The sequence below is a fragment of the Candidatus Thorarchaeota archaeon genome (assembly GCA_013388835.1).
Classification (GTDB): Archaea; Asgardarchaeota; Thorarchaeia; order Thorarchaeales; family Thorarchaeaceae; genus JACAEL01.
The window spans coordinates 1-57,671 of record JACAEL010000018.1 but is presented as its reverse complement, the minus strand read 5'-3'; the positions used below and the strand labels follow the sequence as shown (position 1 = coordinate 57,671).

Here is a 57,671-nt window from a genome sequence, read left to right as displayed (position 1 = left end):
CGTCCTGATACTTGGTCTGACGATGCTCCTCACGATGCAGATGTCTGTGGTGTTTCACGGACTTGGCTCTTCAACGGTGACAGGCGGCTCTGAGGTTCTGGTGCCGCCGGCGGTTCAACCGGACTCGTCATCGCGGCGACCTGTTCCTGAAACCACTCTGTACAGGTACACTCTCTCTGACCAGGGTATGACTGCATGGACTGGTTACACCTCACCCCTTCAAGGCGGGGAATACGGCAATGCGACCGATTCCTTCTCCGACTTGTCAATGACATATACGCCGGGCAGTGGTACCTCTGGTGTCTCCGCCAACATTCCCACGGGGTCTGGCTGGCAGGGCTACCGTGTCGAGGCACAGGTCTCAGGCCTTACAGAGAACCGAACATGGGTGCAGAACCCAGACCTCTCGACCGCTCCATCATCAAGCGATTGGACTCTTGCAGTGACCAATGTGGCCGGGAGCAGCACGCCCACCTCTGTGTACAACTCGACAGGTCATGGGTCTTCCGATGGGTGCGTGGACCTCGAGATTGACTCCACCAGTGGGTCCGCTCCGTACCACTATGACGACGGCGACCGTGCGTATCTCACGCAGACCATGACCATTCCTCGAGGGACCGTTGTCTGGGCTGGCTTCAAGACCGACTATTGGGCAGACACGAGAGATGACACTCACTATGGGATGACCGGCTCCTTTGCACTCTACCTGTCCATAACCACTGCCGGCCAGACTACGACTCCGTGGCTGCTTGTATTCGACTCTATTGGGCAGGAAGAGACATGGTACAACACTGGGATGGTCTGGCTTTCGCCATCCCTGTTCAACTTACCTACCGATCAGAGTGTGACCGTGACCATCGGGCTATGGAGCAAGGCTGCAGTCGGCTACACACCCGAGATTGGGCCGAGGGCAAAGATTGACAACTTTGAGATGTATCTCAAGGCAGCAGCAACCCCTGCTAGTGTCAACCTGAAGATGAATGGCCTGAATGTGACAAGTGGCTCAGGCTACGGTTCTGGGTCCTTGACACAGACGCCGGCAACTCCGTGGTCCGTCAACCCAATCCCACTGAACTTCTCCTGGACTCCAACACCCAGTCCACCCGTACCCGACAGGCCCATCGGAGTGGAGTTCGATCTTGTGACGAACATGTATGCTCGGCACTTGGGCGTGGACACAGTCTATGAGATCAGTCCGACCGCGTATGGCGAGAGGTTCATAGTCTACAACGGTACTGCAACGAACTTCAGCTCCTACTACTACGCAGTCATTCCGTCCGGCTACCCGAATCGCTACTTCTTCAATCTGTCAATCCCACAAGACAGAGACGTCTTCTTCGTAGCTCTTCCGCTGGCTCCATCCACCAACCTGACCTATGGCTGGACTGGCGGCAATACTGGGGATGAATTCCTGAACGTGTCTGCCTATCAGGTGACCACAGAGGCTGGACGGTACGGATACTGGCGCATACTGAGTACATCACCAAATCTCATCTCCAACTTCCAGATGTATGATCCCTCTGACTCGACTTGGAAGAGCACGGTCAATCTACGAGCCGGCAACACGACGAGAGCTCGGGCATATCTGGGTCCCAGTTATCAGAATGCGATTGTCAACTTCACTATCTACTCGCCCAGCGGGTCTGAGTGGTTGACATTGAGCGCCACCACAGACAGTTCTGGGTACGCGACCACCAACACATTCACGCTCAGCGGGTCAACAGCTCCGGCCGGTTCTTGGATGGTACAGGCAGTCGCTAACGATGTCGGAGTGTCCGGCGAGTGGACCCGTGCAGGTTTCTTCAAGAGGCCTTTCACAGTAACACACTCATCGGAGCTTGTCATCACCTATCCGGATGACGCAGAGGGCACTTGGGTCACGAACACCACTTACGGCGACTTGGTCCTTGTGATACTCGAAGCAAATGACACCGATAGTGATGTGCTTGTGGGAGGCGGCGTGCTGCAGATGTCTTGGGTCCTTGGGACTGACACTTTTGATGACAGTGGCAACGGGCAGTACACCAAAGTCATAGACACCTCTCTCCTCTCGGGAGCTGGAGTGTATGTGATCTCCCTCACTTGGACCCGAGCCCACTTCGATGTTGCACTTGCAACCCTGACCATATACGTCAACTATGCGGCCACAATCGAGTCACCGGAGTATCCACAGGTGTCGGGCCCCATTGACGCAAGTCAGAGTTTCACCGTCGTCTTCAAGAACGTCAATGGGACTGGCATAACGGGCGCAACAGTCGCGGTCAACTGGACGACCTACTCTGTGACACCGCTCGGCTCTGGTAGCTACCTGGTCGAACTGAATTGTGTGGGCAAACCGCTTGGCCGATACGCACTCAACGTCACAGCCAGAGCGCCGTTTGTCATTCCTCAGTGGATGACCATGTTCGTTGAGATTCGAGAGATATACAACACTATCTCCTACTCCTCTAACCAGCTCTCTATTCCAGTCGGGGAGTCGGCATCATTCACACTTACTTGGACGAATGAGTCGAGTCTGCCGGTGACAGGTGGTGCATCATTCATCACTTGCAACTGGAGTTCCTTCCACCACACTGGTCAGCAGAACTACACCGTGACGGAAGAGACCTCTGGAGTCTATAGGATCACACTCTACACCTATGATACCGACCCTCTATCAAGCCCTGGGACGCCGTATCCAGTCCGCTTTGAGGTCCGCCGTCCCAGCTATCTGAATCACACGTTCGATATCGGTGTCATCATAAGAAGTCACAACACCCTCTTCGAGCTCGACGCGCCTGTAGCGCAGACTCCGTACGGACAGACAGTGGTAGTCTTGGTCTTCTTCCAAGATACGGACTTGTCTGTCGGTATCACGAACGACACCGGTAACGTCGAGATCACCGTGTCATCGCCGACTCTTGGCACCTTGGCGTATAGCGTCGGCGCGTCTTCCTTCGGCAGTGGTCACTACAACATAACTCTTGCAAGCGACCAGTGGGGTACCATTGGCTGGAAGGACATTACAATCAGGATTCGGTGGACTGGTACAGTAGTCAAGTACTACAACCAGACAATCAACACGTCTTTCAGAGTACAGGGTACATCCACGGACCTGAGGTTGGAGCAGTCTCCGACTGCCACATACTACCTTAACGAGTTCAACTTCACAATGTACTACTACGACATGGAGAATGGCACAAGAATCTCCAACTCGTCCGGTCACATCACTGTTGTCATCACTCCACTGACCGGCGGGCACCCTGTGACACAGTCGGACTTTGTGTGGAACGAGATAGGCACCTCTGGCACCTTCAGTTTCAGGCTCAACAGCAGCGAGTTCGGAGTGACTGGCACGTTCAGCTTCCGCTTCGACTTCTCTTGGGCTCAAGGTGTGTCGCCCCTGTATGAGAACGACTCTATTGTTGTCACACTTGTCGTTCTCGACAGACCCACGTATGTCGACTTCACACCGGTGCAGGCCACCCCCTATGGTGAGACCGCCGTCTTCGAGTTCACGTTCGTTGACTCACTGTCCGCAGAGCGGATAGCAGACTCTGGGTACCTAGTCGTCAGTCTCAACGAGGCATACGTGTCCTTTGTGAAGACGTACGATGCTGGACAGCGCGTGTTCAGACTCAACATCAGTACCTCCTCGCTTGGTGGTGTCGGCTCGTTCATTCTTCATCTCAACCTGACATGGACAGGACCTCCATACTACTCCTCGGTCACTGCACAGGGATTCACGGTCATAGTCATATTGAGAGCTTCTCAGCTTGTGCATGACCCATTCATACCTGCACAGTGGGGTAACAACGTCACCATATTCTTCAACTACACAGACGTTGTGTCAGGATCATCTCAAGGACTGACCGGCACACTCACAATAGGACCGGGACTCAGTGGATGGTACTCTGTCACATTCCTTGGCAATGGTCGATGGTCCTTGGTGTTGAACACCTCGGCATTTGCGTCAGACGGCATCTACAGTGTCAATGCGTCTGTGGTCTACACAGGGTCGAACTACGTGAGCGACGCATTTGAGTTGTTCAGCATCTCGGTTCTCAAGCGTCTCACACAGACAGGATACGAGTCCCCTGACCCCGCTCCCTACCTTGCCAACGTCACATTCACCGTGACCTACGTAGATGACTCGACGGGAACAGGCATATCGGGTGCGACCGCGCTGGTCAGCTGCACCAACTCCAGCTTCCCACTTGTTCTCGACACCAACTACTGGGTGAGTTATCTCGGCTACGGTGTGTACCAGGTCAGAGTGAGTACCGTCGCCCTTGGTTCAGTCGCAGCGTACACGTTGAGTGTCACTCTGTCACGGTCAGGCGCACCCTTCTACCAACCGGGCGGTGTGACAGTGAATGCTCGTGTGGTACAGAGGCCGACGCAGATTCTGATGGTTCAGACGCCCGGCGAGACCCCATTCCTTGAGAATGTGACCTTCAGATTCAAGTACACTGACTTCCTCACCGGGACTCTGATCATAATACAGAAGGTGCACATCTCTCTATCTCACGGGCCTTCTATGAGCCCGATTACTTCCTCCCAGTACGCGCTGTACCTTATGGGGACATACTATGAGATAAGCTTCAATTGTACCCTGCTGAATTCCAGCGCACTGGTGACAGGATGGGACATCCAGCTGTCGATTGACAGGAGTTCAACCTCACCCTTCTATGCAGCCAGGAGTACGGTCACAAAGGCCACAACCGTTGAGCGGCCGACCTTGATAGCGTTCCCACTCGTGTCTGCAACGCCATTCACCGAGAACATCACCATTGTGCTGAACTACGTCGACTATCTGACAGGCACAGGGATTCCCAGTGCAAGTCTGTCGATTCAGTGCGCCAACCTGACCAGCCCGACTTACTATGTGCGGGAGTTAGGACTGGGCGACTATGAGCTGCGAGTGCCCACCCAGCAGTTCAATGCCCTTGGAATCGTGTACTTCGATGTCACATTCTCCAGGACGGGTGTGCCATTCTACGCCAACAGGACCACAGAGGACGTTCCTGCCACAATTCGTGCGATACTGACCGCCATGCTGGTGGAGACTCCTCCTCTGGGCGTTCTGCCGCCTGGGGCCCCGCAGGTAGTGAATGTCACGTTGACCGACACTGACCATGGCACACCAGTCACAGGGGCATCCGTGACGAGCAACTGGGCAAATGGATACAGCGTGATGGAAGTGGGAGGTGGTCTCTACCGTTTGACACTGAACACCACGGGCCTGCTTGCCCAGAAGTATGTCTTCACGGTCCAAGCACAGCGCCAGTTCTATCAGACCAGTTCTGTTGAGGCATCTGTGCAACCCGGCTCGCAGGATGTACAGATTCTCCTTGAACGCAGCGCCTACTACGCTGAGTGGGGAGAGTTCGTACTGATCCGATTCGAAGTGCGGCAGGTCTCTGATGGTACCAGAGTGCCCGGCATGAATGCCACGATTCTGTGGAATGGTTCCCTGTACCACCTCTCCGACTGGGGCAATGGGACATACTCGATCCTTCTGGACACAAGTGATGCTGACCATGGGCTCTATCAGCCACAGGTGACAGTCGCACGCGAGTACTACCAGACACGCCAGACGCAGTTCTCGCTCGTGGTCTCAAGAGCCTCTGGTCAGATCATCCCCGGGCAGAGCTCCTACTCGGTCGTGACAACCACAACACTGAGCTTTGTTGTATACCTCAACGACACACTCAGAGGAATCCCTGTTGTTGCTGACAGTGTGAGCTTCGAGTGGAACAACACGGCCTATGCTATGGTTGCCAATGGCACGCCCGGCTTCTATGTTGGGCAAATAGACTCCATGGGCTTCCCGATAGGAAGCTATGATGTGGTCGTTACGGCCTTCGACACCAATCATGACTTCCTTAGCTTGGAGATCTCTGTCAGCATAGTCCCTGTGCCTACACTGGTGGGACTCGCCAGCCACGAGCAGACCATCATCGTCTTCTATGGTGACCCACTAGTGCTCAACGTGGAGTACAATGACACCTACTTTGGCGGCCGCTTGGCTGGAGCCAATGTGTCCTTCACTATCGGAAGTCTAGCGGGGGTCTTGACAGAGCAGATGGGCGCACTCTACACCGGTAGCATCGACACCAGCCTGATAGGAGCACAGGAGATTCAGCTGAGGTTGCTAGCTTCGAAAGCTGGATATGCGATGGCCAGCAGGACCATTATCGTCACGATAAGGAGTCTACCGACAGTCATTGTTGCAAGCCCCTTGACTCACGCTGGATACACCAATGACACAGTAGTCTACAGGCTCTATCTCAACGACACGCACAACTCGCTCCCTGTGATAGGCGCAACAGGCCTCATTACGTGGGACGGTTCGGCCCCTGTCCTCTCGGACCTGGGGAATGGCACCTACACGGTGACTCTCAATGTGGACTTGACCTTCTCGCGAACATATGAGATTGTCGTCCGACTCTCACTCACTAACTATGCAACTGCACAGGAAACCCTGCTCTTCGTCCTGCTGAGAACCCCGGCCACAGTCATTGGCCCGCTATCCGTGTCGGTACCTGTGAACGATACCGCAGCTGTTGAGTTCAGAGTCGTAAACGACATAACAGGAAATGCTGTCACCAACATCAACGGGCTGGCCTACTGGGAGGGTCTTGGCGAGGAGTTGCTATTGCCTCTCTACAACGGAAACTACTCGCTCAGTGTTCCCGGTGACCTACCACTCGGTGTGTACACGGTCTATCTCACTTTCCCCACTGGTCAGTACTCAGTATCACCCTTCTCAGTGGAGGTCACAGTACGTCCAATACGTACCAGCTTCTATGTGGAGAACACTACTATCGTCACCACGCCAGGAACCGCATTGACGCTGGTCATCCGCTACTTCGACACTGACCATGGGGTCGGCATATCTGGGATGACTCCAATCGTCTCCTTCGAGGGAGAGAACCTGACCTACTATCCGGACCGGGTGCAGTATCTTGAAGATGGATACTACTCCCTTCTGTTCCTTGTCAACGGCGCAGGAGAGATTCGTCTGACGTTGACTCTGACACGAGAGGGCTTTGACTCGCAACAGATAATCTTCACAATCCTCTCTAGCGCCTCGGCGGCGGACCTTCTGCGCAACACGCTGTACTCAAGTGCTGCAGTGACCGCCATGATAGTAGCACTGGCGGCCGTTTACTACTTCAAGTACGCTAGTGTGCCCCGGCTGATTCGCGTGATCAACACGATGCTCGCAGTGCTGCACAAGGGCAAGATCCCGAAGCAGCCTCGTGTCCAGTCCAGACACGCCATTATTATGACCATTGTCAACGATGAGCTTCGACCAGTCTTCATCAAGAAGTCACCGGAGGAGATTGACCCTGAGCCTATCAAGGCCATCGTCCCTGAGGTGAACGAGCTGTTGGAGCGACTAGCATCCGTCACTGGACTGGGTCCCGCAGAGATAGAGGCATTCAGGGCGGACTTGGCAAGAATGAAGGCAAGCGAGAGGCCCGGCTTCCTGCGTGAGGTCATTCGTCAGGAAGAGGCACGACGAGCAGAAGCGCTCGCCAAGGCTGAGGGCAGAGTACCCGAGGTGACCCCAGCGGGTGCACCCCTTGCAGCAACTCCCGAGATAATCGAGGACCTGCGCAAGAAACTCAAACGCAAGGGGATTGCACCTGAAGAGATAGAGATCATCCTGGAACAGGCGATGACACTCTCCAAGGCTGACCTCGAGGCTCTTCTTGACAGTCTGGGAATAGATATCGACTAGTATGAAAGCGTCAGACCCCGGCAGCAAGCTGCCGGTATCTGATGTGCGGACCGAGAGAGTCGCCCATGCGGCTATCTAGCGACTCTCTTGTGTCCTCTCAATCTCCTCGAGAATGTCGGCATGAGCCGCGAAGTACTCTCGCGCAGGTGCGAGGACCTCGATGAGCCTGTCCGCCACGGCTTGCTTGACATCAAGAGGATGTAACTGACCCGCCTTGTAGGCATCCTGGAAATCCTTGACGGAGGTGAATTCGATGTCTCCTCCGAACTTCTCCTTTCTGGGAATTGTGACGCGCCCATAGCGTGGGAACAGGATGAGACTCACTGTGGATGTGACGGCGTTCTGACTCAAGTCGGCCGGCGGGCAGTATGCCTTCATTATCGTGTCCCGTATCTTCTCTGGCGAGTCAGTCACACGAATGTGGGACAGCGGGTCGCTCGCGGACATCTTTGCGCCCCCGCCCTTGAGAGAGGGCAGCAGTGGCATGAAGATGTAACACCCCTTCGAGTGGCCAATCTCGGGAAGGACTTCCCTGCCAAGCATGTAGATGTTCCGCTGGTCGATTCCGCCCACTGCGATGTCTGCGTCCAAGTACTTGACATCCAGTATCTGCAACAGCGGGTAGAGCAGTTCTGACACCTTGGGCTCCCCCTTCATTCTGACGACCTCGCTTGCCGCCCGAGTTGCTCGTGTTGTTGTCACTCTCGCAGCTATTTTGTAGAGGTCCTCGACGTAGTCTCTCTTGTGCTGGTAGCTGGAGCCTCTCACGAACTTTATCTTCCGGGCTGCAGGGCCAAGCACACCACGTATGCACTCGGTGTAGTAGGTGGAGCGGAGGTCCATGAGCTCGAACGATGTCTTGCGGTCGTCAAGGTGGGCATGATAGTCTGCAATCAGTATCGTTCCCTTTCCACCTGCGCTGGTCAGCTGAACTAGCTTGTTGAGTGGAATCATGTAAGCAAAGTGGAACGGACCTGTCGGAGCAGTACCGTAATAGAAGTTGAAACTGGGCTTCTCGGTCAGGACTGTCCTGATCTCCTCAGTGGTCACAACTTCCTCGGCATTGCTAATGACTAGGTCAAGCTTGTCTGTCAATCCACACACCGCTCGTTCGGCGGAGTGATGTTTGTTTTAAGCTTGCTGGACACTGAGCAACTCACCCTGCCTGTGTAGTCGTTCTACCGCTGCAAGCGCGACAAAGCCGACTACGACACTGAACCACAGCGTCGCCAGCCGGATGAGGATGGTGGCGACACTTGCCACAGCCTCCGTGAGACCTAGAAGGACTTGCATGAGTGCGATGGAACTGGCCTCGTATCCTATGAGTCCTCCCGGTGTGAACACCAGTGCGCCTATCACAGAGGCTGCAGAGTGAATGAACGTCGCGTGGACCAACAGCAGAAGGGACTCCGGAGCGAGCGACGGCAGGCCGGTCCCGGTCAGAAGGCCTAGGAGAATCCACAGCTCGATGCACTCCATGAACCAGCCGGGGACACTTATCGTGGTGCTCACAAGCATGGGTCTTGGAGCAAGTGTCCTTACCATTGTGTCCTCTATCATGTCACAGCTGCTCTGGAATCTCTTCAGCGGACCGAAGGATGTCATCCGCTTGATAAGTCGGTTGTAGAGCGACCTTCGGCTCAGGACGAGTGCGCCGAAGAAGACAAGTCCTCCAAGCCCGATTATTGTGATGAGCTCGTTGCCTGTGTTGAAACCGAGAAGAAAGCCCATCATGGCCAACAGGACCATGGCGAGGAGGTCCGTCACACGTTCAGACACGACCACAGGCACCACCTTGGCTATGGGTGTGCCTTTCAGCTGATTGCAGAAGTAGCCCTTGATCACCTCACCTATCTTTCCGGGACTGACAGTGAGGGTGAAGCCGGCAAGGAACACGCTGAAGGACTCGAGGTGTCTCAGATTGACGTCTATGCGTCGGAGGAAGTACTGCCACTTGACATACCGAATGATGTAGTTCAGGAACGAGAGGACCAGGATTGCAGGCACGACCCACCACCACGGGATGACCGATAATGCAGATGCAATCCTGCCAATCTCGCCATAGAGTATCATAAGAAGGTAGATCACCACACCAGCGAACACGAAGAGCAGCAGCTTCCGAACGCTCACCAGACCCGAGCGCTCTACAGGTATCTCACAGGGGTTTGTGTCACTCATCTGACCATCTTCCTTATCCTTTGCCACAGAATCGTGGGGACCTGCCACATGGGAAACGACGGGTACCCCCATATCCGTGTTCTTCCTGCCTTCAGCTCACGCCTGATGTCTTCTACACATGATATGTCGGCAAGGAATGTCTTTGCATGACCTATCTCGAGAAAGCTGTGTGCATCGCTACCGGCTGTCACTGGCTTGGCAAGTCTCACTGCAAGTCGCTGGGCCCATGTGTTAAAGATGTTCAGCACACAGCGCGAGTTGATACCCTCCACCAGATCCACATGTCGGCTGATGAGTTCATCAGGAAGGCCCTTTCGGAGTGCGGCCTCCTTTCTCAGCGGATCCCGAGGATGAGGTAAGACAGTTATGGCTCCCTGCGAGTGAATCCGGTCCGCTGTTTCCTCAAAGGTCGAGGGAGGTATGGGCTCAGTGACAAACAGACCGATCAGTTCTCCAAAGTCTTCCGTCTTGAACTCGCATGCGTTTATGAGGAACCGGTCGTCGCGTACTATTGGCTTCACGAGACTTGGTCTCTCATGTTCTGTGACTGCCATTCCTCTGAGACCTCGTAGCCTCATCCATTTGAACAGGGAACGAGGATGGGTGAGCCCATCCTTGGAGTGGATTGTATGTGAGTGTAGGTCAAACGCCGAGAGTGTCATGACTGTCACCCAAGTGGGGGCATTGGCGGGAACAGGTCTCTGAATACGTCGTAGAACCAGTCGAAGAAGGGTTCCCAGAAGAACAAGGTCCACACAAGCACAATGAAGAACAGAATGCCGCCAATCAGGATTCCCTTGTCTCTTATGGCGAGGTGCGGCTTTCTGCCCACGGGACTGCCTGAGAATATCAGGTAGACGTACCTCATCACGATGCCTGCCACTATCGGCACCGTCATCATCACCGGCTGGGTCGTCATGGTGTCTCTGAAGTTCTCATAAGTGTATAGAGCATAGAAGAGCACGACCCACGTTGCGGACATTGTGATGCCCTGGTTCAGCATCTCATCGGTGTAGTGAATGAACACCTGCTTGTGAATTGCGGCGTCTTGTCCAAGATACTGGAGCTCGTTCTTCCTCTTCCCGAAGCCTAGGACAAGTGCGACGAAGAACACCCCTATGACAAGCCATGACGTGAAGGGGACCACTGGTTCAAGTAGGAATGCCCCAGAGATAGCACGAATGATGAAGCCCACTGCAATTGCCACCACGTCAACGATTGCCCACTTCCTGAGGTAGTAGTTGTAGAGCTGCGAGTTGATAATGTATAGAATCACAAGCACAAAGAACACTGGGTGTCGCGTGAAGGCTACTGTGAGACCGACGATCATCAGTACACTCCCGAGGATGAGGGCGCTTCTACGGGAGACCGCACCTGATGGCAGCGGTCTATGGCGTTTCTCGGGGTGCTGAGCGTCTTCCTCTATGTCCTTCACGTCGTTGAATATGTATACTGCACTTGATACTGCACAGAACGAAAGAAAGCCGAGGATGAGTGGTGGGTAGTTGGACCATCTGAATAGCGCAGGCACAGTCGTCCAAGGCCATTCCTTGGGCACTTCCGCGAAGATGATTGCCAAGAACACAAGGAAGTTCTTGTACCACTGATGTACGCGGAGCAGTCTGATGTAGTCTCTAGTTGCCAAGTCTACCTTCTCCGTATCACGCATAGGTCTTCCATAGTTTTCCATACTCTGTCTCTTCAAGGAACCAGCGAACCCACTTCCGTCCTTTAGTGGGCAGCCAGAGCCCGTCGTGGTACAGGCCTGACAACTGCGTGGGGAGCCACATCAGCGGTGAGCGAAACAGGAATGTCTCCATACCGGGGAATCGCAGGAAACCCCTGTTCCACATTATGACCGGGCTCTTTGCCGTGTGCATGTGGAAGTTGGGGAGTTCGTCAAAGGACTCGAAGTCGCCCACAATCTCAATCTTGTCAGGGTCACACTCACCAAGACCGAGTTGATTGGCAATCTGCAGTTTTCTGACAAGACGCTGATTCAGACCCATGATTCGGGTCTGGACTGTGTCTGCAGCAACCATGTCATGTGTTGCGAGCAGGATGTTCCCTATTCTTGGAATCATGGTCCTCGGTCCGGCCCCGTCGCCCATCACAGTCCCGTCGGTGATGACGAACTCACTGCGGGAGACCGTCTTCTGCAAGAGAAGAAGATCAACCAACACCTCATGTATCTTGAGATGGGCGAGGTGTCTGTTCTTGGTCAGGTAGAGGCCGAACGAGTCCTTCATGGCTCCGGTCATCAAGGTGTGCCCGTGCGTCTTGATTGTCGGCAGGTGGATTATGTTTGTGCCGAATATCTCTCTTGGTGCGATCACCTCTCCGAAAGTGCGCTCCAGTACGAGCGTCTTGCGAGGCAGCTTCACCTCTTCGTAGTGCGCCTTGATGAGCGGCAGAAACTTGATTCCGTACTTCCTCATCACGCTGTACCAGTTGTTCCCCTTGGTCCCAGCATATATGTTGGTGACCACCGTTTCGTTCTCTACCGCCTGTATCGACCTCGGAGAGAAGCCATCTGCAGTCATCTTCTTGAGAAGGCCATCGAAGATGTAGGGGTTGGTTGAACAGGCCGGGTAGAACTTGCTCCACGAGAGGTTGAGTTTGATTGTTGTCCGGATGTCCTTGGAGATGTGCTTGTCATACTCGGCCAAGTCCATGAGTCGACCGACATCATCAACCACGGTCTTCGGAGATGTCTTGATGACAGCGACCTTTACCATACGAGATCATCTCTGTCGGCAGGCATCCTTGCCGGATTACCTATCAGATGCCAATGGTGCCTACTAAGCACCTTATGAAAGTACCTCAATGCCCAAGCTCAAAGCCGCTTCTAGAGCGGCACCGCATGCCACCGGGCGTCTGACTCTAGCACTAAGGCCTTGGGTGTGACAGTGCCTCGGTATGAGGCGCTGAAGACACTGATCAACCGGCCGTCAAACATGGTCCTTATGCCCTCCGGGACGACTTCGTGGGCACGTACTAGCATCTCTGTGTCTGTGACGTCCATGAATCTTCTGAAGGCATGGCGGCCAAAGTACAGGATGCCTTCGCCTCTGTCGCTGGGAAGGAAGTCAAACTCACCGTCCCTTGGGTCGTTCCAGACCTGCTGCATGGCAAGGGTGCTGACAAAGTCGCGACTGAATCTGTCTTCTAGGTCTAGTTGTCCTAGCGATGTCAGTCCTGCCGGGACTCCTCCATGGCAGAGGAAGACGCCGTCCGGAGAGACCGCTGCAAGTGGGAGCGTTGCGAAGAACGCCATGTATTCGTCGAAGGCGTCAGTCCCGTATGACTGCTGACATGCTTCAAAGAAGCCATATCTTGTGGCAACACCAAAGCTCTCATGGTTGCCCCGCAGCATGACCACTCTGTCGCCATGCTTGGCTGCGGCTGCCATGACCAAGTTGACGGTCTCCACTTGCTGCTCTCCGCGGTCCACATAGTCACCGAGAAAGACAAGCGTGGCTTCAGGGTGTGTTTCAAGAAGCTCCACGGCGTTACTAGCTGGGCCTAGTTCTCCATGAAGGTCTCCAACCACAATGAGGTGTGAGGAAGGCAAGTGAACCACGTTCGGCAAGGCAGCGAATCTCCTCTGAAGGCTGTGCATCATGCCTCTTACAGTCTCCAAGTCAACGGGAACGTCTTCGATCAGAGAATCACCTCCATTCAAAGGTAGACCACCTGCAGTCCTGTCATTTCCAACCCAGCGCTTCAAACACATGGTCTACTGCATCGGAAGCGCTTGTGGCTGCGTATACGACGTCCTCTCTCCGTTCATCTATCCTCTCTCCGGCCAGTCTCTTGGCCCAGCCGCCTGTATGGCCCAGCGCAACCACTGGTCTGTCAGAGAACCATGCGATTGCCATCTCGCTCAGGGTGCCCGCCATACCCCCAATCGCAATCACAGCGTGTCCTGTTCTTGCAACGAGGAAGTTCCTTGCGTATCCCATGCCGGTGGGGATGACGATGTCTACATGGTCGTTTGCATGTTCATGACTCTCAGTTGGAATGATGCCTACTGTGAGGCCTCCTGCCTCATGTGCCCCCCGACACGCAGCCTCCATCACGCCTCCCAGTCCACCACACACCAGAACGACCCCGCGTCTGGCTATCTCTCTGCCAATCTCTTCCGCGGCTCGCAGAGCATCTTCATCAGAGTCTGAGCCGCCTATCACTGATATCATCCTGCGATGCAGAGCAAGTACCACCTCTCAGTGCGTGCAGCGAGTCAGGGCTTTTTGAAGCAGCCTATTCAGTGTGTCGTATGCGTCGGCGCTGAGCTTGCCCACAAGAACCCTCTTCATTGCTTCGTCCAGCAGCGTCCATCTGCTTTCGTACGGTCTGTAGCCGAGTGCACTCAGGACCTCCTGTACTGCGGTGGAGTCGTACTCTGAAGAGGCCCTAAACTTTGCACACGATGCCGATGCGTTGAGCTGGCTGACGACATCCTTTGGAAGGTCTCCCGTACTCAGCGCGTAGATCTTTGCCATTGTGAGGAGAGCCTTCTCACCAAGGTCCCCCCGCGACCAGCCGTTGTGTGTACTCACGATACATATGCTGCTCTTTCTCGTGCACTTGTTCTCGCACATCTCGCACAAGATGGGGTAGAACTTGACTGAGGCCGTCCACAGGTTGACTACGGCAGACCCCTTCGCAAGAGGAATGAAGCACTCGTCGTCGTCGCACTCCAGTCCAAGGCTGGTTGCAAGCGACCTGATCGCCTGCACTTCAACTTCGCTGTTTAGAAGACCGCTCTCAAAGTCTCGTTCTGGAATCGCTGCTGGGCAGTCCTCTGGCGGTATCAGGAACATATCGATGCGCTGTCTCTGAACCGAGTCCATAATCAGGTCTCCCAAGCACATGAGCACGTCTGGAATCGATGCGTTGTTGTGTGTCAGTACGGAGCGTGCGAAGACATCGGTGATTATCGCGGTCTTGGTCTCGTCTACCGGTTCTTGACCGACTTGTACTATCGTGACAGGTTCGCCATCGGGCCTCTCAAGGATGGATACGATCTCCGGTATCCTCGCAACTTCATCGGGTCTGACTACCAGCACCGTCGCACTGCGGCCTTTTGTGAAGCTGGCTATGGTTCTTTGCCACTGTTCGTGATGTGGCAGTGACCAGAGTTGAAGCGTGATGTCGACGAAACCTCTGTGTTCGAATCTGGTCACGCCAATACCAATCCCAAGCGATGTGTATAGGCTGTATGAGAAACAAGTCCCCGATGCCCTCGCCAGAAAGCCCGCCTGCAGAGCCCCATCTAGGCCAAGCACGAGGACCTTTGAGATCACACTTCCTTTCGTAGTTGGGGGCGAGGACATCTTCATTCTTCTGTGTGATTTCTCTCCTATAAACCATGTTCATGTATTCACATTCAGCACTGCATGAATGTCACTCGTCGTAGTACTCATATGAGTCCTCGTCGTCATCATCCTCGTCGTCGAATTCGATCTCCAAGACGCTTGTGTCCATGTTCTGCGGCATGTGTGGCGGCAGGACCCGTTCGAACACTCCCCTCATGGTCTTCCACTCGTTGTAGCGTCTGCGTCTTCCCATCACTCCCGCCAGAGTCACGATGAAGAAAGAGAGGACGCCCGTCATGAAGAGCTCCTCTCTTGAGGAGAAACGAGAGGAGGAGACCGATAAGACTAGAACGCTGATTGCTCCCAAGACCACAGCGTTCATGCTACAGTCACAGCGAAGACCCAGCTCTCTTGGACCAATCTGATAGTCCTCCGGCTCAGAACCGGGGGCCCAGTTGAGTAGATAGTTGAAGATGGCGACTAGACTGACACCGAGCATGAGGGTGAAGAGAGCTAGTGGCTCCATGTGCAATTGTCTCCGTGTGTCGTCTTACTGGGTGGTCTCCGGTTGGGCAAACTTCAGACTTCGGAAGCCGTACTCGCCTTCATATGATATCTCGGCTGTAGGGGTTGGCTCTACAATAACCATCACGGAGTATTGCTTGATAACACTTGCTTCTGCGTTGGTCACCTTGAAATCCCCGCTTGTGAGGGCAATCTTGTATCCTGTGCGCAGGCTCTTGAGACCCGGGTGGTTTGCCACAACGACCCCAATTCTGGCCGTGAGACCGCTATTGCGGACCACCAGCATCTCCCTTCCGAGTATGTTCTGCAGGAGCAGGACATCCATCCATCCTTTCAGTTCATTGGGCAGGCTTGAGACCGGAACGGGTCCCGGCGTTGTCATGTCCGGGACTGTTGGCGGTCGTCCCTGGACCTCGTTCAGTACGGGTATGATCATCGAGGTGTCCCAGCCATTCTTCACGAACATCTTCAGAGCGTTCTCGGCAAACTTCTCCAGCTGAGATTTCAGTCTGTCTCCTGTTGCTGCACAGACCTTGTATAGCATGAGGAACGACTGCCTCGCCGCCTCCTCCTTTCCATAGGCTACCCCTATCTGATACGCCTTGACGGAGAGCTGCCAAGCATTCTCGTGGTCGTCAAGCTGTACCGCATACTTTGCGATGTCGTTCAGCATCTCAACGGTCACGTCGGGGTATTGGAGCTTGGTCTTCGTGATTGAGAAGCCGCCCATGAACTTCCTGAGGATCTGCATGGTCACGTAAAGACCCTCAGAGGTGGCCTTCATGTCCTCAAGTCCAGCTCGCGCTAGCATGCTCTCATAGAGCGAGTAGTAGTAGTCAATCTCCTCGTACTCCTCACGAATCAGTGCAAGGACTATGCGTGTGAAGAAGACGGACGCCTTCAGCTCTTCGTTCTTGACCGCAGAGAACATCAAGAGCCTGAACGCCTCTTCGCTGACTTTCAGGGCGTCCTCAATCCCCTGTCTTGTGCCCCGATAGAGATGGCAAATGGTCTCCAGGAAATAGAGGAACAATGTGAGGTCTGATGCGCTCTCCACCAGACTCTGGTGTGTCGGGCCATCCTCGGTGAGTGTCGAGACTATTAGCAGTCTCTCAATCTCGTTCTGTACAGCTTCTATCTCACTGGCCAGTGTGTCATACCTACCCTCTCTGAAGTCGTCAAACATCGCAGGTATGCTTGCCTTGATGTCCTCTAGAAAGTCCAGCACGAAGAGTGGCTGCCCCTTTGTGAGCTTGCGGTCCAGCTCTTCCACCGGGCGCTTGACCGTCCGCAGGACTCGCATCGCATGTTCTTCGATAATGCGAATCCTCGCGACTGGGTCGTATGCCTCCTTCCGGGCAATGCTGTACCTGACCTCTTCTGCGTATATTCGCTCCCTTATCGCTGTCAGTTTCTTCTTCAGTTCCTCGCTGTCCACCGACTCTATCAGCTCAAGGACAAATGCCGACCCCACGATGCCGTCAACACTGAAACCAAGGTCCTGTATCAGGTTCAGAAGCTTGAGGTCGCTTGTCACGACCTTCGAGCCCTTGATTCTCTGCGCGGCAAGTACGAGTGACATGTCGTTTGGTTGAGGAAGTGCAGACTCAGGTCGCCTAGTAGCCTCCATCAAGCTCTTGATGTCCTTGGGGAGAGTCTCATCAATAGCCACAATCTGCTCGACCTCGCGTCGAAGGTACCATCGCAGTTCCAAGAACACCTGTCTTGTCATCCATAGTTCCATGCCCACTGAGTCGGCCGCTTCCTTGATGGTGAGGACATCCTTTGGTCTCTCACTGAAGCCTGAGATGAAGAAGTTGGCATCAAGGTATACTCTCATGTTCTTTGTCTCCAGACAGCTCTGTCCTCTCACTGGACCCGCAGAGATTACGAATTGCGTTTCGAGTTGCAGTGCGCAGTTTCGAGCACTAGCTCTCCCGAATCGGAGCTGGCACTGTCGGAAAAAGGTTGTGTTAACGCAAAGGACGCTACTCTTAAATGACGGTCTCTTGCCGGTGCCTCCGTTCGGAGACTTTGCGATGAGCGAACCAGCGCGTCCAACGATTGCTCAGATGCTTGACATCAAGTCTGTTGCCATCGTCGGGGTCTCTCCCAATATGGGCTACTACTGGGCGCACAGCATGCTGCAGTGGCAACACGACCTTCGCGTGTGGTTGGTGTCCAGGAACGGTGGCGAGGTGCTTGGTCACAGGATACTGGTAAGTGTCGAAGAGATCCCAGAGCCAATTGACTATGCGATAATTGCAGTACCCAACAAGTACGTGCCGCCTGTCCTAGAGCAGTGTGCAAAGAAGGGTGCACGGGGTGCAACGGTGTTCTCTAGCGGCTACTCGGAGCTCGGGACCGAAGAGGGAAGGGCACGCGAACGAGAGCTTGGTGCGGTGTCACGCAAATACGGGATACGCATTCTGGGTCCAAACTGCATGGGTCTCTGTTATCCCCGCCTCGGGTTTGCATTCATGCCCACCGTCAAGAGACTGGCAGGCAATGTGGGCTTCTTGTCGCAGTCTGGCGGGGTGGCTATCGCTGTATACACTGCTGGTGTGGAGTCGGGCATGGGTTTCAGCAAGCTGTTCTCATTCGGGAACCAGCTCGACATCACACCGCCGGAGATCATGGAGTACTTTCGCGAAGACCCTGAGACCCATGTGATTGGTGCTTACATAGAGGGCACAAAGGATGGTGTGTGGTTCCTCCGCTCGATGACCCAGCTTGCAGCGAAGAAACCGGCTGTGGTGCTCAAGGGAGGACGATCTGAAGAGGGCTCACGGGCTGCCTCATCCCACACCGGTGCTTTGGCTGGCGCATCAGACATCTGGAGTGCGGCGTTTCGACAGGCCAACGTACCGGTCGTTACAACGTTGGAGGACATGGTTGCCACACTCAGCGTGTTCTCCATGTGTCCACCACCACGGTCTAGGAACGTTGGCATGATTGCCATCAGCGGGGGAACGAGTGTCATATACACTGACCTCTGTATCGAGCATGGTCTCAGGGTACCGAAGACTTCTGAAGAGACCATCCGCCAGCTCAGACCACTCATCAAGGATGTGGGCACCGGGCTCAGCAACCCCATCGACCTTGCGGCTGACTACTATCAGGACCAGACCACCCGCGAAGTAATCCGAATTGTGGGCAATGAGCCAGGATTCGACTCAATCATCGTCGAGGCCGATGTGCACAATATACACCAGGTCGCCACCATAATGGGTGCCAACGACATCATAGATGGCTTCTGGAAGACACTGGCGAGAGAGTCCAAGCGCGTGATGCAAGAGCATCACAAGCCAGTGCTCATAGCAGTCCCGGAAATCGCCTACCCAGCACAGCGCGCGGAGGCGTGGAGCATATTCGTGGAGGCCGGAGTACCCGTCTTCAGGAACATCCGAGAGGCTGTGGGAGCCCTCACCAGAGTCTGTGATTACTATGAGACAAAGGGCCGTCGTCACTCACAGTCATAGAAAGACAACCCAGTTGACCAGTTCTGCAGATGGGTTCTGCTCCAGCAACAGTCTGCGATAGGTGTCGTTGCCAATGCTCACGAGGACTGACTTCTCGTCGTATGTAAAGCCGAGGAAGTCGATTGCCTTCTCAATGGGCTTTTTCCCGAACGCAATCATGGTCCCGCTGAGGAGGAATATGAATCCCATGAGTAGGGCAATATACCATAGCGGTAACACACCTGAGAGCCGTGCCTCATGAAAACCCGCCATCGTTCCAAAGACAAGAGCGGATGCAGAAATCCCAGTCAGGCAAGCGAACACTGACCTGTACCGCCACTCCCATTCGTCGGAGTGCTGGTGCTCCTCACACACAGGGACAACAAAGACCTTGGAAGGGGGGCCAATGACTTCATGTCTATGCATGGAGTAGACTGCGAGGACGCGATTGCCGTCAAGTCCTGTGTGCGTTGTTAGTCGCGGTCTTGTGCTGATGCGGACGCTGCATGTTGCAGGAGCACCGCAGACGGGACAAGTATTCGGGAAACGCACACAGTCGGAGCTGAGTCTGACTATTGGTTTCCTGAATGACTTCTTGTGCACTCAAGGTCATGCTCCTTGGTCATTGACTGTCTTGTGGTCGGGAAGACCTTGGATTAAATCTCCTACTATCCGTGCCAATGCTCTCACTGTCACGCCTTGCAACATCGCCGCAGTACTATACGCTTTCGTCCGTATCGCAATAGATCGCCTGAGATTCTCGACACGCCAACTGCTCCGAGACCTTTCAGCAATTCGGCATCCTTCGGAAGCTGTTCTTCCTAGAGCAAGCCCACCTTCTGATTGAACTGTACTATGAGTTCGTCAATGCGTGGTACCAGTCCTTGAATGCTTGACCAGTAGTTTGCATGGTCATACCACTGGCGGTTCAGCTCATCTGTGCTGAAACCATGTTGCTCGACCCAGCTGAAGTACTTGAGGTTGTGTATCCTCTTTCTCTCATGATACGTCAGCTCAAGCATATTGTCCGTCTTGACACCCAACATATGCCTGTGATAGTCCCTGATGCCATCCATCTTCGTGTAGCCTCCATGTCTTGAGGACATCTCTTTGAGCCTTGACCGATACATGTCAGCCGAGTCAGTGAAGACGGTCAGTATCACATCGTCTGGGCCCAGTTCATAGTACTGAGCAAACTTCACACTCATCAGAACGTTGGCGATGCTGGACATACCCAGCAGGTCAAGCTGACTGACAGTTCTATCCGCGACCCCCACGTCCTGCATGAGGTATGCCCTGCCCTCCGGCTCGTTGAAGAGTCTAAGGAGACTCACCACGTCGTCATCATCGATTGCAATCACCATGTCCGTGTTGCGGACATTATGATTGAACGGTATGTGCTTGTCACCTATGCCCTCGATTCGATGGGCTCCAAAGCCATTCTGTAGCATGGTCGGACACTGCAACGCCTCTCCCGCCGCAATCCTCGTAGTCGGGTAGACCTGCTTCATGTAGTCCCCACAACCGAGAGTGCCTGCCGACCCTGTCGTGAGACACACACCCTGAAACGTATCCTTTCCAAGTTCCTTTCCTAGTGTCTCCTCCATCGCATGGCCGGTGACGTCGTAGTGGAAGAGGTAGTTACCAAACTCACTGAACTGATTGAATACGAACACGTCCTCACGTGTCCTCTTCAGCTCTCTAACCGCATCGTATATCTCCTTGACATTGCTCTCCCCACCTGGGGTCTTGATTATCTCTCCGGCGACTGAGGCCAGCCAGTCGAATCTCTCTTGAGACATCTCCTCGGGCAGCAGAGCTATGCTCTCGCATGCAAGAAGTGAGGAGGTATAGGCGCCACCTCTGCAGTAGTTGCCTGTGCTTGGCCAGACTGCCTTGTGACGAGTTGGATCAAACTGCCCCGTGACAAGTGGGGGCACCAAGCAGCCAAAGGTTGCACCGACCTTGTGTGCTCCAGTGGGGAACCACTTCCCAACTAGCCCGATGATTCTTGCGTCGACACCACTCAACTCTGAAGGAATCTCAAGGTAGTTTGGAATGTCCCGGAAGCCGCCACCTCTTTCCACAGGTTCGTTCTTCCAAGTTATCCGGAAGAGGTTCTGTGGAACAATGTCCCAGAGTCCAATACTGCCCAGCTGGGTCCTGATTGCGCCAGGAATGGACTCGGGGTGTTTCATCTGTTCGAACGTCGGTATGATGATTCCTCTCTCCCGACAGCGTTTCACAGTCCGCTCGAGCTGCTTGGGTCTCACAGTCAGGTCTATCATGTGCGTCTTACCCTTCCGAATGGAGTCAGCGTCTTCAGCTGGGGTCAAGGGAGGGTCGTCCTTGACAAGAAAAGCGTTCTGCTTGCCGGTTGTCTTTCATTGTCAGCTAACATGAACGCCTGTTGCACCGATGTCTGCTTCCGGACTCCAAACACAATTCCCACTGCCACCGATTGCATGTGGGCCCGACGGTGTCGCTCTTCGGAGTCTGCAGTGGAGTGCAGCGACTGCGGTGGTGTCAGCCGCTTGGCTGTACAACAGAGTGACTGGACAGTCACATTAAAATCGAGATGCAAGGTGTAGACTATTGCTAAGGGTACGACTTCGCATCGGGGTCGTCCATGCGCTGTTTCCCAAGTCCGAAGAGTGCAGAGGTCAAGCCGTAACACCGCAAAGACCATGCATTCAGAGGCGTCGGAGTGGTTCTGAATGGCAAGGAAGTCTGTATACCGATTCGGTGCAGGTAAGGCTGATGGCAACGGCCAGATGAAAGAGGTCCTCGGCGGCAAGGGTGCATCTCTGGCAAGTGCCACCCTGCTTGGTCTGCCGGTGCCGCCCGGTTTCACGATATCTACTGAAGTCTGCAATGCGTACTTGCGGGAGGGGCAACTCCCAGAAGATGTGAAGCAGGAAGTGCTCGACGCTCTCAGGTGGGTGGAGAGCACAATGCAACGCAAATTCGGAGACCCCACGAACCCGTTGCTTGTTTCATGCCGCTCTGGAGCAAGAGAGAGCATGCCCGGGATGATGGAGACAGTACTGAATGTCGGTCTGACTTCAAAGACGATACCAGCACTCGTGGAGGTGACCGGCAACGAGTGGTTCGTCTATGACAGCTATCGACGACTCATGATGATGTACAGTGATGTCGTCATGGAGAAGGCCGAGGGGATTGAGCCCGAGGAGTCCGCAGGCGGAATAAGAGAGCAGCTTGAGTGGTTGATGTCGAAGAGGAAACGAGAGGCCGGTGTGAAGAACGACACGGAGCTGTCAGTGACTGACCTGAAGGCGCTGGTGGAGGAGTTCAGAGAGCGCATTCGGAAGGTGCTTGGAAAGGAGTTCCCCGATGACCCGTACGAACAACTGTGGGGCGCAATCACTGCTGTCTTCAAGAGCTGGAACGGAGCAAGAGCAGTCGCATATCGCAGGATTGAGAACATCCCGGACGATTGGGGCACTGCATGTACAGTGCAGAGCATGGTCTTTGGCAATCTGGGTGAGAACTCAGCCACAGGGGTGGCTTTCACGCGCAATCCTGCCACCGGGGAGAACCAGTTCTATGGCGAGTGTCTGTTCAATGCTCAGGGAGAGGATGTGGTTGCGGGGATTCGGACACCGAACCCAATCAACAATGCTAGCAGGACGGACCAGAACCGTGACCTTCCAACACTGGAGGATCGCATGCCCAGCGTCTACGCAGAACTGCTCGACATCAGGCGGCGTCTGGAGGAGCATACCAAGGACATGGTGGACTTGGAATTCACCGTGGAGGAGGGCCGTCTGTTTCTGATTCAGCACAGAGTGGGAAAGCGCACTGCAACGGCGGCCTTGAACATAGCTCTGGACATGCTGGAGAACAATGAGATTGACGATGCCACTGCGGTCATGCGGATTGCTCCTGAGCAGCTCGGACAGCTGCTGTATCCGATAATCGACCCTGAGGCGGAAAAGAAGGCAAAGGTGATTGCACGAGGGCTTCCTGCAGGACCGGGCGGAGCAGTGGGTGAGATCGTCTTCACATCCGAGGATGCTGTCGAGGCTGCGCGCAAGGGAAAGAGTGTTGTGCTGGTCCGTGAGGAGACCAACCCGGAAGACATAGAGGGAATGAGAGCCGCTGCGGCTCTCCTCACCGCAAGGGGCGGGATGACAAGTCATGCTGCTCTCGTGACTCGTGGCTGGGGTAAGTGCTGTATAGTCGGAGCCAGCGGACTTGAGATTGACCCCTTCGAAAAGCGGTTGATCATCGGCTCCAAGGTCTACAGAGAGGGCGACATTCTGACACTAAACGGGACACGGGGTCTGGTATATGAGGGACGAGTCAAGATGATCGACTCAACTCAGAACCCGCGTCTACAGAAGCTTATGGCTCTGATAGACCGTCACAGGACAATGGGTATCAGGGCCAATGCAGACAACCCTGCTGATGCGACAACCGCTCTTCGATTTGGGGCCGAGGGGATTGGGCTCTTCCGGACCGAGCATATGTTCTATGGAGAGGGCTCCGACGAGCCACTCTTTCTCCTCCGTAGAATGATTCTCAGCCAGACGAAACGTGAACGTCTTGACGCCCTCGCTGAGCTAGCTCCGTACATGAAGAATGACATCAAATCGACACTGAGTGTGATGGATGGTCTTCCTGTCACCATCCGGCTTCTGGACCCGCCGCTTCACGAGTTCGTGCCGCAGAGCCGTGTTGGACAGGAACGACTGGCTCACGCACTCGGCATAGACATCGAAGAGGTGAGGCGCCGAGGCGATGCATTACACGAGTCCAACCCAATGATGGGGCACAGAGGTGTGCGACTTGGAATCACATATCCTGAGATCTACGAGACTCAGGTTCGGGCAATACTGGAGGCTGCCACTGAGCTCATCAGGGAGGGTAAGAGGGTCAAGCTGGAGATCATGGTTCCAGTGGTAGTGGGTGCAGCGGAGCTCAAGGCGATGAAGATGATTGTCGACAGGGTGTACGAGCAGGTGCGGAGCGAGAGCGGCATTGATGTCGACTTTCTGTACGGCACGATGATAGAACTCCCACGTGCATGTATGCGAGCTGGTGACATGGCTGAGACTGCCGAGTTCTTTAGCTTCGGCACAAACGACCTGACCCAGATGGGTTTTGGGTTCAGTCGCGACGACATTGACACCTTCCTGCCTCAGTACCTGGATATGCATCTCTTGAGAAATGATCCATTCCAGAGCATTGACAAGCGAGGCATAGGCGGACTGATACAGATCGCCATTGAACGAGGAAGAGCGACTCGTCCGAACATCAAGATTGGTGTCTGTGGTGAGCATGGTGGCGACCCGCGTTCGGTGGAGTTCTTCTATCAGATTGGTATGGACTATGTGTCGTGTTCTCCCTATAGGCTGCCGATTGCACGGCTTGCAGCCGCCCAGGCTGCCATAAAGAAGAAGCGGAACGCATGAATGTGTGCATCTGCCTGCTCGGACAGCATTGAAACTGGCGGGCCGCGCGTTGTTGGCAGCCCGCCTTGTCCGATTCAGGAGATAGAATGGGCAGTTGGACCAGAGTAAGCAGGCGCTCTGACTATCAGCCACGCCACTTCTCAGGCGACTCTCACTGCCATGTCAGAGTATGCAGCAGTTGACTATTATTCTAATTGTGGAACAGGGCCGGTTACCATATCAACAGATGAAGTCGCGGACTGATCCTCACACGTAGCCTTTTTATCACCCTTTTTTTTCGGACTGGGCCAATACGGTCCCGGTCTGAAGACTGAGTCCGTTCTCAGCTCGTGACCGAACAATAGGTGGTCCAATGAAGAAGCGAATTCTGATAACTGGAAGCTACGGCCAGATTGGCACTGAGCTGGTTGGGGCCCTTAGAAAGCGCTATGGTGGTGACAACGTCGTTGCGACTGGCCGCAAGAAGCCACCGAAGGTCCTGACTGAGGATGGACCCTACTATCATCTTGATGTCCTTGACCTCAACGAGCTGCAGACCCTATGCGTGAACCTTGACATCGACATGATCATTCACAATGCTTCTGTTCTGTCTGCGACTGGCGAGAAGAACCCCCAGATGGCATACCGAACGAACATGGATGGTGCGTTCAACGTGCTTGAGACCGTACGAGAGCTGGGCCTCGAACGCGTGCTCATTCCGAGTTCGATTGCTGCCTTCGGTCCGAGCACGCCAAGGGAGAACACGCCCAACGACGTCATCATGAGGCCAACCACAATGTACGGCGTGACGAAGGTGGCCATCGAGCTGCTGGGAGAGTACTATGCCATTCGTTTTGGAGTCGACTTCCGCTCTCTCAGATATCCGGGGATCATCTCCTCTGAGTCGCTTCCTGGTGGCGGCACCACCGACTACGCAGTGGAGATCTTCTATGAGGCAATCAAGAACAAGCGATACAAGTGCTTCCTGAAGGACGATGCGAGACTGCCGATGATGTACATGCCGGACTGCATCAAGTCGACATACCAGCTCTTGGAGGCAGATGCCAGTCGCCTGAAGCATCGCAGCTTCAACGTCACTGCAGTGTCCTTCACGCCCGCCGAGTTGGCTGCACAGATAAAGGAGATAATACCTGAGTTCACGATAACTTACGAACCGGACTTTCGACAGAAGATTGCGGAGTCTTGGCCTGCATCTATCGACGACTCAGTGGCTCGTGCAGAGTGGGGGTGGGCACCCGATTTCGACCTGGCCAAGATGACAAAGGACATGATTGAGCGACTGTCCAAGCGTATCAAGTAGTCAAGTCGCGAGGCTACCACAGTCCTTGTGCGGGGCTTAGCAACGGACACTGGCAGCAGGACGAAGAGCGGGTGCCACATGCTCACAGTGTCCGGGAAGCCTTGGGGAGCGACTGATGTGAAGAATAGGATGAGTCATTGAACCGCCTCTTTCGGACCACACCATGTTGTTTCTGACAAGATGGCGCAGGTGTATTGGAACGGCGTACTCGCTTGACCGCTGTTCGCTAGTCCTCATACACCTCGAAGTGCATACCATGCTCGTCAAGCGTGTTCAGTAGTCTTTGAAGTGCGCTCCGGTCGGGGACCTCGACAGACATGAGGAGCTCCGCTCTGTTGGGCGGAATGAACGGATCGCTCCTGTCATGTCTGATGTCGATGACACTCACGCCCGACTCCGCGACAACCGTGAGAACCTTGTTCAGACTTCCCACCCTGTCGAGTATGGACCCTCTGAGTCGCACGCACCTTCCTAGTCGGACAAGCTCCTTGTCCACAATCTTTGACATCATGCTCATGTCGATGTTTCCCCCCGACAGTACGGCTACCGCGACCTTGCCCCTGACATCAACCTTTCCGAATTGCATTGCAGTGAGACCCACACAACCTGCTGGCTCCACCACTATCTTGCTGCGTTCTAACAGAAGAAACAGAGTCCTTGAGACCTCCAGCTCCTCGACGGTCACGACCCCGTCGAGCCTGTCTTTTGCAATCTCAAGTGTGAGTGGACCCGGCTTCTTCACCGCAATCCCGTCACATATGGTGTCGATGTCGCCGACCATCAAAGGTCTTCCTTCTCTGAGCGAAGCGAGCATGGACGGCGCGCTTGCCGCCTCAACGCCGAACACACACACGTCCGGTCTCTCATGCTTGATGGCAATTGCGATGCCGGTTGATAGTCCTCCACCGCCCACAGGGACTGCTACCACCTGTACATTCGGGACTTCGTCAAGTATCTCAAGTCCAATCGTCCCTTGGCCAGCAATCACGTTCAGGTCGTTGAATGGATGGATGAACGTCGCCCCAGTCTTCTTTGCAATCTCCGTCGCTTCCGCCAGGGCATCATCAAAGGAGACCCCATGAAGTATGACATTGGCACCGTACGACTTCGTGGCCTGTATCTTGGCGATGGGCGAGATGACAGGCATGACTATCGTGCATGCAATGCCGAGTTTGGATGCGGCAAGAGCAACGCCCTGCGCATGGTTACCCGCCGACGCAGCTATGACCCCTGCGCTCTTTTGCTTCTGTGTCAGCTGCGAGATAGCGTATGTGGCGCCTCTCACCTTGAACGACCCGGTCCTCTGCATGTTCTCCAGTTTCAGGAAGACCTCCCCACCGGTTATCTCGCTGAATGCTCCAGACCTGTCCACTGGAGTCCTCTTCGCAATGCCCTTCAGCACTTCCCGTGCGTGCTGGATTCTCCTGTACATGTCTTCGTAGTCAATCATGCTGGTCGTCTCGGAGTGCTTACTCACAGGTGATGACGCAGATGAAGCCGCAAAATCAAGCTTCCCTGTGCAGGCTCATTTCATGACCTGTGTCAAAACACCCGCTTCTTGATGTCTATCCCACGTCTGCGCAGCTCCTCGATGAAGGAATCCGGGGGTATGCTTAGTTCCGGGGGAAGGACTCCGCGCTCCTTTATTGTACCATCTGCAGTCATTGCGGTAGCGATTGCCTGTGAGAAGGATGTTGTCCTCATCATGGACGTGAGTCCTGTGGTGTCATCGAAGTAGTCAATGACTTCCATCTCGATGTTCCTTGACTCCGTCCCCTTCCATCCTTGGACTATGACTCGAATAAGAGTCACATCCTTGCCCGTGGCAGGCAGATTCCTCTCCAGCAATCGCTCTAGAATCCTCCTTGGTGCCACCTTGACTCCGTCAAAGTCCTGTTCCGTGCTGTCCATGAACCCGAGCTTCATCAGGCACCACATCTTGTGACCATGACCCGGATACCTGATGGTCTTGTAGTCAAGGCTCTTGACCCGGCCCTCATATGTGATGGGGAGTGTCGAGGACCCGCCACTGGTGTTGAACGCCTCCAGTGTGCCGAAGGGCTGGGGAAAGACTATCTGTTCGAATCCGACGAGGGGTTCCTCAAACACGATCTTTCCGTCGCGGAGAACCATGCACGGCTCGACGTATTCGTTTATGAGACCCTCCACGGAGAATATGAGCGAGTAGTTCAGGGGCGGCCTTGGTTCCTGCTGAAGCCCTCCCACTCGTATCTTGACGACCTCCACCTTGTCAAGGTAGTCTATCCCGGCCCGGGCAAGCACATTGGTCATGCCGGGCGCGAGACCACAGTCAGGAATCACTGTGACGCCTGCTGACTTGGCCCTGTCGTGCAGCTCAAGCTGTTTCCTGACGATGTGAAGATTCCCACCCAAGTCTGTCATGTGCACACCAGCTTCGATTGCCAGCTTCGTGTGCAGCAAGTTGACAGTGTAGCTCACACAGCTTGCTACTGCATCCACTTTCGAGAAGAGCTTCTTCAGCTGAGCTTCGCTTCGTGCATCGACGGTTTCAGCTGTTGCCTTCGGTCCTATCCACTTGGCCAGTGCCCCTGCTTGGTCCTGCCGAATGTCCGCAATCACAATCTCTTCAACATCGTCGTTTCGGGCCAGGTCATAGGCCACACCTCTGCCCATCTGTCCTGCTCCCAAGACAAGACACTTCATTCGTACTCGCTCCTTGTAGTACAATCCAATGCCAAGGCCAACTAAAAACAGTTCCTACTGACCTGTGGAACAACTGACCGAATCTGGAACAGCTGCCGACAAGCTGCACATCTGCAGACATGTCGTGAATGCCTCGAGTCAAGGCTAGGGAACATCTCAATCGGGTTCGCGCGACTCTTCAACTGATATCAGGGCGCGACCACAGGATCTTTGACCAGGGGTGACAAGACACGTGTGTCTTGCTCTGTGTGTATCTGAGTTGACGAACCGGACCTCACAAGGGAGTGGTTCTACACTTCTCTTGAGAAGATCGGCTGTTTCGATATCAGCGAGGGCATCAGAAGCCGCTGCTTAGGAGCAAACGCAGTCTTTGTGGATATCTCCTTCACGAGTTCCGAGACCTTCATCTCTGTCTGTTCGCCCGTCTCTCTCTTCCTCACGGTCAGAATCCCGTTCGCCTTCTCGTTCTCGCCGACAACACAGATGTAAGGTATCCAGAGCTTCTCAGCAGCACGCACCTTCTTGCCCACTGTAAGAGTCCTGTCGTCTACTTCGTACCTGATTCCAGCCTTCATCAATTCCTCGCCGATACCCATGCAGTACTCGATCATACCGTCATCTACTGGCAGCAGTCTGACTTGGACCGGAGTCATCCAGAGAGGCAGTTTGGGCTTCTTTCCTCTCTTCTTGTCTTTGTGTGCCTGTTCGAGGACGCCATACAGCACTCTCTCGACCGATCCTGAGGGCGAGGTGTGCATTATCAGAGGGTGCTTCTCTTTGCCTCTCTCGTCCACGTAGACTATATTGAAGCGTTCACCATTCTCAACGTCAATCTGCATGGTTGCGAGGCATGCGGACTTCTGCTGGTCATCAACAACATTCCATTCTCCCTTGAAGACGAAGTACGCATACCGCTCCTCGAACACTTCCAGCATGACTGGCTTGCCGATGAACTTGACTACCGCGTTGATGAAGTCCCGGTTCTCATCAAGGAAGGACCTCAGGACTCTGAAGGCGACCTCGTAATCCACCTCAAGCTCATCCATCAGCTTCTTGATGAATCTCAGCTGCTTCATTGAGGACTCCTTGGCCATGGCAAAGTCCGAGACTATCTCATGAATGTCTGGCATGGTGAATGCCCGGGGTCGTCTCATCCCTGCCAGCTCGCCGCTCTGTTCCCTCCGGTATGACGGAGCGATCTCGAAGAGCTTCAGAGGAAGCTGCTTGTAGCTGATGAGCGACTGCGAGGCGAGTAGGAACTGGCCAAAGCACGCGGCAAACCTCGCAAAGTAGTTCTGCTCTCCTGACCTGACAATGTACTGTCTTGATGGAAAGCGCTGCATGTATGACTTGAGCGCCGGGTGAGCGTAGTCATAGATCAGTGGAGTCTGGACCATGTGTGCGCCGTAGTCAAGCATCTCAGCTGTGACTCTCTCTTCGATGGCTCTCTTCAGTGTGAAGCCTCTCGGAGGCCACCGAAAGTTGCCCGCGTCTGAACCGGGCTCGTAGTCCACGAGTTCGAGGTTCTTCATCAGTTCAATGTGCGGAGGTGGCTCGCTCACGGTCCTATCCTTGGCGGTCTCGTATTTGACGTATATGCGAAGCTCCTCGTAGCCAGTGTAGTCAAACTTGTCGTGGTCTGTAAGTTTGCCATCTGGCTCCATTATGTAGAACCTTGACGACGCCTTCTCTTCAGCCTTGAGCGCAGTAAGGTCTTCACCCGGGGCCGCCTCCTGTTCCCTGACGCCCTCTTTCGGTTTCTCTTTCAGTGTGGTCACGTCTAGTGTCTTTGACCTCTCCGCGAGAGGATGTCCCTTGCAATGGATTGTGAAGGCCTTGTACCAGCCGAATGGGACTCTGTATACAGTGTAGTCCCGCTCCTTCAGTATTCTCTCGACGTTCTTCAGCAGCTTCAGGGCAACACTTGGCTGAGAGGGTCGTTCGGTCAGGTGCACCCATGGGTATACAACGATGTTCTTTTCGCTGACCTCTTGTGCTGCGGAGTCAATCATGTCTGCTGTGAGCTGCGATGCTCTTTCCAAATCGGTCTCGTCCGAGGCCTCAGATGCGATGAAGTTCACGAGACATGAAGCGTCGGTCGAGTAGTTCTTGGACTCTGTCTCCTCTGCGTTCTTGATTGCCTTCCTCTTTACCTCGAATGAGAAACCATCAGAGTGTATCTGGAGCATTCGCAATGAAGTGACCTCGGAGCGGTCTGCCCCCATTCAACACTTAACTTTGGCGTTTGACTCACTCTATCGTACCTTCACTGGCCCCTGCCGCGCCCAATGCAGCACCAGCATCAGTCAGTATTGCTGAGGACTCCCGATGACGGAGAGCGGGACTGCCGCTCCCGCTATCTTCAGGATGTCATCGATTGTGCAGCCGTTTATCTTTAGTTGGACAAAGTTAGACACAGGAGTCTTGTCACTCCCAGAAACGATACTGGGGTCACTCCTTGAGGTCTCATGATGTGTCAGGCCGACCTCAAGCTCTCCATCTCGACATGGACGTATGTGAACTCCACTCAGTAAAGTCCATGATTGTCCAACTCATGGGCGGCTGCTGCATACCCTCGTGATTAGAGCTGCAACCTTCTTCAAGAAGGTCAGGCGTCGCTGAAGTGTTTCGCACATATAGGAGAGATTCACAGCGGAGTAGGTGTGTACGTGCAGGTTTCGAAATCGGGCCATCTCGACTAGGTCGTTCTCAAGCTCCGCAGGGAGGTGCCCGGCACGGCAGAGCAGCTGAAACACCTCAGCTCGGGTTTCAGGTGTCTTCTGCTTTCCCCGCCTCAGCATGTAATTGCCGATATCTGTGAGACACTCGATTACAACCTGAAAGTTTCGCAGAGCAGAATCGCGAAGCGTGTACTTGGCCAAGAAGTCTTCCTTCTTAGCCAATGCAATCTCTCCGAGCTTCCTGAGTGCTTCTTGGAGAAAGAGGACTCGGGACTTGAGCTCGGAATCACTCACTGTGCCGCACCCTCTTCCAGTGATGCTCTGGCTGCACGAAACTGCTCCTCCAAGAAGGGCAGATAGTCGTAGTACTCAGAAAGCACCTTCACGACGAAGTCCTCGTACTCACCCTCGTCCTGCACTACAATAGGAACGCACGCACGGATGACGTTGAACCGCATCGCGGGATTGGCCCCGTTCAGGACAACCACATCGACATCCTCGGTCTTAAGCCCTCTCTCCAGCAACACACCCAGTTTCAGAGCTGCCCGAGGACCATCTCTCTTGTAGACTGAACGGCCAATGTAGACCGCAACATCGATGTCGCTGAGAGGACCAGCTGTGGTAGACGCTTGCGAGCCGAAGAGAAGCAGAAAGCGGATTGACTCATCCATCTCTCCTTTCAGGGTGTACCTTATCTTCTCTGCGAGCTCCATCGACCGTGATCCCACTCGCTAGGACCGCCCAACACGCCATTAGCATTTGCCCTCTTCGCTTTCCAATGCTGTGCAACAGCAGACTCGTAGTGGAACGACCCCAAACTACACTGGCTAGGGCGCTTGCATGACGCTGACTTGTGATGCCGGCGACCAGCGAGCGCTAGATGTGGCGTTGAACGCTCAGCGTTTCATGCACGCGCATCAACCACTCCGATGCATCCACGTCCGACTCGCAGAAGGTCCAGACACGGCATCTGACACTCTTTCCCCCGTGAGACTGCGCCATCTCAATCCTCACGCCCAAGTGCTTCTTCGAGTCAGCTGAGCGGCCCCACCCGGCCACCTCCGCCCTGAGCAGACCATCAGAGTACCATGACACATCGCTCACCATGTGAAGATTCAGTCGATCGAGGAGGAACTTGGCTTGCATCACCATCTCTTCATGTGGGATTTCTTGGGCAACAAACGATATGCTCCTGGCTGCTAATGACTGCACCAAGCGAGGGAACTCCTCTCGCTCAATCCTATCAGGAGTCCATTGGTCTGAGTACTCTGCTGTTCTCCGTCGAGAGGCTCGAGCTTTGCGTTTCATACTCGTCACCTACTGCCTCCAGAGCACCTGATATCCATTATGCAGGAGGTCAGTCGATGCGCACGACATCTGGTCGTGTCACGGTCGAGGCAGGATGACTTCCTTATTCTGACTCATGTCGTCTGCAAGGTGTCAGGCACTCTGAACTACGAGCACTTAGACGATGATGAAACCCCGCCGCTGCCGATGGTCTTTCCTGTGGTGGTTGCCGGGCCCTCTGGCCCTGGTGTCAAGTCTGCCCTTGCGTGCATGAACTGACGGGCGTAGTGTCCTAGAATGTAGAGCACGGGGGCACCTGTATTGAACTCAAGCAGGCTGTCAAACAGCAAGTCGAACAAGCTGAAGTTACGGACTCCCACGATCAGCAGGGTCGATTCCATCGAAAAGTGCACAAACACCCCGACTGCGAAGATGAACACGACTCTTTGAAATGTGAGTCCAATCTTTCCCCTCTGCGCTAATGCGAGCAGTACAAGATACTCGACAGCTACTGCGACCGCCTGAATGCCGCGCTGTGCAGTCATAATCCGGGCGATAGAGATCTGGGCATCGTCCATGGGAATGAGCTGAGAAGCAAGCCCTATTGCGAGCCATCCCACATAAAGCAGTGCCGAGAAGAAGATGATTTCGTTCCTGTCAGGCTGCTCTGTCAGTATCAGTGTGACATAGGAGAACTGGACCATCCCATAGGTGAATGAGAAGTACAGCAGAAACGTGAATGGGTTCAACCATGTCGGCAGTTCATAGAAGACCCTTGTGTGAAGCAGGGAGTACCAAATACCATAGTCGAAGATGAGATAGACCACGAAGCCCATCAGACCGAATACAATGGGCAGTCGTCTGTTCTTCCTCCAGAGAATCAGCATCCACACGGCTGTTAAGCCAATGTCGAAATAGATGAAGTCTAGGTCGAATGTTCGCATCACGACGCTTTCAATCTGCAGTGTTTGCACCTTCGTGTCTATTACTTGAAACGGACTGGGGATTGATAGTGCGAGCTGGCCCTCGTACTCTAGGCTCCAGTCTTCCAGTAAGACCCAACCACATCAGGAGGTATGGTGCTGAAGCCAGTGCATATCCTGCATGGAGGCCCTCCATGGAGGCAAAGACTGCAGTCATGTGAATCATTATCACCGCAAGGACTCCGACTGCTAGGCAGAGCGGCTTGGAGGAGCCTGCCGCTCCCGTTCTTCTCATGTTTCTCCACACCAAGAGGTAGAATATCGAGGGTGTAATGAACAGGATGACTAGGGGCACGGCCATGAATGCACCCTCTGTAATCAAGTACAACGTGGAATCAGGGTAATTAGCAGACGCAAGAACTATTGCTGGGACTGCTATGAGAAATGGGAACGCGCCGAGTGTCCTATGGCCTGCGGCATTGATAGCCACGCTTGAGAAGAGTGCAAACGCCATCATTGTTCCGATTAGTTCGATATGCAGTCCGAGTGCAGTCGGCATTGCCCCCGACATTGCTAGCACTCCGAACATGTGTGAACCGGACAGGAGTCCGAATGAGAGGGTCAACGCAAGTGTAGGGGTTTGTCTTGACTGACGCCATCGACCGTAGAGGTACGCGGCTGTGGCAGACGATACCATGACCGCCAAACCTGCGAAGCCGGCATAGATTGACTGTGGAAAGATAACTCCGTAGCCCATGCCTTCGAGTGCAGCGACAATCATGACTGGTCCGGAGAAACTGGCACCGTAGCCAAACAGCTCCAGTGAAACATCCTGCTCTGGCACGAGAAACGCGAAGGTCACCATTGCAGGTCCCATCAGTGAGAAGAAGTAGGCAATCATGTTTAGCGGAGCCGTGGCGATGGGCCCCGTGTACAACCCTGGCAGAGCAAGCAGTTGCACCGTTAGAGCAAATCCGAGTGCTGTGGAAGTGCCTCGCCTGTTACTGTATGCTATCCATAAGAATACTGCAGACACAAAGGTTAGGGTCACTGACCGGATCAGTGAGCCTGCAAAGAAGTACATGTCCGCCACGGGGTCTGAACCTGACTGGAGAGTCAGCACAATCGCTGCAGCAAGCAGAACTGCGCATATGCCGCTTACTGCAGTGGCCCCAATCAAGGGGTAACGCCTCTTTAGTACCATGCTTCCAGACAATCCGAGCAGGATGAGCTCTGCCAATAAGAAGAGATACAGCAAGTAGTACTCCTTGACGAGCAGTACCACTCCAAACCTGCTCTCGTAGGAGGTGAGGATGTACCCCACTCCGAGCGACAGGAATGCCATGGCAATGACAATCAGCGGGCGGAATGCGCTCTTCGTTTCTGGTTCTGCCAGCCGTGACTTCCTGATACTATACAGGACGATCGTCAGCGCCGCAACGATATTGGCTGCCCCAAAGTACAGGTTTCCCATCTCATACACTGCACTTGGCGTTACCTGCATTGCTAATCACCTTCAGAAGACCGACTTGGCCCAGTCGCTGGCCGCTCTCTTTGCATGCTCCAACTCTTTTCGAGACCAGTCGAGGAGGCTCTCTCTCATTTCCTCAGGAAGACTGTGGTCTGACGGCACGATTTGGGACACCCTGTCTACTAACACCTGATCGAACGCCACCCCCTCTTCCGAAGAGAGAATCTGTGCGATGGTGCTGTTCTCTCTTGCCGCCATCTCGTCGTCGTCAGAGTGCAAGGTGACGACATAGTTGTCCTTTGCACGGCTGACTATCATCTTCATCTTCCCCATCTTGACTTCGCTCAACTCATTGCTGGCAATCTTCTTCGCAAACATCTGGACTGCACTTACGAAGCCGCCAAACGCCGAAGTGTCCATGCCAAGTCTGTCCATTCCCACTGAGGCGAGGGTTTCCCCTTGCTGGCTCATCAGAAAGGCACCATGCATATTCGCTGTCCCCGCAAGTCTGTACTTCATTGTCCAAATACCAGTTGGTCCCGACTGATAACTGGATGGATTCGACTGATGCATGACGAATAATAAGATTATTTGTGTCGCTGTTGCCCTGGTCTGCAAGGCTAGAGCGTTTCGAACCATCCCTTGGCCCGTTCGACGGCATCCTTCGTCCCTTCCGACACGGAAAGAGCAGTCTGCACATCGACAACTCGAAGGTCTCTATCCACGAAGACTACAAGAGCGTGTCCTCTCGTGCATTTGGCTGTCACGGGTGTTGGAAACCTCTTTGCGGCTTGAATCTTCTCGTCATCGACTTCCATCATTACCTGCTTCCCATCTGGACAGGCTGGGCACCTGAATGGTGCAAGGCTTACTCGCGTCAATACTATCCCTTCCTTCGATGACGCCACAGAGCCCTATCCGAACTCTGTAGCGTGACCACGTTTGTCATTCGACCAACTTCTGATGTCATCGCAGCCTCTGTGCTACCAGAGCTGCTGCTGCATTGAACATGTCCTCTACTCCTGTGCCATTCTTGGCTGAGACAAAGAAGTGTCGCGCACCGTACTTGGCAGCGAACTCCATCGCCTGCGACTCTGTGACGGAGCCATCTCCCCTCTCGTCCGTCTTGTTGCCTACTATGAAGACTGGACAGTCCGGAACACTCTCATGAAGACGCCGAATCCAGTCTTCCAATCGATATAGGGTGTAGGGCGTAGGTACCTCGTACACAGCGATGGCCAGTAGGGCCCCAACAAAGTAACTTGAAACGACCTCCTGAAATCGCGGTTGGCCTCCGAGATCCCATATGAGGAGCGTGACCTCCTTGCCTTCGAGCTTGACCTTCTTGGATGCGAAGTTCACTCCAATGGTCATCTTCATTTTCTCGTCGAACCGGTCCTCTGTGTATCTGACAGCAAGGCTAGTCTTCCCGACGCCACCCTCGCCTATTAGCACTGTCTTGCCCACTGGTCCTCGCACACTGGACTTCATCTTGAGTCTCGTGTACGTCATGCATGACCCATATGAAACTTGCTGGTGGTAGTCATCCCGCAGTCTGCTTGGATCTGTCATGTTGGGCCAGAAACCCACGGCCGAACTATCAATCGCGCAAAGACTCGTCGAGGTCTGATGACGTAATGAGACGTCTCCATGCCTCCCTCGCACATCATGCGACGGAGCACCTGACTTTCAACACGACTGCTGTCTGCCTAACACCGTTCCGCAGATGAGGTTGACAGGCACTTGGCCGCCCTCGGTCTCATCGGATCACATTGCTCAGCAGTAGTACTTGGCAGCACCGTTCACAACTGTACTCTCGTTAGAGGTCTATGGCGCCAGTTGCCTTCGATACTGGTCACAGGACACAATGAACGACTGATGTCGATTCCGGACATGATGTTCTTGTTACGAGGAAAGGATAAGTACTTAATATCACCCCTCCCCTCAGTACAGCGAATCGGCGATTAGAATCGAGGAGACCCACCTTGGGAAAAAGGACACTGAAACCTGTACCTTGTCCCGGATGCAAGGACGGCACGAGGATTCGCATTGAGATTGAAGAAGATCTCGTGCTGAGTGCGAAGAAGCATCCAGTCATGGTCGCTGCAAAGTGCGAGAACGGTCACTCGATTGTGGCGTATGTTGACGCACGGTTCGAGATACGTGATGTGGAACTGGCAGCTGAGGCTTCAACCATTGATGAAGAGAGTGTTCAGAAGACTAAGCGTTGGCTCGACTCTTTGTAACCGGAGGATGATTGAAACGAACAGCTGCCTTTCAGTGTTTTTGGACAAGAGCGGCATGGCTGCCCATATCCAGGATAAAAGGGCCGAATCGCTGCACATCTGGATGTGGTAACATGGAAGGGATCTTCGTCATCGATGATGCTGGCATTACTAGAGCGTCGGTTGGATTCGAGCACCTGAAGGGCGACGCAATGCTATTCGGCGGGTTTCTCTCAGCTCTGCAGATCTTCGTGAAGCATGTATCAGGCGATGAAGTGCGCGAGTTGAAGTTTGGTGAGCTGCAACTCCTGATGAGCAGAATCAATGATGGCTACGTTGTGACTCTGCACACTGTTGCGGATACCAAGGCGGAAACAAGGCATAGGGCTGTTGTGCGAATGCTCTCGGAGAAGGTTGGTCCCATTGATGATGGCTTCGTCTGCTTGCTGAAGGACCTGATGGCAATCGGGGATGAGGCTTCGGAAATGGCGAAGCAGGAGTTGTTCAAGTGGTCGAAGTCGACACTGGACGAGATACGTGAAAAGGCGAAGGAATGGGGAGAGAAGGTGTTCTAGAGATGTCCACATGGTTTGGTCACACTGAACTCTATCTGGGTGCGGCTGTAATTGTCGCTGCTGGTACTATTGCATATTACACTCGGATGAAGAGACTGGGGCTCTCTACTGAAGAGAAGAGGCCATTCGCGGTGCTCTACTATATCGCGGCCAGCTACGCGTTCTTCGGTTTCGTAGTGCTCAACTCGGCTTACCGCGACGTGTTTCTCAGTCTGACCTTTGACAGAACCTCCGTGTGGATAGGCGTGCTGATCGAGGGTGTCTTGCTCGCCTTGGCAGTGCTTCTGATAACCGGGCAGACCCGACGGTACACAGCTCCGCTGACTGTCTATGCTCTTGTGACATGGGCGTCCTTTTATTATGGAGTGGCCCTGAGCATCTTCTTCCTCGAGGCAGTAGGAGTCGTCTTTCTGGTCCTGCTCCTCCTATCGGTAGGGATTCTGTTCGGTTACGTGGCCCGCGAAACCAAACGTCCAACCAGCTTTGCTATTGCTGCTGCGGTCTTTGCTCAGATTCCTTACGTTCTCAGATTCTTTCACAGTCTTGGTGAACCAATGGACCTCTCGATGATATACCCGGCAGTGCTCGGTGCCGGCATGGTCATCTTCTCGTTTCTTAACACCGAACAAGACTTGTCTCTGGAACTCATCGGTTACGGAGCCAGTCTGGCAAGCCCAGTCATTGCTGTGAGCCTTATCCAGTGGGGTGGTGTATGGGCCGAACCAGTAGTGGCCATACTTGTCGGCATCAGCTCTCTGGGAGCGGCCATGGCGACAGGAACAGCCGCGTACCTGTATGGTCGCTGGAGAAAGAATCACTCCGCTGCAACACTGATGCTGATAGTCGCCCTTTCAGCAGTGGCCTCTGACCAGCTCATAGGCACTCTGGCAAGCAGAGGGCTGGTAAGTCAAATCAATACCACCTACTTTAGCATGGCAAGTGGCATGGTGTTCATGACCATGTTTGCAATGACTGCTCTTCTTGCTGCAGGCTGGAGGAATACTGTCCTGGTGCCGCCCATCCTGATTACTCCTGCGGCCATCTACCTCTACCTTGCCTATCCCGCTGACCCGTGGTCACTGACTGACATCCTGACCGTGTTGGGCATCTCATTCATCCTGGTCCTTGTCATCCCTGTAGTGGTCTTCCTCAGGGCATGGTGGCTCACAAGGACTGAGGGAGGAGCACCCTACAGAGCCCTTTCACTCACCCTCGGGATTCTTCTCTATACTGTGGTCAAGGCGGTGAACCTCGACCCAGTCTATTCCTATCCGATTCTGACCATCGGCATCGGGCTGTTCTGGTCCGGCCTGACCGGTCGCTTGGACAGATGGCTGGGTAAGGCGGCGCCTGGGCAGGGCAGCGGATGATGGGCAGGTAGTCGTTGGTACTTCAGTCCAACGACGTCGTCAATCGTTCGATGTGCACAGATGAAGACCGTGACGGCGGGCGTCTGAACGCGTGAGCACCCGGCCAGCTCAGCGTGGCGTCCGGCGTGCAAGGATGAGACACAGCATCCCGGTAGCATGACGTCCCACTCGCGACACTGGCACTACCACATGAGATGGTAGGTCAATGGCCTGGCATGCAGAACGAATGTGGCGGTGGGAGTCGAGGAAGTGTTGATGCAGGGGGTATGCAGAACATTCACGGGCGAGACGCTGACCTGCAGGGATACACTTTCTTCATGCCGGGCCGCTCGCATTCGTCAGAATACCGCATGCCGTCGTCTTGAACAGGTCAGAAACCCCCTCGCCTGTCTTTGCGGACACTTCACAGAAGACTGCGTTATGCCTCAGTGCGAACTCAGAGCCCTCATCGAACGACACCCTGAAGCCGTCAGTTATGTCCGTCTTGTTGCCCACCACGACCAGCTTCGCCTTCGGTGCCTGAAGGCTCACGGTTTCAATCCAGCCGTCAAGATCTGCGAGAGTCATTGGGCGGGACGCATCGTATACTGCAATCGCTGCGTGTGCCCCCTTGAAGTAGCCGGCTACGACATCCTTGAACCGCGGCTGTCCTGCTAGGTCCCACAGTACGAGATTCACGCTCTTCCCCTCACACTCCACTCGAAGTGAGTGGAAGTTGACTCCGATGGTCATTCGCAGGTCATCTTGGAAGCGGTTCTGTGTGACTCTGAGTGCTATGCTGGTCTTTCCACATCCTCCGGGCCCCATCATGATGACCTTGTAAGTGGGGGATCTTGCTGCAGTCTGCAGGCTCATTGATGTTTCATCTCGATTGGCCTGTTCCGGTCAACACGCACTCCGATTCGTGCCTTCTTTGAGCTACTCGGCGCAGCAGAAAAGCATTCCTTGGCTGTCCTGCGCCCGCATGGCGCGGTGTCTTGGCATGCAATCACGGGCGATATCAAGCAGGTGACACAAGCAGAATGCTCTCCTCCCAGAGGGCATGGGCATGGGCCAGTACTTCACGACGTATGGCATTACCATGAAGAACAGCAACGATGTCAGCCTACCACAGCCGCCCAGCACTTCCGCAGGCCATCTTGCGAGGCTAGATGCCAGAGTCATGGGACTGGGTTATCCCCTGCGTTACGTTGCAGGACCCCGTTGCTGCCATCCACGCCGAGATAGTTTTAGGTCGGTTCTTCTAGAGGCAGTGCAGATGAATCCAGGTGAGAGAAGATGTGTGACTATTGCTTCAAGCACGGGGCTGGAGGTAGGTGGTATCTGAACTCCAGAAACTACCTGGAGGAGACTGCAAGGGAAGTCGGGGCACACGAGTACATCTACGAGCTCTGGAAGCAGTTCGAGAAGGTCTATCTGCAACGTATCTACGGGATGTCTACTAAGGGACCCGGTTACAAGTTCAGGACCCCGGTTCTGGGAAGGCTCATCCACTGGTACATCAACTCATGGTTTCGAAAGGAGAAGCCTCTGGCAGGAAGAAACCCGCGACGAGCAGAGGGTCATCCTGGACAGGTGGTCCCGCTGAGCGATGCGAAGAAGATACTCGAACTGGCCGACCCAATCATCAGAGTGCACTGTGCTTGCAGACACATGACCCGTGGAGTCAAAGACGAGTGCTGTCTGGCCTTCGGTGCTCTCGCGGAGATGGTCCCGCGCCTGCCGCGATACATCCCTGAAGGTGGAGCAACAAGACTTGACGTAGGTACAGCTCAGGAGTTTGTCGAACAGATGGAGGACCGAGGACGCATCAACACTGTGTGGATGGGCCCCAGTCCATACGTTGCAGCTCTGTGTAGCTGTGAACTGCCCGAGTGTGCAGCCACTCGCATTCGTACCGCATACGGCCTCAAGGCACTGCTCAAGGGCGAGTACGTGTCGCGAGTCGACTTCTCAAAATGCACAGGATGCAGGAGTTGCACATCCCACTGTCAGTTCGGAGCAATCACCTTCGTGGATTCCATGACTCGACCGTTCATCGATCAGTGGAAGTGCTTCGGTTGTGGTCTGTGTGCTCGGGCTTGCCCCGAGGGCGCAATATCGCTGGTCGACAGGGTAGCGTTCCCTGCTCTGAAGGAGGCGTGGTAGTGCGGACTCGCATCCTTGTTGATCACGCCATATGCGGGGACCCAAGGGCTTGCAAGAAGTGCCTTCAGGTGTGTCCGTCAGCCCTGTTCATGATGTACTCACCAGACTATGTGAGCGAAGATCCCACTGAGTGGCGTGTCGACGTCGCGTTTACTGACCTCTGCACCCGGTGCGGTGACTGCGTGACCGTCTGTCCAAAGAACGCCATTCACCTGAAGTAGTCACTGCTCATTGGAACCTGGGACCAAGGGTTTCGCTAAGCGATGGATACCGGAGGCACTGCCAACGCTTCAGTCAGACTGGATGTGGAACGAAACATTACTTCCCCCAGAGTGACTCTCCAGTCAGACAGGATGCAGTGATGCCTTCGTATCCGTCTTTGTCAGTTTCACAGTGATGGACATCGAGCGCTTACCGTCTATCTAGATAGTCGCTTCTGCGATTCGCTTTGCCATGAGTGCAAAGAGGTCATCGACCCCCTCGTTCGACTTCACGGATGTTTCCATGTAGCCAGCAGAGTACCTGGATGCTAGCTCTTCTCCTTCCTGTGTGGAGATGATCCTGTCTGAGCGGTCCGTCTTGTTGGCAACAATGATGTTGAATGTGTCTTCTACGTTTGATGTGACCTCTTTCCACCACGCTTCAATCTCGCGGAACGAGTCCTTGTTGGTGACGTCGTACAAGAAGAGGACGCCGCGTGCACCGCGGTAGTACTTGGCCCTGACGCGGCCCAGAAAGTCCTGCGACCCGAGGTCCCAGATCTGAAGTTTGACCTTCCCCTTACTGGTCTCCACAGCTCTGGTCGCGAAGTCCGCACCCAAGGTCGGTGCATAGTACTCTCTGAATCTGCCTGTGGTGTACCGGAGTACCATGCTAGTCTTTCCCACCGCAGCGGACCCGACTAGGATGACCTTGAACAGATAGTGTGGGCTCATTGTCGCAACCGTCCTTCAGAGTCAACAATCCTCTAGTTCAGTCTTTCTGCTGGGCGTCCTATGGCTGTCTGGGAAGATACTGCACGAGCATTTCAACTATTTCTTTGAGTGAGTGTTTCCTCTTCTTGGTGAGCTCCTCGGGAAGTGTGACTCCGTATTGCTTTGCCAGAGTCAAGACCGTCAGTCGGGCAGCTGGGCTCATCCTAGCATACCTGGTCACGAAGTCCATCAGAGCCTCATCGCTATCGACGTCTCTGATGTCGTCGTCGTAGTCGTCCATTAGAGAAACGCCCGCCTTCGAGCAGAGGTCAATCACAGTCTGCCTCCCGTATATAGTCTGAGCTCTTCTGCCCAAGATGTCTGCAATCTTGTATATTGGTCTGTCTAGGGTCCTCGTCTCGTTCATGTTGTCAACGCTCCGCACTTGCCATTTCCAACCAGAAAGTCATCTCCTCGAAGCCTCGCAGGTCACCGCTGCCGTATCTCTGGAGTAGGTATTCCTGATACGCTTCGCACAGTCCCTCGATGTACTTCTTCTTCCCCTCTGCGTCAAGTGCCTCCACAAACTGCGCAAGTACCTTCATCCATTCCGCGTACACCTCCATGAGCCGCCGTGGATTCATGCCCTCGTATAGGCGGATGCCGTAATTGACGGTCCAGGAGTTCTCTGACATCATGAGGTCTCCCGCAACCTCGGCCGTACCCATCTTATTCAATACCCCCTCCATGGCCTTTGACACAGCGGTCTTGGAATATGCCTTTTCTGCAACCCGGATTGCTATGTCAGTTGCCTCCTTTAGGAGCAGTATCCTCCGCTTCTCTGGTGATAGAGTCTCGACGGCCTTGAGCGAGAGCAGAGTGTCGAGAGCTCCCCGGACCTTCTCCTCGCTGTAGTGCTCACGCAGAGCAGCAAGGACCGAACCCATTGTCCTTCTTCCGTCAAGAAGCGGCACCAGACGAGAAAGCATGAGCACTGTCTCAGCCGACTTCTTGGCCAGTTCTATCCTCTGAGGTGAGGAGCTCTGGAGGAGTCTGTCGAGGCGAGAGGTAGCGACAACGACATCGTCCGGGTTGAGGACATTCCTGAAGTCGATGGTACCCAGCGCCCACAGTAACGTGAGTCTGCTTATCACTTCGTCGCGTGACTGTGTGCTCTCCTGTGCTATCACTTCTACGGTCCGATTCCCGTCTATCAGGTCAAGTGTGGGTAGCATGGAGGAGTCTATCTCGCGTCCACGCTCCTCCCGGATGAACGGAACCCACGTCTCTGAGATGTTTCGCACCTCGAGCATATGGATCACACTCTCCCTGAAGGATGGGAAACAGGTGTTGATGTTGAGGTGGTCCTTTTCTTGGTGGGTCAGGTTCTTGAACCAGACCTGCTCAAACTCCTGTAGCAGTGACAGAAGCAGACCGGATGTCCCCTCTTCCCATCTGCCTTCGCTTATTGCCACCAAGTCGGTGGACTCACCTGAGATCACCGTGAAGAGCCTGGCACCATAGTCGACTTGGAAGACAGGAGTGACGCCATCAATTACCTCCTTTGAGAACAGCTGCATGGCTGAGAAGAAACCGGACACCAACAGCGGGTCGAGGTCTTGGGCTCTAGGGTCAAGTTTCAGGAAGAAGAGCGGTATGCCGCCTCTTTCCATTATGAGGATGGCTTGAATGCTGTGCTTAGCCAAGATGCACCGACCATGACAGGCATGAGCCCTTGAGGTAATAAGCCCTGCGACTTGATAGTGCTCCGGGTTCTGAGAGTGCTGCACCGTGCGAATGCGCTGTCTGTCAATATGCTGGTGTCATAGGGCTGATTGCCAGCCGGGCACACAGGCACTGAAGAATCACATGGCTGTCCCACTCGGGCGATTGCTCTCTGTTGCGACATATGGTGGTCGATGCCCAGCGAGGTTCCATCTGTCAACTCATGGTCTCGTACGAGATAACGTCAAAAGCGGCATTTCGGTAGACCGGGAGAGATGTCCAGATGACCGTCAATCTTGGAGTCTTGGTCAATGGGTTGGGCCTGATTGTCGGCTTCTCACTCCTGACACTGATCTTCATAGTACAGGAGAAGCGGACCGGCCGCAAGGTCTACTTCTTGAAGGAAGGACTGTTCATGGGCGCTCTGACAGGCATAGCGAGCACTATGCTTGCTGGTCCTGAGGTCGACCCCTTATCGTTAGGTCCCGAGCTCATCGACCGGATAGCAATCCCACTGTGGATTGTCGTGTTCTCTATGGTGGCGCTGTTCTTCATGAGCCTCAGGAGCGAGTCTCCTGATTGGCGAGTGGTTGCCTTCCTGACTGGAATTGGAGTGGCTAGCTCCATCTCGGGATTCGCCAGCCTGGCAAGTCCTTCACCTATTGGCAATCTTGCAGTTCTCGCATGGAATGGCGGTTTCGCCTGTTTCTCTGCAATCGTGTTCTTCTATAACTCTTCCGTCTTCTTGGGTGCATACCGCAGGATTCCCGAGAGGCGCAGCATTGTCATTGGCACAACCATGGTGTTGATATCCATTGCCTACTTGCTCTCGTTCCTTCTCGGCGACTTGTCATCCTACTTGGGAACCGAGGTCATCCCCGGGTTCCCACTAGAGACTGCTCTTGATCTGATTCGTGTTGGGCTGCTTCTGATTGTGGCATTGTCGCTGGCCAGTGACATGGAGTACTGCTACAGAATCCCAGTTCGGCTGTTTGGTATCTGGGTGATTGCGTCATCTGGAATTAGTGCTTACCACTATGGCCCCACCGAGGAAGACACAGATCCGGGCCTCTTCGCATCAGCGCTGACTGCAATCTCAATAGTCATGAAGGAGTCGGGCGTCCACAGGGGTGTCAACAGGGTTGTCACTGGCGAGAGGACCGTCGTCGTTGAGGAGAGGGTCGAATTGGGCTTCACTGTCGCCGTCGTTGTAGAGCGCGTCACAATGGTAATAGCAAAGTCTGTCAAGACCTTCGCAGACATGTTTGCAGATCGCTTTGGTTCCATTGCTGGCAGGAATATCTCATCCGATGACTTCCCAGACTCGGACATGCTCGTTCATGTCGCCTTCCCCTTTCTAAGGAAACGGTCCGACCAATGATGCCGTGGGCTTCATGACATGCATCTCTGGCCGCTTCTTGCAGCCAGCCAAGAGCGACTATCCACTACACATCTGGCTGATGACTCTCTTGACGTCCATGATGTCGCTATCAGACTTCGGGTCCAAGAGAAGACAGGTTCTCGCCACGTCTGTGGTACCCGGGAGGAGATTGACCGCGACCTCGTATTGTGCGACGAAGCACCACCCCTCTGCCGTTAGAGAGAACAGAGAAGCTTTCTGCTGGTCGTTTATCAGAGCGAGTCCCTGAGCGTTCTCTCTCAATTCTCCCATGCGTAGCCACAATGCGTGCTTCCTTGGCATGAGCAGATGGGGTGCCGGACCGGGCCACAGGTCACGGAACCCGTCGGCAAGACTTGTCCTTATCACGATGCCTTCAGTGGAACCATTGAAACCCGGGTCGATTGCAAGGACTCTCTGGACTCTCCGGGGCGCATGGGTATTGTTCTTCGCGGCGAATGTGACAAGGAGCAGTGGCGAACCCGGCAGAGTGAGGTACCTGAGCGTGAACTCTAGCCCCAGCATGGACTTCTGAATCCTGCCGGACCAGAGCGCCTCAACTCCGGTCCATGGTCCGTCACGACACGGCTGGACTGTGATCTCCTCCTTGTTGGTCTCAGCCCTGGTGAAGACCTCTCCTTGGGCATCGTCAGTGAGAATGGGTTGAATGCCACCGAAGTAGTTCTCCATGAAGCCTCCCGGCTTGGGGGTTGGTGTGGGAAAGCTTGACTGTAGCAGCTCTGTGCCACTGGCGTTCTTCAGTGAGTACAGACAGCCACCGAAGTCAGGTGACACCTTGAACTGCAGAGCACCATTGGAGACTGTGAAGACTCTGCTCCCGCTCTCAGTGGACTCCTTCACTGTGACCTTGTCACGCATGTCTGCCAGCTGGACAATGACGATGTCCTCCACCACCTCCGGGGCCACCCTGAATGACACTCTTCCCCTGTGAATGCGGAATCCATGCTGCTTGGTCTTTGGAGTCAGAACGAGCTTGACCTCTTCACTTCCCTGCAAGACGAAGTCATCGAACCTCACATGCTCGCCAACTGCAGAGGTGCCATCTTGTCTAGTGACTTCCACGGTCCATCCCGCAGGTGCTTCGAATGACAGAGGACCCGACTGGGGAGCCAACAGCGAGGAGGCGACCCTGACTGACATGGTCACCGGTCCATCCCCTGTCGCAAGGAATGGACGCGACTCGATGCGTGTTGCGGCTACCGTGTTTCTCACGTCTGTGCTGACCAGCCCACTGTCGTATGTTCTGAGGACTCTGGACCTGTACAGACGTCTGATGTCCTGCCAGTCCTTTGCTCCGATCGTCATCCACAGTCTGCCAAGACATAGCTTCTGTCCAGCCTCCAGCCGAGTCTCTGCAAAGTGCAAGGCGTTCAGCTGTCCCTGCCCGAGTCGGACTTCCTTGGCGGCAGACAGGTCCCACACCTGACCAGAACAACCAGACTCGTCTTGAACTGCAATCCACCCCTCGGTCCAGTCTTGTGGCCTAGACGAGATGCTTGGGTACGTGTGGAGAAAGTCGCTTGAACTGCCGGTGACTACGCCATCCCTCATCGGCAAGAAGACCTCGCCGCTCCTCAGCCCGATTCCATCCGACAGCGCTCTGATGTGCACCTCCACTTGTTGAGGTCCGTCGCCAGTGTTTTGGACCCAGACCTCGTGCTTCACTACTGACGAGTTGTGTTCAAAGACGAAGATGTCCTCTACATGAAGAGACCTGTCCGGGTGTGATGCTTCAAGGACCAGATTCATCCCCTCTTCATCGTATTCCACCCAGCTCCTGCGCTGTGCGAATCTGAATGGGTGGAGTCCAAAGGGCGGTCCTATCTCTGACTGCAGACCAAACACACTATCCATCGTGCCATAGCGTGTCTTCACCTCAAGCACCGCGCCCTCTTCCCTGACGACCGCATCATAACGCTCTGCCGCCACGATGAGTCTGTGAGTCTCCTTCTGCTCAGTCACCAATGCGCGGCCATCAACGAGGCAAAAGACAGGTACTCTGAACTCGCGTGTCTTCACACTGAAGGGCCCGTCGAGACCAGTACCCTTGAGTCCTAGACTCACAAGCAGGTAATACACACCAGGTTTGAGCGAGGCGTCTGTCAACACCTGAATGGTTGCACCTGAGAATCCTTGAGATGGAGTCCTGATCTCCACCGAGCTTGGCTTGACTGTGATGTGCCTTGTGCTGGTTCCTACAGAGAGCACCCCCTCCATTGCATGAGGCGCGGAGCTATGCACAGTAATGGGGACTTCCACACTCCCTCCGGGGGCCACTCTCACAAGGCCATATGGCGTCATGACATCCGCAGGGGGCTGAATCACCATACCTGTCTTCAGTTCGCATTTCTGGCCATCTACAACAATCTTGGCAGTGATGAATGGCGTTCGGATTCCCAGTCGGTATGTCTCTGTGTCGCTGTTCAGCACAAACGGCACGGTCCACTCGTGTCTCTGGCCTGGTTTGAGCGTCATCTTCGTGGACTGTTGTGTAAGAAACTTGATTCCTCGGAAACCTGTCAACTTCACATGGACTTGCATCTCTCTCGAAGACGAGTTCTCCAGTTTCAGGGAGTAGTGGGACTGAATCCCGCAGAGAGTGATGTGTCTGTGTACCTTCGCCTCGATTGCGACGGTTTCTTCACTGATTGTTCTGCGGACTCCGGTAATGGCCCTGGAATAGACGTCAACAGTCACGGATAGAGTGTCGTCCCCACGTCGGAAAGAGTAGGGATACACATCCATCCCATCCACAGTGTGACGGTCAGGACCTTGTACAATCTCGCGCTCAAGCAGGTCGTACCAGGCGTGGGGTGACTCAAGCCTGTCAAAGAATGGACGCGTGAGCGGATGTGAGAGAATGGATGGGATGTAGGTCTCCATGCGCAGACCCTGTTCGAGAGGGTTCCACATCATGCCCATCTTCTTGTACAGCGGCACTGCCCTGAGATTGCCGGGCCATGTATTCAGGTCCACTCTAGTTGCACTCCGTGCACTGGCGATCTGAATTGCCCGCAGGAGCAGCTTCTTTCCCACCTTCTTGTTTAGTGCCTCGGGACGCACACCAAGCGTGCCGACATAGACTGCGTCCTCGTCTCGCATGTGCTGATGTACTGTGCAAGAACCGAGAGGCTTCCCCGTTTGTCTGTCGACTGCCACGAGGATGGCTATCGCGCTCATTGCACCGAACTGCTTCTTTACTCTCTCCGCGGTGAATGGAACGCCGTGCGTGTACCCCCCGGGCCAGAGGTCATCCCATGCGTTATACATTGCAGCTAGGTCTTCCGCAAGGTCCTCCGTGTATTCGACAATCTCAATCTCAGGAGTCTGTTCGCTCATATTGCTGCACCATGCAGTGGCTGTTTCAAGTCAGTCCAGTCCCAAGTCAGCTAGTTGGTGCCGCAGTAGGCCTGGGGTCTGGCATTATCCAGAAGGCACACGCTCGGCAGCATTTATGTCTATGCGAACACACCACAGTCTCGGATGGTCCCATTGCCATGTCTGCCTCGAGAGAGATGCTAGGGCTGCAGCACAAGACAACTGTGGTCCACTGTCCTGAACTGAACGGTGAATGAGACGGTCTGACTTCATCTGGCCACTCGCACAACGGGGTTGCCCTGCGGCAGGGCATGGCACCTACTGAACTCGTTCACAACACCTAGCACCTCGGCGCATGCTGCCGCAGACTCAAGCGGGCATGCTGCCTCTAGAAAGGCCTCCCCCTCCCGCCAGTGGTGTGTCACGACCTAGCGTAGTGTGGGTGCCGCCGCGATCTCGACCTGTTTCTCTGGTGACAGAGTCCCATCGTGGAGTGCCCGGTATGCTCCCATGTCGAAGTGCCCATGTCCCGATAGGTTGAACAGAAGAACGCACTCGGTGCCATTGCGTTTGGCCTCCAATGCCATGTCGACTGCAGCCTTTATTGCATGGGCCGATTCAGGAGCTGGAATGATGCCTTCCGACTTGGCAAACAACGTTCCTGCTTCGAGAACGCCTATCTGGTCATAGGCAAGTGGTCTCACTCGCCCGTCGTGAACTAGGGCGCTCAGACTCGGCGCCAGTCCGTGATACCTGAGGCCACCTGCGTGGATCTCCGGCGGAGTGAACCCTGCTCCCAGACTATACATCTTCAGCTTGGGTGTCATTCCCGCAGTGTCTCCGAAGTCGTAACCGTATGTGCCCCTTGTCATGGACGGACATGCCTCCGGTTCAACAGCCACAAAGTCGACCTCACGATATTGCTTCTTTGTCATGAACGGATACGCCAGTCCCGCAAAGTTGCTTCCTCCGCCAACACATCCTATCACTGCGTCAGGGGTTTCGTCTATCGAGTTGAGCTGGGCTATGGCCTCCTGACCAATCACAGTCTGGTGCAGCAGTACGTGATTGAGCACAGATCCCAGAGTGTACTTGGTCCCCGGTGTGTTGAGTGTGTCTTCAAGTGCCTCACTTATCGCGATGCCGAGAGAGCCTGGGTGATCTGGGCGCTCCTTCAGTAGCCGCCTGCCAAACTCTGTCCTGTCGGATGGACTGGGAACCACATCGGCGCCGTACGCCCTCATCATCGTTCCCCTGTACTGCTTCTGCCGGTAACTCACGCTCACCATGTACACCATGGCCTTGAGACCAAAGTGTGCGCACGACAGCGCCACTGCACTGCCCCATTGCCCCGCGCCGGTCTCTGTGGCGAGGCGTTCGACTCCCTCCCTCTGTGCGTAGTATGTCTGAGCCAGCGCTGTGTTGAGCTTGTGGCTACCTGTCGGTGAGACGTCTTCTCTCTTGAAGTATACCCGGGCAGGTGTCTTGAGGGCTCTCTCGAGCCCCACGGCTCTCTGCAGAGGAGTCGGTCTACCGTATCTCAGATATGCCTCCAGTACCTCGTCGGGTATGGGTATCGTCTTTGCTGACGCAACCTCCTGACGCACGCACTCCGCTGAGAAGATTGCAAGCAACGCCTCCGGCTTGACTGGCTCGTTTGTTCGTGGGTCAAGCGGCGGAGGCAGGGGCTCTCTGAGAGTCGGGAGTATGTTGACATAGTTCTTTGGGATCTCATCTTGGTTCAGTATTATTCTGGGATACCTGTTCATCACTAACCACCTTGTTGTGTGAAAAGCCATCCCCTACCTCTGGAGTGTCTGTACTCTGCCTGCTAGTACATGAGAGACAAGTACCACTACTGGAGAAGTCATGTACGCAGAAGTCAGCGCAGACACCCAGTGCTGAGACTACTGGCGTGCTCTCTGAACGGCTCCTCTCGGAGCCCAGTCCCATTGGCTGGAACGCACGCTCACGTATTCTCCTCCTGGGGATTGGTTGTCGCGCTGCACAACTCATGTACTTTTAAGTCTTCTGCCGTACATTGATGTGCAGATATGTACATCGCCTGTTGTTCTGAAAGGGTGAGTTGAGTATCGGTGGACTTCATGACTGCTGGTGTGGAAGCGGCCCATGTCAATACTGCATGAGACCTGCGTCTAGAGTGCGGGTGCCTGCACAACAGGAAGGATTATTCGAATAGCACATGCGAGGTGAGAGGTAATGACTCGTCGGGTGCTGTATTCTGCCTGTGCGCTCAACTGCCCGGACATCTGCGCCTATCGTGTGACACTAGAGGATGGTCGAGTTGTGCGAGTGGAGGGTGACCCCAATCATCCCTACACTCTGGGACGGTGTTGCCCGAAGGGATACGGTCACCTGCTGCGAACGTACTCCCCTGACAGACTCACACATCCCCTGAGAAGAATGCGGGATGGGAGCTTCGCCAGAGTATCTTGGGAGGCGGCACTGGATGAGATAGCGGCAAGAATGGCTGAAGCACGAGAGAGGTACGGCCCCCAGTCCGTAGGAGTGTACTCAGGGTCCGGCAACGATGGTATGGCCCCTCGCTATGCTTCGCGCTTTGCTAACGTCTTCGGATGCCGGATGATTCCGGGCATTGTGGAGATATGTTTTGAAGGGGCATATGAGGGTGCTCGTTTCAATGTAGGCCCGTTTCCGCCACATGAGCTGTCTGACTGGGCAAACTCGCGGTGCATAGTGATCTGGGGGACGAACAAGTTCGAGTCATCCATTCACTCGAAGCTGGTCATACGGGAGGCGATTGACAGGGGTGCAAAGCTGATAGTCATCGACCCGAGGCGGACGCCGCACGCCAAGATGGCCGACCTGTACACGACCATCCGACCGGGGACAGACGGTGCACTAGCTCTTGGTATCGCCAACGAGATAGTACGGAGGAAACTATACGACCGTAGCTTCGTCGAGGAACATGTGCGAGGGTTTGAGCAGTACTGCGAACGAGTTGCGGAGTATGATAAGAAGCGAGTGAGCGAGATTACATGGGTTTCGCCCGACATGATTGAACGAATAGCCGTGACCTTTGCCACTCATGGCCCCGGAATGATAATGACCGCGCCTGCAGGGATGAACCATTACACGAACGGGACATGGGCCGCCCGTGCAGTTCACAGTCTTCTCGCAATCTGTGGGTACATCGGTGTGTCTGGGGGCGGGTTCCAGTACCTGTCTTCGGACTTCAGTCCATTCAACGGGGCGGCCATAACCCTGTCCGACATGCTAGATTCACATGTCAAACCAATCGTCCCATCGGCGACTTATCTCCCCGATCTGATTCTGAGTCAGCCTGAGAGCCCTCTGAAGGTCCTTGTCATCCAGGCGGCAAGTCCCGTCACGCAGTGGCCAAACACGCACAAGACGATGGCTGCACTACAGAGGATACCATTCAAGGTCTGCATCGATCTGGAGATGACGGACACGGCAAGACTATGTGACATTGTCCTCCCTGCCACCTTCATATTTGAGCACCACAATCTCGTCCACAGCGAGCTACATCGCATCGTCCAGTATGCCCCCAAGCTCATCGACCCCATTGGAGAGGCAATGAGCGAACTCGACATCTGGAGAGGAGTAGCCACAAGGTTGGGACTCGGCGAGTTCTTTCGCGAAGACGAGCTCGCAATGATTCGACTGGCGCTGAGTTCTCATGACTGCCAACACATCACTCTGGAAGGCCTCATGGCGCACCCTGAGGGGATACGAACCTCCTCTCCTGCAATACCTTTCGCCGACCACAGGTTCTCCACGCCATCGGGAAAGGTGGAGCTCTACTCGGAGCAACTCGCAAGGATGGGCTATGACCCACTCCCCTTCTATGAGGAGCCTGCAGAGAGTCCTGTCAGCACCCCCGACACTTACGCAGAGTATCCCCTCATAATGATATCCGGCCGCCTCAGAGAACGGCTTCACTCGCAATACACAACACTTGAGGTCGGTGGTAGTGTGAAGAGCTTCGTTCATTGCACCACTTGTCAGAGATGTGCAAGAGAGTGTCCAGAAGAGGCAATATCGCTGTCATCTCCGAGTGCAGTTGAGATACAACGCAGCGATGACATACACAATGACGACCATCGGGTGATGCGGGAAGCTCTTGCTGAATCCGTAAGACTCCTCGCAGTGTCGCTGGACCGTCGCATGCTCACGGTGCCGCCGAGCATGACTGGACTGCTGATTCCCAGGTGGGACCCTTCAAAGTGCGTCGGATGTCGTCAGTGCATCCTAGACGCATGCAAGTATGATGCCATGGAAGAGCCCTTGCGGATGCCGACAAGGGCGCAGGTCGGTTCACAACGTACTTTCATAAGAATGCATCCCGATACAGCCAGCAAGCTCGGACTGTCAGAAGGGGACAGAGTCCGGGTCGAGTCGAAGCGAGGCTGTCTGACCGGCGTCAGGCTGGTATTGACCGAAGACATAGACCCTCGGGTCATCTGGTCCTCTGATGGCTGGTGGATGAGTGACGGGAACATCAATGTGTTGACGGATGACAGACACACTGCATTTGGCCATACGCCCGGTTTCAACTCGGTCTTGGTAAGAGTTGTCAGAGAACCACCGCCGGTCTAGTACGCTGTGCATTGCTGCGGCCCGTTAGCCTCCTTGTTCGCTGTCAGACAAATGCGCTGGGTGGAATGTTGTCGCCCAGCTCTGCCCTTGCTCTCTCGAGCCTCTCTCGCTCCTCCTGCAATACTCTGAAGAGCAAGTCTGGCGTCTCGCTTGCTTGAGTGCGATAGATGGACTCTATCCTCTGAATCTTCTCAAGAAGCTTGGTCGTCCTGATTGTGAACTGTGTTGTGTAGCTCTGTTTCGAGTACTCCCGATTCAGTACCGACCCGAACAGCCTTTCCAAGTCCGAGTACTTGGGTAGCCAACCAACAGGGGACCTGAGCGCTTCGACATCTCCGTGAACTCTCAGTTCCATCCACTTAAGCCACACGCGTTTGTTGTCCTTCTCGTTGAGGTATTCTCCCCTATCATCCTTGAGGAAGTAGTTCACTCCAAATACCCGGGGTGGTCGCTCCAGCCCCCTCGCGAATGTCAGGTGGTTCTTCACATAGCGACCGAGTGGTATTGAGATGAAGTCCCGGTTCGCAAATGGCTGAAACTGCATGACGCCCTCCTTTCCTATCGTCGCGGCGGTGGACTCTGACTCCAGGCTTGCTCCAATGCAGATGACGCCGTGCTCCCAGCTGAAGGACTCCCTGACAGGCACATTTGTGTCCGAGTCCCTCCCGCCATAGATGATCCCACTGAGCGGCACCCCCATCGGGTCATCGGCAAGTGGATCAAGGTTTGGCAATCGGTTCAGCATCATGGTGTATCTAGCGTTTCTGTGAGCCATTGGCACGGGAACGCCGTCCGGTCCGATCATTCCTTCGTGCCACTCGCCTGCATAGTTGCGGCCAGTGAGGGGAGGAGTGCGTCCGTCCTGTAGCCAGTAAGGCACACCATCATGGACTAGGACGTTCGAGAATATGATCTCGCCGGGGGTCGTCAGAGAACTGAATATGATTGGGTCGTCCACTGCACTGACCCCTCTGATGATTCCGAATATGCCACACTCGACGTTTGCGGTTCGCACCTCCTGACCGAACCTTCTGATGTAGGCAAGGTCGTCTCCCACAATGGTCTCGCCCACAGTCATCGATGTGCTGGTCTTTCCACACCCTGAAGGATATGCTCCTGTGAAGTAGGTCTTTCGACCTCCGGGTCCCTGCACACCCATAATGAACATGTGCTCTGCAAGCCAGTTTTCTCTGTCTGCCTTTCGGATAGCAAGACGGAATGCTAGCTTCTTCAGGCCCACCGTGTTGCCTGCGTACTGCGTGTTGACACTATACACTGCATTGTCGGTATAGTCGATGTATACACGACGCTTATCGACATCGACAGACACACCCCTTTCGAGTCGACCTGTTGAGTGAAGCACTTTGAAGAAGCTGTTGTCCATATCTGGTCTGCAGAATTCTCCATAGGCCGGTCTGTAGAGCAGGTCAAGGCTGTGAGCAACGTAGTATGAGTCCGTAATCTGCATTGTCATTATCGAGTATGGGGAGTCTGGTGGTGCAAGAGAGAAGAACCGAACAATCATCTCGCGGCCTCTCATCGAACCTCTCAGGAGACCTCTGACCTCGCACAGACCCTGTTCGCGATCGACCTGATTGAGGGACGGCTCGAACTGCTCCCGCTCGGGGACTAGGTAGCGTGTGCTGTTGGTGTCGCGGCCCTGGTCGTAATACCCATCGAAGTGCACAGTATGGCCCGGCATGACCAGCTCCTCCTCCTCTCCTCTCTCAATGGCCCCTCTCCTCACACGACTACGGTCCTCGCTTGAGTCGGTCACCACGAAGACTTTCTCAGGTTCGCAGAGGCGTATGGCATCAGATACGAATGCGAGCGCACCGCTGCACTTCAATGCTCTCAGTCGGGCGAAGCCTGTCGAGTCTATCACTCCTTCACTCATGTCGGTAATTCTCTGCATCAACATCAGTTCCCTCACTCTGTTGAAGGCTTCGTGGCCCATCCTGTTATGAAGCATCCGGTTCACTGATGTTATCATCGACTGGCTCGCTATGGTGGTGCTCACGGGAAGAGAAGAGCTGTCAGTGAGAGGTAGACAGTGCTGACAGCTAGGTGAAATAGACCAATCGGGATGACTGCTCTGTTGAACTCCGACCAGCTGAGAGGTTTGCAGTGTTTCTCTGCGATGGAGACCACAACAGTGTTGGGCGCATCTCCGAATGGTACAACGTAGCCGCCCATGTTGGTGCCAGCAACTAGTGAGATTGGAATCACAGGGTTGATTGCCGTGAGTTCCTTCACTGCAGGAGCGACAAGGATACCAACTGCCTTCGCGTCGATAGGGGCCATCAAGCCACCGGGAACCCAGATCATCACAAGAATTGCAACCACATAGTTCGCCTCTGAGAGTCCCACGAGGGCGGCGCCTAGGTCAGCAATGACACCGGTCGCATCCAAGGCTTGGACTATTCCGAACATTCCTACTAGGAAGAATATGCTGTCCCATGAGAGCGTTCTCAGGAAATCCTTTGCTCGGTTTCCTGAGGTGAGGAGCAACCCGGAGGCCAGAAGCAACGCCAGCATTGACGCTTGCTCAGGAGCCACAATGAGTCCCAAGATGAGAATCGACATGGCAATGCATGAAGCAATGAAGTCGGACTTTGACCTCACCATAGATAGGGGATTGACACCAAGCAGGTCCGTGATGTCCCTCTCCTTCTGGTCGCTTATGACCTCTGAGTACTTGCGTCGCATGTACATGACTGTGAATAGTGTCAGCAGCACCGCGAGAGGAAGGAGGAGCAAGAACATGATGCCAGCGTTTATGTCAGCAAGATACACCACAACGAGGTTTGACACCGAGCCGATTGGAGTTGGAAAAGACCCGATTCCCGCAATCACCGCCTCCGTCATGAGATACGGGCGGAAGTCGACATCAATAGCGTTGCACACCTCGACAGTGAAGGTGCTTACGATGAGCATTGTGGGCAGCGGGTCGAAGAAGAGTGAGATGACAAAGACGAGAACCATGAAGGAGTCGAAGATGCGTCTTGGGTTTCCTGCAGTCCTGACTGCGATTATGAGGGCTAAGTATTGGAATAGCCCCGACGACGCAACAACTGACACGATTACCATCATGGCAACAACAAACATTATGACGCTCCAGTCCATGGACTTTGCGAGAGCTCCGAAGTCTGCGCCTCCACTGGCATAGACCACTGTGGCTGCTGCCGCAAACCCCAGAAGTGAGGCAGCTGTATCGTTCACTTGTTCGGTCATTATTATCAGGAGTGTGACGACGAAGATTCCAATGACCACTAGTCCTGCAGGATCCATGTCTACTGAATGCCGTGGATACAATCGTACTATTAAGCCAAACCCTTCTCAGGACTCTCACATGAGTGATTCTGACCTGTCACCGCAGCGGAGAAACTGAATGTTACTGTGGTATTCGGTGTGTGAACTGCTCGGGGTCCGGTAACGCTGGCACCTCTGCCTAGTCCGGCCTTGACTTCCACGACAGAGTCCATTCTCATCACGTGAGTTCATAGATTGTTGATTGAACTAGATGGACAGGCGTGGTTCTTCTTCGGAGCTCGCATTACAGGCCAGAATGAGAAGTCATAAATGAGGCAACACTCAGCTGCCGCGCTGGTAGAAATGGACCCCAGAACTGAGAGACATGCGGAGATACTTGTCAAGTGGAGCGCTGAGGTCAGGCCCGGTGACATGGTGATTGTCAGAGCCTCTCCTGAGTCGCACACACTGGCTATTGCTGTGGCCAAACACGTTTCCCTTGCAGGAGGAAAGGTACTGACCCTGTTCGAAAGCGAGGAAATACAGAGGGCGACGCTTGAGAATTCCAGCCCGGAGACCTTAGAGGTCTTTCCCAAGCACGTAGCCGAGATGTACAAGGCCGCTGACGTCATCATCAATCTGAGCGCACCTATGAACACGAGAACACTCACATCAGTCGACCCCAAGCGTCTGATTGCGGTAAGCAGAGTCCAGAGGCCTATTCAAGACACCGTGCTGTCCAAGCGGTGGGTCTTGACTGTCCACCCGTGTAGAGCACTGGCCCAGCAGGCCAACATGAGCCTTGAGGAGTACGAGGACTTCGTATACGGTGCCACACTGATTGATTGGGCTGCTGAGTCGAAGAACCTCTACCTGGTCAAGGAACACCTCGAACGCCACAGCGATGTGAGGTTTGTTGGTCCGGAGACCGACCTGTATGCGCGCACCGATGGGCGGGTCTGGATTGCATCAGACGGGAAGAAGAACATGCCCAGCGGAGAGGTCTTTACGGCTCCGATTGAGGACACAGTAGAGGGAACGGTCTACTTCGACATCCCCTTTGTCTATCAGGGTCGTGTCATCGAAGGCGTCCGGCTCAGGTTTGAAAAGGGTGAGG

General features: G+C 54.5%; 43 protein-coding genes (1 of these 43 running past the window's edge). 12 read left to right on the top strand and 31 right to left on the bottom strand.

Annotated features, from left to right (window positions below):
• Positions 1-7,732 carry the 3' portion of a hypothetical protein gene (locus tag HXY34_03770; GenBank protein NWF95239.1) on the top strand. Its footprint begins 20 nt before the window's first position, so 7,732 of the gene's 7,752 nt are visible here — the last part of the coding sequence; the start codon falls outside the window, past its left edge; its stop codon occupies positions 7,730-7,732.
• Positions 7,733-7,807: 75 nt separating this feature from the next.
• Here the strand turns inward: HXY34_03770 and HXY34_03765 are convergent, their stop codons facing one another.
• The 10 genes from HXY34_03765 to HXY34_03720 form a co-directional block, all read right to left on the bottom strand.
• Positions 7,808-8,827: a tyrosine--tRNA ligase gene (locus HXY34_03765; protein ID NWF95238.1), complete on the bottom strand. Its 1,020-nt coding sequence runs from the start codon at positions 8,825-8,827 to the stop codon at positions 7,808-7,810.
• A 36-nt stretch (positions 8,828-8,863) separates the two neighbouring features.
• Positions 8,864-9,910 carry a flippase-like domain-containing protein gene (locus HXY34_03760; GenBank protein ID NWF95237.1) on the bottom strand — a complete coding sequence of 349 codons (1,047 nt, stop codon included), beginning with the start codon at positions 9,908-9,910 and terminating at the stop codon, positions 8,864-8,866.
• Entirely contained in the window at positions 9,907-10,572 is a 666-nt protein-coding gene (locus tag HXY34_03755) for a PHP domain-containing protein (GenBank protein ID NWF95236.1), read from the bottom strand. The genes HXY34_03760 and HXY34_03755 overlap by 4 nt, the downstream gene beginning before the upstream one ends.
• Before the next feature lie 5 nt (positions 10,573-10,577).
• Positions 10,578-11,555, bottom strand: coding sequence for a UbiA prenyltransferase family protein (locus HXY34_03750; GenBank protein NWF95235.1), 978 nt, complete (start codon positions 11,553-11,555; stop codon positions 10,578-10,580).
• 16 nt (positions 11,556-11,571) lie between these two features.
• The gene (locus HXY34_03745) at positions 11,572-12,648 is read right to left on the bottom strand and encodes a DUF362 domain-containing protein (GenBank protein ID NWF95234.1); all 1,077 of its coding nucleotides are present in this window, start codon (positions 12,646-12,648) and stop codon (positions 11,572-11,574) included.
• 110 nt (positions 12,649-12,758) lie between these two features.
• Positions 12,759-13,595: a metallophosphoesterase gene (locus HXY34_03740; protein NWF95233.1), complete on the bottom strand. Its 837-nt coding sequence runs from the start codon at positions 13,593-13,595 to the stop codon at positions 12,759-12,761.
• A 22-nt stretch (positions 13,596-13,617) separates the two neighbouring features.
• The gene (locus HXY34_03735) at positions 13,618-14,109 is read right to left on the bottom strand and encodes a TIGR00725 family protein (GenBank protein NWF95232.1); all 492 of its coding nucleotides are present in this window, start codon (positions 14,107-14,109) and stop codon (positions 13,618-13,620) included.
• A 27-nt stretch (positions 14,110-14,136) separates the two neighbouring features.
• Positions 14,137-15,249, bottom strand: coding sequence for a hypothetical protein (locus HXY34_03730; protein NWF95231.1), 1,113 nt, complete (start codon positions 15,247-15,249; stop codon positions 14,137-14,139).
• Between the two features lie 70 nt (positions 15,250-15,319).
• On the bottom strand, positions 15,320-15,757 hold the full coding sequence (locus HXY34_03725) for a hypothetical protein (protein ID NWF95230.1): 438 nt from the start codon (positions 15,755-15,757) through the stop codon (positions 15,320-15,322).
• A 24-nt stretch (positions 15,758-15,781) separates the two neighbouring features.
• Entirely contained in the window at positions 15,782-17,596 is a 1,815-nt protein-coding gene (locus HXY34_03720; GenBank protein ID NWF95229.1) for a hypothetical protein, read from the bottom strand.
• 199 nt (positions 17,597-17,795) lie between these two features.
• Between HXY34_03720 and HXY34_03715 the strand changes: the two genes are divergently transcribed.
• A complete protein-coding gene (locus tag HXY34_03715; protein ID NWF95228.1) occupies positions 17,796-19,238 on the top strand; it encodes a CoA-binding protein in 1,443 nt (480 codons plus the stop codon).
• Here HXY34_03715 and HXY34_03710 read toward each other — a convergent pair.
• Together HXY34_03710 and HXY34_03705 are read right to left on the bottom strand one after the other, a co-directional pair.
• On the bottom strand, positions 19,233-19,643 hold the full coding sequence (locus tag HXY34_03710; protein ID NWF95227.1) for a hypothetical protein: 411 nt from the start codon (positions 19,641-19,643) through the stop codon (positions 19,233-19,235). The genes HXY34_03715 and HXY34_03710 overlap by 6 nt on opposite strands.
• A gap of 395 nt (positions 19,644-20,038) precedes the next feature.
• Complete coding sequence (locus HXY34_03705; protein ID NWF95226.1) at positions 20,039-21,505, bottom strand: pyridoxal-phosphate dependent enzyme; 1,467 nt, start codon at positions 21,503-21,505, stop codon at positions 20,039-20,041.
• Between the two features lie 429 nt (positions 21,506-21,934).
• Between HXY34_03705 and HXY34_03700 the strand changes: the two genes are divergently transcribed.
• On the top strand, positions 21,935-24,655 hold the full coding sequence (locus HXY34_03700) for a pyruvate, phosphate dikinase (GenBank protein NWF95225.1): 2,721 nt from the start codon (positions 21,935-21,937) through the stop codon (positions 24,653-24,655).
• 352 nt (positions 24,656-25,007) lie between these two features.
• On the top strand, positions 25,008-25,955 hold the full coding sequence (locus HXY34_03695; GenBank protein NWF95224.1) for an NAD-dependent epimerase/dehydratase family protein: 948 nt from the start codon (positions 25,008-25,010) through the stop codon (positions 25,953-25,955).
• A 226-nt stretch (positions 25,956-26,181) separates the two neighbouring features.
• Here the strand turns inward: HXY34_03695 and HXY34_03690 are convergent, their stop codons facing one another.
• From HXY34_03690 to HXY34_03640, 11 genes are all read right to left on the bottom strand, one after another.
• Positions 26,182-27,387, bottom strand: a complete 1,206-nt coding sequence (locus HXY34_03690) for a threonine ammonia-lyase (protein NWF95223.1) — start codon at positions 27,385-27,387, stop codon at positions 26,182-26,184.
• A 110-nt stretch (positions 27,388-27,497) separates the two neighbouring features.
• Positions 27,498-28,640, bottom strand: a complete 1,143-nt coding sequence (locus tag HXY34_03685; protein ID NWF95222.1) for a saccharopine dehydrogenase NADP-binding domain-containing protein — start codon at positions 28,638-28,640, stop codon at positions 27,498-27,500.
• Between the two features lie 290 nt (positions 28,641-28,930).
• Positions 28,931-30,835 (bottom strand): threonine--tRNA ligase, encoded by a 1,905-nt coding sequence (locus tag HXY34_03680; GenBank protein NWF95221.1) that lies wholly within the window; start codon positions 30,833-30,835, stop codon positions 28,931-28,933.
• Positions 30,836-31,192: 357 nt separating this feature from the next.
• Entirely contained in the window at positions 31,193-31,615 is a 423-nt protein-coding gene (locus HXY34_03675) for a DUF86 domain-containing protein (GenBank protein ID NWF95220.1), read from the bottom strand.
• A complete protein-coding gene (locus HXY34_03670) occupies positions 31,612-32,049 on the bottom strand; it encodes a nucleotidyltransferase domain-containing protein (GenBank protein NWF95219.1) in 438 nt (145 codons plus the stop codon). The genes HXY34_03675 and HXY34_03670 overlap by 4 nt, the downstream gene beginning before the upstream one ends.
• A 148-nt stretch (positions 32,050-32,197) precedes the next feature.
• Entirely contained in the window at positions 32,198-32,629 is a 432-nt protein-coding gene (locus HXY34_03665) for a hypothetical protein (GenBank protein NWF95218.1), read from the bottom strand.
• A gap of 146 nt (positions 32,630-32,775) precedes the next feature.
• On the bottom strand, positions 32,776-33,555 hold the full coding sequence (locus HXY34_03660) for a hypothetical protein (GenBank protein ID NWF95217.1): 780 nt from the start codon (positions 33,553-33,555) through the stop codon (positions 32,776-32,778).
• 7 nt (positions 33,556-33,562) lie between these two features.
• On the bottom strand, positions 33,563-35,035 hold the full coding sequence (locus HXY34_03655; protein NWF95216.1) for a hypothetical protein: 1,473 nt from the start codon (positions 35,033-35,035) through the stop codon (positions 33,563-33,565).
• 12 nt (positions 35,036-35,047) lie between these two features.
• Positions 35,048-35,473 carry a hypothetical protein gene (locus HXY34_03650; GenBank protein NWF95215.1) on the bottom strand — a complete coding sequence of 142 codons (426 nt, stop codon included), beginning with the start codon at positions 35,471-35,473 and terminating at the stop codon, positions 35,048-35,050.
• 149 nt (positions 35,474-35,622) lie between these two features.
• A complete protein-coding gene (locus HXY34_03645) occupies positions 35,623-35,883 on the bottom strand; it encodes a hypothetical protein (GenBank protein NWF95214.1) in 261 nt (86 codons plus the stop codon).
• A gap of 85 nt (positions 35,884-35,968) precedes the next feature.
• Complete coding sequence (locus HXY34_03640) at positions 35,969-36,514, bottom strand: GTP-binding protein (GenBank protein ID NWF95213.1); 546 nt, start codon at positions 36,512-36,514, stop codon at positions 35,969-35,971.
• Positions 36,515-36,987: 473 nt separating this feature from the next.
• On the opposite strand from HXY34_03640, the gene HXY34_03635 reads away from it, so the two are divergent.
• From HXY34_03635 to HXY34_03625, 3 genes are all read left to right on the top strand, one after another.
• Positions 36,988-37,248, top strand: coding sequence for a hypothetical protein (locus HXY34_03635; protein ID NWF95212.1), 261 nt, complete (start codon positions 36,988-36,990; stop codon positions 37,246-37,248).
• Positions 37,249-37,361: 113 nt separating this feature from the next.
• Positions 37,362-37,802, top strand: a complete 441-nt coding sequence (locus HXY34_03630; GenBank protein NWF95211.1) for a hypothetical protein — start codon at positions 37,362-37,364, stop codon at positions 37,800-37,802.
• 2 nt (positions 37,803-37,804) lie between these two features.
• Complete coding sequence (locus HXY34_03625) at positions 37,805-39,172, top strand: hypothetical protein (protein ID NWF95210.1); 1,368 nt, start codon at positions 37,805-37,807, stop codon at positions 39,170-39,172.
• Between the two features lie 315 nt (positions 39,173-39,487).
• Here HXY34_03625 and HXY34_03620 read toward each other — a convergent pair whose 3' ends face one another.
• Positions 39,488-40,027, bottom strand: a complete 540-nt coding sequence (locus HXY34_03620) for a GTP-binding protein (GenBank protein NWF95209.1) — start codon at positions 40,025-40,027, stop codon at positions 39,488-39,490.
• Between the two features lie 423 nt (positions 40,028-40,450).
• Between HXY34_03620 and HXY34_03615 the strand changes: the two genes are divergently transcribed.
• Together HXY34_03615 and HXY34_03610 are read left to right on the top strand one after the other, a co-directional pair.
• Positions 40,451-41,320, top strand: a complete 870-nt coding sequence (locus HXY34_03615; GenBank protein ID NWF95208.1) for a 4Fe-4S binding protein — start codon at positions 40,451-40,453, stop codon at positions 41,318-41,320.
• Positions 41,320-41,541 carry a 4Fe-4S binding protein gene (locus HXY34_03610; protein NWF95207.1) on the top strand — a complete coding sequence of 74 codons (222 nt, stop codon included), beginning with the start codon at positions 41,320-41,322 and terminating at the stop codon, positions 41,539-41,541. Before HXY34_03615 ends, HXY34_03610 begins: the two co-directional genes overlap by 1 nt.
• A gap of 201 nt (positions 41,542-41,742) precedes the next feature.
• Here the strand turns inward: HXY34_03610 and HXY34_03605 are convergent, their stop codons facing one another.
• Genes HXY34_03605 through HXY34_03595 form a run of 3 tightly spaced genes read right to left on the bottom strand, consistent with a single transcriptional unit; the run spans position 41,743 to position 43,940 of the window.
• Positions 41,743-42,255 (bottom strand): GTP-binding protein, encoded by a 513-nt coding sequence (locus HXY34_03605; protein ID NWF95206.1) that lies wholly within the window; start codon positions 42,253-42,255, stop codon positions 41,743-41,745.
• 58 nt (positions 42,256-42,313) lie between these two features.
• Positions 42,314-42,661: a hypothetical protein gene (locus tag HXY34_03600; GenBank protein ID NWF95205.1), complete on the bottom strand. Its 348-nt coding sequence runs from the start codon at positions 42,659-42,661 to the stop codon at positions 42,314-42,316.
• A gap of 4 nt (positions 42,662-42,665) precedes the next feature.
• A complete protein-coding gene (locus tag HXY34_03595) occupies positions 42,666-43,940 on the bottom strand; it encodes a hypothetical protein (protein NWF95204.1) in 1,275 nt (424 codons plus the stop codon).
• Positions 43,941-44,242: 302 nt separating this feature from the next.
• On the opposite strand from HXY34_03595, the gene HXY34_03590 reads away from it, so the two are divergent.
• Positions 44,243-45,340 carry a hypothetical protein gene (locus tag HXY34_03590; GenBank protein NWF95203.1) on the top strand — a complete coding sequence of 366 codons (1,098 nt, stop codon included), beginning with the start codon at positions 44,243-44,245 and terminating at the stop codon, positions 45,338-45,340.
• A 57-nt stretch (positions 45,341-45,397) separates the two neighbouring features.
• Here HXY34_03590 and HXY34_03585 read toward each other — a convergent pair whose 3' ends face one another.
• Together HXY34_03585 and HXY34_03580 are read right to left on the bottom strand one after the other, a co-directional pair.
• Positions 45,398-48,718 carry a GNAT family N-acetyltransferase gene (locus HXY34_03585; GenBank protein ID NWF95202.1) on the bottom strand — a complete coding sequence of 1,107 codons (3,321 nt, stop codon included), beginning with the start codon at positions 48,716-48,718 and terminating at the stop codon, positions 45,398-45,400.
• A gap of 407 nt (positions 48,719-49,125) precedes the next feature.
• Positions 49,126-50,466: a TrpB-like pyridoxal phosphate-dependent enzyme gene (locus tag HXY34_03580; protein NWF95201.1), complete on the bottom strand. Its 1,341-nt coding sequence runs from the start codon at positions 50,464-50,466 to the stop codon at positions 49,126-49,128.
• A 451-nt stretch (positions 50,467-50,917) separates the two neighbouring features.
• Between HXY34_03580 and HXY34_03575 the strand changes: the two genes are divergently transcribed.
• Positions 50,918-53,302: a molybdopterin-dependent oxidoreductase gene (locus HXY34_03575; protein NWF95200.1), complete on the top strand. Its 2,385-nt coding sequence runs from the start codon at positions 50,918-50,920 to the stop codon at positions 53,300-53,302.
• 43 nt (positions 53,303-53,345) lie between these two features.
• Here the strand turns inward: HXY34_03575 and HXY34_03570 are convergent, their stop codons facing one another.
• Both HXY34_03570 and HXY34_03565 read right to left on the bottom strand, forming a co-directional pair.
• A complete protein-coding gene (locus HXY34_03570) occupies positions 53,346-55,217 on the bottom strand; it encodes a phosphoenolpyruvate carboxykinase (GTP) (protein NWF95199.1) in 1,872 nt (623 codons plus the stop codon).
• Positions 55,218-55,318: 101 nt separating this feature from the next.
• Complete coding sequence (locus HXY34_03565) at positions 55,319-56,593, bottom strand: hypothetical protein (GenBank protein NWF95198.1); 1,275 nt, start codon at positions 56,591-56,593, stop codon at positions 55,319-55,321.
• 324 nt (positions 56,594-56,917) lie between these two features.
• On the opposite strand from HXY34_03565, the gene HXY34_03560 reads away from it, so the two are divergent.
• Positions 56,918-57,671, top strand: a 754-nt coding sequence (locus HXY34_03560) for an aminopeptidase (GenBank protein NWF95197.1), incomplete at its 3' end; no start/stop codon positions are given.

Excerpts from the sequence above, each read along its gene's own strand:
- HXY34_03620 (NWF95209.1), bottom strand. The coding sequence starts at position 40,027 with ATGAGCCTGCAGACTGCAGCAAGATCCCCCACTTACAAGGTCATCATG.
- HXY34_03735 (NWF95232.1), bottom strand. The coding sequence starts at position 14,109 with ATGATATCAGTGATAGGCGGCTCAGACTCTGATGAAGATGCTCTGCGA.
- HXY34_03755 (NWF95236.1), bottom strand. The coding sequence starts at position 10,572 with ATGACACTCTCGGCGTTTGACCTACACTCACATACAATCCACTCCAAG.
- HXY34_03640 (NWF95213.1), bottom strand. The coding sequence starts at position 36,514 with ATGACGTACACGAGACTCAAGATGAAGTCCAGTGTGCGAGGACCAGTG.
- HXY34_03615 (NWF95208.1), top strand. The coding sequence starts at position 40,451 with ATGTGTGACTATTGCTTCAAGCACGGGGCTGGAGGTAGGTGGTATCTG.
- HXY34_03685 (NWF95222.1), bottom strand. The coding sequence starts at position 28,640 with ATGAAGTGTCTTGTCTTGGGAGCAGGACAGATGGGCAGAGGTGTGGCC.
- HXY34_03715 (NWF95228.1), top strand. The coding sequence starts at position 17,796 with ATGAGCGAACCAGCGCGTCCAACGATTGCTCAGATGCTTGACATCAAG.
- HXY34_03760 (NWF95237.1), bottom strand. The coding sequence starts at position 9,910 with ATGAGTGACACAAACCCCTGTGAGATACCTGTAGAGCGCTCGGGTCTG.
- HXY34_03690 (NWF95223.1), bottom strand. The coding sequence starts at position 27,387 with ATGTACAGGAGAATCCAGCACGCACGGGAAGTGCTGAAGGGCATTGCG.
- HXY34_03695 (NWF95224.1), top strand. The coding sequence starts at position 25,008 with ATGAAGAAGCGAATTCTGATAACTGGAAGCTACGGCCAGATTGGCACT.
- HXY34_03730 (NWF95231.1), bottom strand. The coding sequence starts at position 15,249 with ATGTCCTCGCCCCCAACTACGAAAGGAAGTGTGATCTCAAAGGTCCTC.
- HXY34_03710 (NWF95227.1), bottom strand. The coding sequence starts at position 19,643 with ATGCATAGACATGAAGTCATTGGCCCCCCTTCCAAGGTCTTTGTTGTC.
- HXY34_03665 (NWF95218.1), bottom strand. The coding sequence starts at position 32,629 with ATGAAACGCAAAGCTCGAGCCTCTCGACGGAGAACAGCAGAGTACTCA.
- HXY34_03580 (NWF95201.1), bottom strand. The coding sequence starts at position 50,466 with ATGAACAGGTATCCCAGAATAATACTGAACCAAGATGAGATCCCAAAG.
- HXY34_03720 (NWF95229.1), bottom strand. The coding sequence starts at position 17,596 with ATGAGAGTATACCTTGATGCCAACTTCTTCATCTCAGGCTTCAGTGAG.
- HXY34_03655 (NWF95216.1), bottom strand. The coding sequence starts at position 35,035 with ATGCAGGTAACGCCAAGTGCAGTGTATGAGATGGGAAACCTGTACTTT.
- HXY34_03600 (NWF95205.1), bottom strand. The coding sequence starts at position 42,661 with ATGAACGAGACGAGGACCCTAGACAGACCAATATACAAGATTGCAGAC.
- HXY34_03725 (NWF95230.1), bottom strand. The coding sequence starts at position 15,757 with ATGGAGCCACTAGCTCTCTTCACCCTCATGCTCGGTGTCAGTCTAGTC.
- HXY34_03585 (NWF95202.1), bottom strand. The coding sequence starts at position 48,718 with ATGAGCGAACAGACTCCTGAGATTGAGATTGTCGAATACACGGAGGAC.
- HXY34_03630 (NWF95211.1), top strand. The coding sequence starts at position 37,362 with ATGGAAGGGATCTTCGTCATCGATGATGCTGGCATTACTAGAGCGTCG.
- HXY34_03625 (NWF95210.1), top strand. The coding sequence starts at position 37,805 with ATGTCCACATGGTTTGGTCACACTGAACTCTATCTGGGTGCGGCTGTA.
- HXY34_03590 (NWF95203.1), top strand. The coding sequence starts at position 44,243 with ATGACCGTCAATCTTGGAGTCTTGGTCAATGGGTTGGGCCTGATTGTC.
- HXY34_03745 (NWF95234.1), bottom strand. The coding sequence starts at position 12,648 with ATGGTAAAGGTCGCTGTCATCAAGACATCTCCGAAGACCGTGGTTGAT.
- HXY34_03565 (NWF95198.1), bottom strand. The coding sequence starts at position 56,593 with ATGGATCCTGCAGGACTAGTGGTCATTGGAATCTTCGTCGTCACACTC.
- HXY34_03705 (NWF95226.1), bottom strand. The coding sequence starts at position 21,505 with ATGATAGACCTGACTGTGAGACCCAAGCAGCTCGAGCGGACTGTGAAA.
- HXY34_03575 (NWF95200.1), top strand. The coding sequence starts at position 50,918 with ATGACTCGTCGGGTGCTGTATTCTGCCTGTGCGCTCAACTGCCCGGAC.
- HXY34_03700 (NWF95225.1), top strand. The coding sequence starts at position 21,935 with ATGGCAAGGAAGTCTGTATACCGATTCGGTGCAGGTAAGGCTGATGGC.
- HXY34_03605 (NWF95206.1), bottom strand. The coding sequence starts at position 42,255 with ATGAGCCCACACTATCTGTTCAAGGTCATCCTAGTCGGGTCCGCTGCG.
- HXY34_03570 (NWF95199.1), bottom strand. The coding sequence starts at position 55,217 with ATGCAGAGAATTACCGACATGAGTGAAGGAGTGATAGACTCGACAGGC.
- HXY34_03650 (NWF95215.1), bottom strand. The coding sequence starts at position 35,473 with ATGAGCCAGCAAGGGGAAACCCTCGCCTCAGTGGGAATGGACAGACTT.